The following is a 57,671-nucleotide window of genomic DNA, read 5'->3' as shown; positions in this document are numbered from 1 at the left end:
TATAAAAAAGCACATCCTCATATTTAAAAGAAAACCACGTCAGCGAATAATGGAAAAATAGGCCATGTACACTTTTTTATAAAAGGCTCTGTTGTAACTGAATGTTGATTTCACTGTATTTGTGAAAAATAAACAGTAAAATTCCGTTTAAATTGGGAAATATCCATATTTACTTAAAAATAAAGGAAGTTTTTCCGTTTATATTACCAATCTTTGGATTTTATCTTATTTAGAGTAGTTAATCGGAATATCTACGCGTATTCCTGCTTCTTAAGATTCCTCTTTATACATTAGCCGGAAATTCTCCGCCTATGAATTCTCATACCAACACGAAAATCAACAATGAATAATAACAGGACTTCTTATTTAAATGACGTGTCTTTTAAAGCATACTTTTTGTTATCTAACCTCATTCTGATGCATTACAGGGAACCTTATCATAAGTAAATGAGGTTTTTTGTTTTTTAAATTTTTGGTTGTTATTAAGATAAAGTTTCAACGTTATGGATAGCCTTTTGTAACAATAGAGGTGTTATCCTTAATTGAGTTACTAATGATTGTTAAAATAAGCGGAGGTTTTCCGGTTAAATGCAAAATAGAGCTCGTTCTTGAGCAAAATAAGCGGAAACTTTCCGGCTAAGCAAATCAAAATGACCGATTTTCACGTTTTTTGAGTCAATAAGCGGAATTTCTCCGTCTATTTTAGCCACTTTTAGCGCTATTTCATAATTAAGAGGAATTTCTCCGCTTATTTTTTAAACCATGCTGATTCCCTCATCTTTTACTATCAATTCCCTATTATTTCCCCATTTTCAGGTACTAAAATTTTATCCTCTAAGTGGTTCTGTCGTATATAGTCCCTTACCTCTTCTCGCTTTAATAAGCAATGATTCCAAGATTCCATATGGGAAATGATTAGACGAGTATGAGGTGATGCTTTTGTTATTTTTTCAATATCGGCAAGTCCCATTGTGATTGGCTGTCCTTCCAAGAAACGGGCTTCTCCCGCAAAAACAATTGCGGAATGAGGAGAAAAATGTTTAAAGTAGTGTTCAATATCCGAATTCCATACACTGTCTCCAATAATATATAAAGTTGGCTCATCCTTTGCCCTTAAAATAAATCCAGAAACGGGCCCCATTGCATCCGCAAGTTGATCATGGCCGTGTCTTCCTTCTGTTCGAATTAGCTCAATCCCCTGCCAAATCAATTCCTTACTTATTGCTATTGTCTGTTCAAATCCTTTTTCTTTCATTAATAGCTCATCTGCCGGCTGACAAAATAACGGTAAATTCTTAGGTAAATATGAAATAGCCCGGTCATCCAAATGATCACGGTGCGAGTGTGTAACAATAATAGCATCAATATCTACTAGTCTCTCGAGGTCAACTGGCAGTGAAGATAAAGGGTTGTTTAGATGCTGGTTAGGGGCATTAGGAACAGGTGCAAGTGTTCCTTGCTCGCTAAACATAGGGTCTAAAAGGAATTTTAGACCTTTATATGAAATAAGATGTGTTGCATGGCGTATTAATTGAATTTGCATAGATTTTTCCTCCTCGTAAGTTTGTTCTCTAAATTATTGTATTCCTTCCACAATCTTACTAACAGTATTTGGTGAAAGGGATAACTGAACTTTTATTTCAGCATGAAAAAGATTTAGCTATAATAAAATTGGGAATAAATACTCTTTTGAGGGGGAATGGGTATGGATGAAATCGACCTTCAAATTCTCAAATTATTAAAAGAAAACTCTCGTAGACAATGGAAGGAAATTGGAGAGTTGATACATATGACAGGCCAGGCGGTAGGCAATAGAATTCGCAGGATGGAAGAGGAAAGAATTATTGAGCAGTACACCATTTCAGTTAATGAATTAAAGATTGGAAAGAGTATTCAGGCATTTATAATGGTCTTTTTAAAATCCAACCGTCATCTTGAATTTCAAAATTACCTAAAGGAAAATTCAGATATAACAGAAGTCCACCGTATAAGTGGTGAAGGCTGCTATATGATTAAAGCAAGCATTTCAGATCAAGTGGCTTTAAATAAAACACTGGATGATATACTCAAATATGCTAACTACAGAATTAATATTTCTATTGGAAAAATAAAATAAAAGACGAATAGAGGAGTCTTTAATTCGCTCTGTATTTAAACAGTGGTTTAGGCCTATAGGTAAAAAACTGCCCCTTAAACAGGTGTGATGAACGGTATTAAATTGAGGAAAAAGTTGGAGGGGAATAATTGTTCTATTGTTTTACATAGGTAACACCCAATACTTCTATCATAAAGAAAAACACATTGAATGGGGGATTCAATGTGTTTTTCAACAGCTTCTTAAATGAAAAAGTTTTTTACTCAGGCTTAACAGCTATAAATTCTTCAATAGTTTCAGGGGTGTTTTTCCCTTCTTTTCCTTGGAAAAGGTCGATATTAACGGTCACATCCATACAGCCAAGGTATGTTCCATCTTTATCACGTACCGCCATAAATTTTTGGTAAATTTGGCCCTTTTCTTCACCAGAGCGTTTTGGAAACCAAAATTCCCATTCGTCGCGTGCTCCTGAGCGAAAATCATTCAACAATTTTTCAACGTGATGATCCACTTTTGGGTGAAGCTCAAGCACAGGGCGACCAATTGCTTCTTTACGACGACCATGGACACGGTTTGGATTATTTGAATACCAGCGGAAAATATCGTTAGCATCGCAAAAACCCATTTCAAATGGTAAAAGGTTGATAATTGAATCCAGAGTGCTTGCTTTAATTGCACCAGTTTCAAAATTAATAACAGCTTCAGGACTAATTAATTCAGACAATTTATTTTCAGACATATAAAACCCTCCTATATACAATCTCCGTTTATGAGAAGAATAAAATAGTACAAATATTAGCGAGGGCAAGATCGGCTACTTCTAGGTGATTATTATCTAACCCCATTAATAATGATAGCATTATTAATGAGAGACAAATGTGATTTATTACACAGTGCCTGTCAACAACTGCAATTGTTCAATTAATTGACGATAATTAGATATTATAGGTTTCTTTGTGGGAACTTCGGACAAGGAATTGATTAGCAAACAACTAGTTGAAGCTACACTTTATTTTGCAATACCGATAGATGAGTTTTCGTATTGTTTATCGCTTAGTGCTTTCACAATAAAGTGTGCTACATCAGCGCGTGGAATCGTTCTTGCTTTATCTGGTACGCCCGTTTCTGATTCCCTGTACTTTCCTGTTAGGGCATCATTCGTTAATCCCATTGGTCTAACGATTGTGAAATTCAATCCATGTGTTTTGATATAATCAACGGCATTGCGATGATCCGCCAGAGGATTTTTTAACATTTTCATAACTATTTTCCCGCTAATCCCTGGAATTTCTTTGTTAATTCCTGCAGAAGCTGTATAGACGATTCGTTTGATATTATGTGCCTGCATTCCAGCTACAATATTTTTCGTCATCTCTTCAAGCTCTGTTGATTTTTTCATCGCTTGATTTGAGCCTAAACATGACACGACGGCATCATGTCCTGCAATCGCTGCAGCGACTTCTTCTTTATTGAAGGCATCTCCCTGCACAATATATAGCTGCTCATGTGCCAAATCTATCTTTGACGGGGTGCGTACAAATGCAGTTACCTCAATCCCCTTTTCTAACGCTTGCTTCACGACATATTGGCCCACTCCGCCAGTTGCACCAAATACAATAATTTTCATAACGCTCCTCCTTTTTTCTACTTACAGTAAAACATCCACAAGGGGAAATTCTCTTTAGACCGTTACTCTTTATCTAACCAAAAGGTTACTTTGCAACTAAGGCAAAATAACCCTTTGTTTTTTTATTTAGCTTTCCTGCCCACGTACTGGTTTGAAAGTAGATAGCAGGTAAATAATTAAGCCTGCAATACCAATTCCTAAAATCGTGTTGAATGAACCACCAGTATAAAAGCCGCTGCCGAAGTAGAAAATCTCCCGTAACCCTTCAGATGCAAAGCGAAGGGGGACCCATGGACGAATAAAGTTTACGAAGAAGCTTGGAAGCATTTCTTGCGGTGTCATAAGAACACCCATACCTAATAGCATCACCACCATGAATAACGTAATGGCTGGTTTACCAATCCACGCTGTAATGGCTGATACCAATAAGAAGAAACAGAATGCAGCGAACGATACGAAGAATGCCACTAGTAAATAACTTGGCATATTAATCCCAGCTAGTGAAGCAAGTGTTGCAACAGTAAAGCCTGAGAATAGTGCAATAATAATGCCGAATAATACTTGGCCGCCCATTAGAGATGCATTTACAGAAAAGGTGCGTGTTAATTTAGAGAAAAATGAGAACTTCGATGGAAAGTTAAAAGCCCCAATGGAATACTTTTTGTCCTTTATTACGTCTGCTTTTTTGGGATTAATTGAACAATGGATTCAAAATGGTTTAGATAAAACTCCTCAAGAAATGACCAGCCTATATATTGAAATTATTTCCTTTATTCAAAAGAGATAAAGTCGTAGAGGCTAAACAAGATATCTTTATAATAATCTTGTTTAGCCTGCTGATTTTATTTAGAGTTCAAGGTATTTGACCAAAAAGTTACAAAAAATATGGTCAGTATTTATTCTAAAGTGGAGGCAACCTCAGAGATAATGATGTCACTTCCCAAGATAGGTGAATCTTCTACAGCGTTAGAGGGACTTTTATGGGCTTCTTTGAAGGCATCGCTATTTTTCCATTGGGTAAAGTCTTCCATCGTGTTCCAATACATATTTACATTCAGCTCATCATATTCTGAAAGATTTTTAGTAATTAATACTTCGACTTTGACAAAACCCGGCATGGTTTGTAAGGCTCCTGGTCTTGTGAACATTGGAGCCATTTTTGCAGCAAAACCTAATTTTGTTTTAATTCTGTTTGTTACGATGATCATTTTTTATTCCTCCTATTTATCATTTGCAACTTTTTTTGAAATTCGGACGGCATCAGTTTACCATCTTCCATTCGATACACTTTGTCACAGTATTCCAACATTCGTTCGTCATGAGTTACCATAATGGCGGCCTTATTTCTAGATTTGACCTCTCTTGAGATAAGCTGCACGACCTCATGGGCTCGTTGTGTATCAAGACTTGCTGTTGGTTCATCTGCCAAGATAATCGAAGGATCATTCATAAAGGCACGAGCAATAGCCGTTCGCTGACGTTCTCCACCGGATAAATGTTCTGGAAATTTCTTGATTTTCAATTCTAACCCCAGATGTTGAAGTAACTCTTTGGCATTTTCTTTATCTTTATTTGTCACTTTACCCGCCATTTTTTTTACAACCAGTAATTGGTCGAGAACATTTAAGTAGGGCACAAGATTGCTAGTTTGTAAGATGAATCCTATTTCTTCTAGGCGTACTTTTGATAAATCTTTCGCTTTTAAATCCCCGATTACTTTTCCATTTAGGGTTACCTCTCCTTCAGAGGCTTGCAGTAAGGCCCCTGCGATAGAGAGAAACGTACTTTTCCCAGAGCCTGAGGGACCAACGACGGCAATAAATTCTCCTTGGCTGACGGAAAGGGAAACATCACTAAGTGCAACCACTTGATTTTCCCCTTGCTGATAAACCTTAGATACATGATTAAACGTTATTCCTGACATTACTCTATCCTCCCAATCGCTTGAAGTGGGTCTATTTTTGTAATTTTACGGATGGAAATCAATGAACTTAATATGGATATCACGAGCAATAAAATAGCATAAATGACAACAAGCTTAATATCTAGTGTAAACGGCATTCCCTCTGGGAGAATGAGTGCGGTTCCATAGCTTAAGAGTATTCCAACAACGATACTAGTAAGTGAAAGTAAAAATACTTGTGATACGATCGCTTTCCCTAAGAATCCATTACTTGCACCAATTGCTTTTAAAATGCCAAATTGATTGGACTTCTGCAAGGTAAGTACATAAAAGAAGACAGCTAGTACAAAGGCAGAGATGGCTAAAAGGAAAGCAAGCATCATCATAATTGTCCCGTTTTCCTCTTTGTATCCAGGCATGCCTTGGATGGCGTCAGCCTTTGTGACGATTTCCGTATTATCGAAAACATCATTTAATTTCTGCGGATCAATATTTTCTCCCTGAAGCATAATCCCATTTACTGGATTCTTAATGCCATTATCAGCACCAGGTGCTGCAAATTGAATCGAGCGCCATTTATCTAGTGTGGTAAAAATAGCAGGTAAATGATTATACGTTTCATTTTCTACGAATCCGATAATTTCCATTTCCTCTAATGACCCTTCGATGGTGAGCGTATCCCCAATTTTAAATCCTTTGTCCTTTAGGGTGTCGTTAGCGATAACCCCTAGGGATTTATCCTTATTAAGAGGATTTCCTTCAATTATAGTTGGTTCTAAAAAACTCCCAGGAGTGATGCCTAGTATCGTAATATCTACTTTTTCACTTTCATTGGAAGGAGTTGTTTTTAAAACGGTAGCCATTGTGGCCCCCATCGGCGCTGCTGATGTAACATGATCTTGCTTTTCTAGTTCGTCCACAAGGGATTCAGGTATTAGTGAACGGCTCATAGAGGATCTGGAACCTTCTTCAAAAGTAACGTAGTCAGCTTTCATATTTTTAAATGTGGCAGCACTAAGTGTGGATAGTCCGTTTCCTAGACCCGAAAGAATAAAGACTAGCCAAGCGATAAGGACAGTAATGATTCCAATCATAAGAAAACGAAATTTTCCATGTTTTAATTCCTTTAAAGCAAGAAACAATGTAAGTCCTCCTTTAGATATATATGATTAGTCATATATGACTAATTTAATAGCATTATATTATTATATCGGTGATTAGTCAACTGTGACTAATAGGTCTGAAAGGAACCAATAAGTTGATTGATCATGCATATATAGGAAAAGGAAACCCCATAACAAGGTTTCCTTGGATGTAGCATTACTTATAGAGGGAGAATTATTCCAAATGAAGGGCAAGCTTTTCTAACGACTTTTCAAGAAAGGCAACCTCTGCTTCTAACATTGCCATTTTGTGTTCTACCGCAAGATTGACTCCCGATCTTTCTCCATGAGATGGGGTTTGTTTGATGAGTTCTAATAACTTCCAATTCTTGTTTAATCGTTCTTCCAACGCAGGTATTGTTTTTTCTAAAGGGAGAAAATCAATAAACATTAACCCGATATCTCCTTGATAATTCACACTTTCGGCTGAAGATAAATTTTGCACTAATAATTCATAAAAATATTTCTTGCCATTTTCATTAATGGAGTACACCTTTCGGGTCGGCCTGTTTCCTTCTTGCTCCAACTGAATGTCAATATATCCGTTATGACTGAGTTTATCTAAAGTGGCGTAAGCAGTAGGTTTCTTCATATCTGTAACTGCACTTAAGTTTCTCTCTATAAATTCATTGATTTGGTATCCATGTTGACTTTGGCTCATGAGCAATCCAAGCAAAATAAGCGAGCGTTGTTCCATTGAGATACCCCTTTCTGCTGTCATCTCTTGGAATATATTTTCTCGTATATTTTATTTATAGTCAATTGAGTGCTTACCAAAACTGTCCTCTTGAAAAAACCGATTTGCGCCTAGTCGTATTTCTCGTCTATTGCTAAAGTTGTTTGTCTTCCCATGGTCTAAAGGAGAACGGAATTCCAACCATTTTAGCTGTTAATTCATCATAGGATACTAAATCTTTTTTGGATAACTCTTTTAAGGATCGTTTTCCTATTGCTCTTAATGCCATTTTCATTTCTTCTACACTCGCGGTTAAGAATTTTTCCGCTGTTTTTTCCCCTTCTTCGGTTTTAAATTGATCCCTGAATTTGCCATCATACCATATAGCTTGTGTAGGAGGTTCAAATGGGAGGGCATTCAATACTTGATCATGAGCAAGAGCAAACAACATGGCAGAGCCTAAATATACAGCGTCAGCTCCGAGTGCAAGCACTTTTAAGAAATGACCGGGTACTAAAAGTCCTCCTGAAACGATTAAACTAATCTTTCCCTTCATTTTTCTTTTTTCTAGATGATTCACAGCTCTAACTACCGCATGTAAGGTCGGGATTCCAAAGTCATCAAATAATATAGGCGGTGCCCCGTGCATGGCTGCTTGGCCGCCGTCAATGGCTATAAAATCAATTCCCATTAAGATTAAATGATCAATGTCTTCTTCAATTTTTCCACCTGCGCCAATTTTGACCCCTATCGGAACACCGCCTGATCTTACACGAAGCTCCTCCACAAGTAGCTTTATGTCTATTAACGTTTGATTTTCATAAAAGTTTTCATAAATGACCGCTTCTTCATTTTCCTTAAGTCCCATTACTTTACGGGCACGACCTGTTAAATTCTGCGGAGCGATTTTCTTCCCCATTCCCGCTATTGCACCTTGGCCTAATTTAATTTCTATCATGTCTGCCCGGTTAAATAAATGTTCCTCTTTTGCCCAGTCTGTTTTAGAAAATTGTAAAATATACTTTCCGGCAGCGTCTAATTCTTCGGGTAAGATTCCACCTTGCCCTGAATTGATCGCCGTTCCGGTCTTTTTAGCTGCCTTTGCTAAAGACAACCTTGCCTGTTCAGTAAGTGAAACCCCGTAACCCATGCCACTAATCATAAGCGGAATTTTTATATCCATTGGCTTTTTTGCCTTTGGACCAATGGTAACAGATATATCTACATCTTCCTCACCATCAACCGGAAATGGTGATGTCTGTGCAGGGATAAACGTAATAGGATCCAAATTTGGCCATTTTTTAGAAGAGCCGCCAAGAGGACGATCCAGGACAGTCCCTGTTTCTGCCCGCAGGCTATTTTCTATCATATTTTGAACGCCCATATGCCGGAGACCTGGCATCAACTCCATCACATTTTCTTGATAACTGTCGGATAAAATAATTTTTCCGGCCTTTTTCACCATGAGTTTCATGATCCAGCGCCAGCAGATGAGCATGAATATCAACACGACAAATAAAAGAGTAACCATTGTAAAAGTCAGATAAAATAATAGGTTCGGCATAGTCATTTCTCCAATTGTTTGTCTTCCCATGGTTCAAAGGAAAATGGAATTCCAGCCATTTTGGCAGTCAATTCATCGTAAGAAACCAAATCCCTTCTCGATAACTCTTTTAAAGAGCGTTTTCCCATTGCCCTTAATGCCATTTTTATTTCCTCAATACTTGCTGTTAGAAATTTCTCCGCCGATTTTACTCCTTCTTCAATCTTAAATTGATCCTTGAATTTCCCTTGATTCCAAACCACTTGTGTAGGTGGTTCAAACGGAAGTGCCTTTAATGATTGAGGGTGCGAGACGGTAAACAACATAGCTGATCCTACATAGACTGCATCGGCTCCGAGGGCGAGCACTTTTAAAAAATGGCCGGGTACTAGCAGCCCGCCAGAGGCAATTAAACTAATTTTCCCCTTCATGCCTCGCTTTTCTAAATGATTAGCAGCCCTGACAATTGCATGAAGTGTTGGAATTCCGACGTCATCAGCTAAAATAGGAGCGGCGCCGAGTGTTGCTGCTTGTCCTCCATCAACCGCAATATAGTCAACACCAATGTAGATTAAATGATCAATATCTTCTTCAATTTTTCCGCCGGCCCCTATTTTTGCCCCAATGGGAACACCACCTGTAATGCTCCGAAGCTCATCAGCAAGTTCCTTCAAATCATCCAGCGTTTGGTCTTCAACAAAATTATCATAAATGACGGCATCTTCATTTTCCTTTAACCCCATCAATTCACGGGCACGACCCGTTAAATTTTTCGGAGATATTTTCCCGCCTGTCCCCAATAGTGCCCCTTGTCCCAGCTTAATCTCAATCATATCGGCCCGCTTAAGTAGATCTTCTTCCTTTGCCCAGTTTGTTTTGGAGAACTGTAAAACATATTTTCCGCCTATATTTATTTCCTCAGGCAGGACGGCCCCTTCACCGGAATTAATGGCGGTTCCAACATTATTCGCAGCATTAGCTAAGGAGAGTCTCACCTCTTCACTAAGTGCGATTCCATAGGCCATTCCGCTAATCATTAACGGGATTTTTATTTTCATTGGTTTTTTAGCCTGTGGCCCAATGGTTACTTGCACATCTACATCATCTTCACCGTCAATTGGAAATGGTGATGTTTGGGCTGGGATAAAAGTAATTGGATCTAAATGCGGCCATTTTTTTGAGGATCCCATCGGGCGATGGAGAATATCTCCTGTTTCTGCCCGCAGACTATTTTCAAGCATATTTTGAATGCCCATATGTCTGAGTCCCGGCATCAACTCCATCACATTTTCTTGATAACTGTCAGATAAAATAATTTTTCCCATATGCTTCACCATCAGCTTCATGAACCAACGCCATCCAAAAAGCATGAATATAAAGGTGATAAAAATAATCGCTACCATTCCAAAAGTTAAGTAATAAAGGATAATCTCCATAGTTATTGCTCCATATTCCACAAAAGTTAATAATAAAACCAATTATTCTTAGTATAGTCAAAAAAAGGAAAATATTATAAATCAAGATAGTATTTTTAAAATCGTATGAAATTATCAAATTACTCCAAACTATATACATATAAAAACAGGGGGATTATTGGATGAATATAATGAATGATATTGGTCACCGAGCTTGGCCATTACCATCAAAAAACTGGATTATGCGACAAACTTGGAGAAATTTATTGTTTTTACATTGGCCAATTCCACTTCATTTACTACGGCCGCATATTCCTTCTTCTTTACAAATTGATACTTTTAATGGCTCCGCATGGATAGGTGTCATTGTATTTGTATTGGAGGGGATCTTTCCCCGTGGATTATCTTCTATTTCTCTTACGCCCAAATTTCCAGAAGTAAACGTAAGGACCTATGTTACATGCGATGGAAAACCTGGTATTTATTTTTTATCTATCGATGTTGAGAACTGGGCTTCATTAAAGATTGCAAAGAGATGGTATCATTTACCCTATTATTCCGCACGAATTTCTCTTCGAAAAGAAGGACAATCCTTTCATTTTCATACCAGTCGGAATGGTAACTTTGATACTCCTATTTCATTTAAGGGGAAGTATGAACCGGTATCGGAGATTTATTCTCCAATGGAAGGAACGCTGGACCATTGGCTCACTGAGCGGTATTGCCTCTATAGTTCGAATAATGGAGTCAACGTTTATTGTGGTGAAATACACCATCTGCCTTGGCCTTTGCAAAAAGCAGAAATAGAGATAGTCGAGAATAGTCTTTTTTCTCCATTTCAGTTTGAACTTTCTCAAGTTCCTCCGATCGCTCATTTCTCTACAGGGGTTGATTCGTTAGTGTGGAATATTAAGAAAAAACGAATCTAGTAAAACAAAACGCAAAAGGAAAAAATTTTAATTATGTATATTTTGGCCAATTGGGATAAATTATATATTTGTGGTAATTATTACTGAAAAGTATCAATTTGAGGGGGAACCCAATGGTTAAGCATAAAACAAAAGTTGCATTCTCTTTAGCCACATTAATACTTCCGTGGCTCACCGTTCCGTTTATGGGGAAAAGAAGTTTTTTTAGATTTTTACCTGTGGCAAGTTTTGTCAATTTAGTTATAAGTGCATTTAGTCTAATTTGTTATAGAAAAAAATGGTGGGTCACGAAAAATCCTATCTCTCCTGGTCCGATCGATTTCACATATATATTGGGTCCTTATTTTGTAGCTACATTGTGGATTTTTAAATTAACATTCGGAAATTTCCCCAAGTACTTACTTACAAATATGGTATTGGATGTCATTAATGCTTTTCCTTTACCTTACATAGGGGCAAAGTTTGGAATTATCAAATTCATTAAGATGAAACATACTGCCTGGTATTTTATTTGTGTTTTCTTAGCGATCATTATTTATGGCTTTCAGTATATGGTAGAACAATCAATTAAGAAGGCGGGCATTTTTTCTGGAAGAAGGCATAGCGGTCTAGACAATTAATAAAAAAGGACAAGTCGTTAGCAGGTCAATTGACAACTAACGGCTTGTCCTTTTTTACATATGTTAAGCTACTCCCTGCTGGAAACAAGGATCATTGTAGTAAACCACTTCAGATAGAATTTTACTACCCTTCATATATTTGAGAGCCTCTCTTGCTGCCTCTTCCGTTTCATATTCAAACATGGAAATATTCGAGTCTAAGTAACGAGTGATGATCCACATAGTAATTCCTCCTATTTAATAAATAATTTCTGTCCAACAGACAGTTGTCTAAAACCTGGCTAAAGATATATAAGATATGTTTAACCTCAAGGATGATTTAGCATGATGAAATTAGCACTCTAAAATTTAATGAAGTAACTATTCATTTCCTCACACCAATAATAAAGCAAAAATAGAAAAAAATAAAATGCTATAAAATTATAATAACAAATAAAAAAAACTTATATGGAAAAATATAGAAAATTTGTGCCTGACACCTAATTGCAAACAAAGAGCCCTTCCATTTGTTGTATAAATTTCCTGAGTGAATCTTACCATAAAGAGAGGTAGTTTTACTTTGGTAGATAGGTCATAAGATGGGAAGGGAATATTTCATGAAGAAACAATTAATGGAGATGCTAGAAGCACGGAAAGATGAAATGATTCAAATTCGCCGTTATCTGCATGAAAATCCTGAAGTTTCATTTAAAGAAGAAAAAACGGCGCAATATATTTTAGACTTTTATAAGGGAAAGAATGTTGAATTTCAGTCCAATGTTGGGAATGGTCATGGGATTATCATCACAATTAAGGGTGGAAAGCCAGGGAAAACGATTGCCCTTCGTGCTGATTTTGATGCCCTTCCGATTCTAGAGGAAACAGGGCTGCCCTTCAAATCTAAGAATGAAGGTGTCATGCATGCCTGCGCACATGATGGGCATACCGCCTATTTAATGATTCTTGCGGATTGCCTTATTCAATTAAAAGATAAAATACCAGGCACCATCAAAATTATTCACCAGCACGCTGAGGAAGTGCCGCCGGGCGGTGCCAAAAGTATCGTTGATTCCGGAGGGCTTGCTGATGTTGAAAACATTTTTGGGATCCACTTACTTCCCATGGCTCCTGCTGGTCATGTAGGCTATCACAGTGGTTTTTCTATGGCGGGAAGATCCTATTTTAAACTGAAGATTCAAGGAGTTGGCGGCCACGGCTCTTCCCCACACGCAGCAAATGATGCTATCGTCGCTGGCGCTTATTTTGTTACGGCGGTGCAAACGATTATCAGCCGCCGCCTAAATCCATTTGATATGGGAGTTATTACCATTGGTTCCTTTGATGGAAAGGGTACCTTCAATGTCATAAGGGATTGTGTTGAATTAGAAGGTGATATCCGCTACATGACTGGGGAAACAAAGGAAATCATTGAGAAGGAATTACGCAGGATTGTTAAAGGAATTGAAACCGAATTTGGTGTACAATGCGAGTTAACCTATACCTCTGATTATCCGCCCCTTTATAATAGCCCAGAGGTAACTTCAGCAGTGAAAGAAAGCTTGGAAAATGCGAATGATCCCGATATTAAGCAAGTTGCCCCATTCCCTATGATGTCACCATCTGATGACTTCGCTTATTATTTAGAAAAAATCCCTGGATGTTATTTTTATATCGGATGTACGCCAAAAGGTGTGGAAAAGCCATATTTCAATCATAATCCAAAATTTGATATTGATGAAGATGCACTGATCGTAGCTGCTAAATCCGTAGGCTATGTAGTTTGCGGGTACTATGGGTTAGAATGATTTCCCTAGTGGAAGGTGTTGGATTTAATCCTGACTTTCAGGAATTCATTCATAAATGGATGACTGTTCTATTATTCTTCAGTATAATTCAACTATAGGAAGATATTAGGACGGTGAATAGGGTGAAAAAAATAACAGTTGAAAACTTGGTTCGGAAGTTTTCATTGAAAGTACTTGCCGGTGAAGATCAACTGCAGAAAATGATTACGCAATCACGGGTTCATCGCCCAGGCTTGGAATTTGTTGGCCATTTTGATTTTTTTCCAACAGAACGAGTTCAAATTTTAGGGAAAAAGGAAATTACTTATTTACATAAGTTAAGTAAAGAGGAACGTAGAATACGAATTGGAAATATTGTTCATTATCATCCACCATGTTTTATCGTTACAGCTGGCGAAGAAGGACTTACCTATTTAACCCATCATTGTGTTGAACAAGGTATTCCTTTGTTATTGACGAATAAACCAGAGATAACATCAGAATTTATTACCAAATTAGATGCATTTTTAGTAAAGGAATTAGCACCAGAAATCTCTGTGCATGGAGTTTGTATGAATGTGTCTGGTATTGGAATCTTACTTCGCGGAAATTCAGGGGTAGGAAAAAGTGAGACGGCCCACACGTTAATTCGCCGGGGACATCGGCTTGTTTCGGATGATATTATTGTCCTAAAGAAGCTTAGTCCGCAAACGATTCTGGGCACTCATGATGGGAAAACCAAGGAGTTTTTGGCTCTTCGAAGTATTGGCTTGTTAAATGTGGTTCGCCTATACGGCCGTAAGGCTTTTCAAGATGAAACCCGTATTGCTCTTGATATTCATTTAACTAAATGGGAAAAGGATGCCTTATATAATGATCTGGATCAGGAGTTCCACTTTACAGACTATATGGGTGTTAAGATTCCCTCAATGGAAATTCAGCTCCAGCCTGGACGTGATGTGGCGGGGTTAATTGAAGCAGCAGCAAATAACTGGTATTTGAAGCAGCAAGGATACAGCGCGGCTGAAGAGTTCATGAGCAGGATTGAAGCCGATATTGTAAACTCAGGTATAGAATAACGATTGAAGTATTAGTTTGATAGAGAACCGTTGTGTAAGAGAGTTGGTCATCATCGCCTTGATTATGACCAACTCTCTTACATCATATAAAACGTAAAGGACAGATTATTATGAAGTTTGTGTTAGCGCCCGATTCATTTAAAGAAAGTATGACGGCGAAGAAGGCTGCCCTTTCAATGGAAAAAGGGGTAAAAGCTGTATTCCCTAACGCAGAATGTGTCATTGTACCCATGGCCGATGGCGGGGAAGGAACAGTAGAGTCCCTCGTAAGTATGACCAACGGAGAAATTATTAAGACAGAAGTCATTGGTCCATTAGGAGAAAAAGTGATTGCGGAATATGGTCTTTTAGGTGAAGGACAAACGGCCGTGATTGAAATGGCTAGTGCAAGTGGTCTTGAATTAATCAAACCAAAAGAAAGAAACCCGTTACTGACAACAACCTATGGAACAGGTCAATTAATCAAACATGCCTTAGACAAAGGTGTAAGGCGCTTCTTGATTGGAATTGGTGGGAGTGCCACCAATGATGGTGGAGCAGGAATGCTGCAAGCGCTGGGAGTTTCATTTAAGGATCAGGCTGGAAATGAACTGCCTTTTGGCGGGGGAGCATTACAGCAACTGCATTCCATTGATATGAGTGGATTAGATGAACGGATTAAAATGGTTCATATCGATGTCGCTTGTGATGTCACCAATCCACTAATTGGTGACTATGGCGCCTCAGCTATTTTTGGTCCTCAAAAAGGAGCAACTCCGGAAATGGTAAGAGTTCTTGACCAAAATTTGGCATATTTTGCTGACGTGATTAAAAAACAATTAGGTGAAGATATTGCCCAGTTGGATGGTGCTGGAGCTGCAGGCGGACTTGGTGCGGGGCTAGTGGCTTTTTTAAATGCCCAGCTAAAAAAAGGAATTGATCTGGTCATTGAATATACAGGCCTCGAGGTGCAAGTCAAGGAAGCAGACTATGTTTTTACAGGGGAAGGCAGCATTGATGGCCAGACCTTGTTTGGTAAAACACCTTATGGCGTGGCTGCGATCGCTGAAAAATATTCCGTTCCGGTGATTGCGTTTGCCGGCCGAATTGGCGATGGAGTAGAGTCCCTATACGACAACGGGTTTACTGCCATTATCGGGATCTTAAAGGGTGTGACTACATTAGAGAAAGCACTCGAATGTGGGGAAGAAAACTTAGCTTTTGCGGCAGAAAATGTATGCAGGGTATTGAATACGTTCGGCATAAGGTTTTAAAAGAATATCCTGGTTTTAACAAAAGGAATAATAGGTGGATTTTAAATCATGGGGCTGGGCATCAAAAATTTGAAAATAAAAAAGTTGAACCGTTTTGATTAGGTTCAACTTTTTTTATTTTTTAGACAGATTAGTCTATAATAGTTACCTTTAATTGTTTTACACCAAACTCAACGGCATCTTGATGGGAAGGAATAAAGACATCAATTCTGTTTCCTTTAATTGCACCGCCAGTATCTCCAGCGATTGCTTCACCATAGCCTTCTACATACACTTTACTGCCAAGTGGTATAACAGATGGGTCAACGGCAATCACTTTCTTATCTGGGTTTGCCTTTAGGTTAATTCCAGTAGCGGTAGTGCCAGAACATCCCTCACATGAAGCTGTGTAAGCTGTAGCTCTCACGGTTATTTCCTTTGAACTCTTATTTTCTGTTGACGCAGCTTCCACCTTAGGTTCACTTTCCTTTGGTGCCTGTGCAGTCGGCTTTGCAGATTCTTTTTGTACGGCTTCCTTGATTGGTTTTTCTGTTACAACCTTAGAAGAAGTTGTTGTAGTAGTATTTAAACCCTCATAGATTAATAGATTTAATCCAGGATGGATGAGATCGGTAGTTAATTTGTTCCATTCTTTAAGTTGCGGAACAGTTACTTGATAATCCATGGCGATGTCCCATAATGCATCACCTTTTTTAACAGTATAATGTTTTTCTGGAGCAATTGTTAATTGATCACCAGGGAAAATTAGGTCTGAGGTTAGATTATTCACCGTTTGGATATTTTCTAAAGATATATTATTTTCGCGTGAGAGATCCCAAAGGGTATCCCCTTTTTGTACAGTAATCGTTGCAGCTTGTACATTAGCACTTACAGTTACTGAGAGTACAGCAACTGCTAAAATTGATAGTATTCTTTTAAGCATTTCTTTTACCCTCCATGTTCTTTGGTTGCTAAGTTTTCTAAATAGTAACATAGAATTTTCTGAAACAAAGAACAGAGAGATGTTAAATCCTTTACATACATGGCATTTATATTGCAATAATATTTCTAAGGACAAATAAAAAACACTGCTACACTATAGGAAAAAGTAGTGTCTGCAGTGTATTGTCTGGATATTTGGACGGTTCTCTCTTTGGTGTTAATTTAAGATAGTCACCTTTAATTTTTTTACACCAAAATCAATCGCATCCTGTTCAGATGGAATAAACACGTCAATTCGATTTCCTTTGATTGCGCTGCCTGTATCTGCGGCAATCGCTTCTCCAAAGCCTTCTACATAAACCTTACTGCCCAGAGGAATGACAGATGGGTCAACAGCGATGACCTTTTCATCTGGGTTATCTTTGATATTAATACCGGTCTTGGTAATTCCTGAACATCCTTCACATGAAGCTGTATAGGCAGTGGCCTTCACGGTAATTTCCTTTGCACTTTTACTTTTACTTTTACTGCTAGTTACTTTTATGACAGGTGTACTTTTCTTTTTTGCTTGTGCAATAACGGGCTTTGCAGATACCGGGAATGGTTCAGTAACGGCTGGTGCCGCAGGATTCACAGGTATATCTGTTTCAAGCATATCCGCATCCTTTTGGATATTTTCTAAGGTTTGATTATATTGATCCCATCGGGTATTGTCTTGTTTTACAGTTATCGTTGCGGCTTGTACATTAGCACTGACAGTTACTGAGAGTACAGCAACTGCTATCAATGTTTTAAATGTTTTTAGCATTGTTTACCCTCCCTGTTCTTTTGTCAGCTAATTTTTCCTAATCGTAACATGGATGTTGCTGAAACAAAGAACAGGGAAATGTTAAAAGCTTTACATCTATGGCAATTATATTGCAATAATATTTCGCAGTTTACCTAATAATCTGAAAATAGGACTATTTTACTGCCTTTAAATGATAAAGGCCCAGTAGTGACAACCACTGAGCTTAATTTCCGTTTATTACAATTATGTTACAAATTACATAAGAATCATCATCTAACAACGGATAATGGGTATATTTACCTACAGATTTTAGTCCGATTTCATTTCTCCGATGTTCTAATCAGCACATTAACGTCTCATGGTATTCGACAAAGCGTTACTTTACGGAAGAATATTGCCGGCGGCGCGATAAATACGATACCATTCCTCACGAGTTAATTGTATGTCACTTGCTTTGCAGCAGTCCTTTAATCTGTCGATATTCATTGTCCCGATGACTGGCTGCATATGGGCTGGATGGCGTAGTAGCCAGGCGATTGCGATGGTAGTGCTGCTGACTCCATATGTAGCGGCAATTTCATCAATCTGCTGGTTCAATTCCGGAAACTTTTCGCTTCCAAGGAAAACGCCTTCAAAGAATCCGTATTGGAATGGGGACCAGGGTTGGATGGTGATATCGTTCAAACGGCAATAATCGAGAACGCTTCCATCCCGGTTTATCGCAGAATCATTCTCCATGTTGACATTAATTCCATTTGAGATCATTGTAGCGTTCGTAATACTTAATTGCAGCTGGTTAGCTACGAGTGGCTGCTTCACAAACTTTTTAAGCAATTGGATCTGCATTGGATTTTGGTTGGAAACGCCAAAATGACGGACCTTTCCAGAAGTTTCAAGGATATCGAAGGCCTCAGCCACTTCCTCAGGCTCGACAAGTGCATCCGGGCGATGCAAAAGCAGTACATCGAGATATTCAGTCCTCAATCGTTTTAATATCCCATCGACAGATTCCAAAATATATTCTTTAGAAAAATCAAACATGCCCTTACGGATCCCGCATTTAGATTGCAAAATAATGTTCTCGCGAATATCTGCATTCATGTGGATCGCATCTGCAAAAATTTCCTCACATACGCCGCCGCCATAAATGTCGGCATGATCAAAGAAGTTTGCCCCTTCTTCTAAGGCAGATTGAATAAAATGCTCTGACTCTTTCTTCTCTAGCGAGTTAATACGCATACACCCAACAGCTACGACGGGCACTTCTAAAGAACTGCTTCCGAGTTTCATGGTTCTCATCAACTATTTCCCTCCAATATGTGATTTTTGGTGAATGATGCCGATATGTAAATGGATTATTTAATTTTTGCTTCCGGCAACATTACCAGACCCATTCCCTCCTTATTTTGTCACACACGATGAATGTATAGCAATTTTTAACACAATAGGAGTTTCTATTGCTGTAGAAGCAACAGTTTTTTTCGGGAATAAAATTATTAAGGAACCGGCTACTTGTCTCAGGCAGATTAAAACGCCGTGCATATTTTATTGATAAGTACTATCCGGCGATAGTTAATCAATCATTTAGCAAGGCTTATTTTTGCAAAAGGGGCTGGTTTTTCTTGGCACGAACACCATTAGCAAGTATACTGCAGAAATCATTTGCGATGGCAGGTATTGAAATGGACAAACAATCTGGTACTGGACAAGCTTTTACACTAAAACATAATAATTCACAAGATACTTTTCTTACACACGATATGGTGCATAACGGTGTGCAATTGAATCAAAGGATTGTCATTGTGGGAGCAGGTTTGGCGGGTCTCACATGCGCGTATCGTCTAAAACAGGCGGGGATCATAGCAACAATTTATGAAGCGTCTGAACGTGTTGGCGGACGTTGTTGGACAAGGAGGAATTATTTCAAAGACAATCAAATGGTCGAGCGCGGGGGGGAATTGATAGATACGTGCCATACGGAGATCCAGGACCTTGCGAAAGAATTAGGCTTAAAATTAGACCATTTAATCATGTCAGAGGCCATTGGTACCAAGCCATTTTATTTTTTTGATCAACGTCCGTATTCCTTTCAGGAAGTAACCGATGATTTTATCAAAATCCTCCCCCAACTACAAAGGGATCTGAAAGAAGCGGGTGAAACGACTCTTTATAATTGTTATACGGAACGAGGATATGAGCTGGATCATCTGTCGATTGTTGACTATATCAATGAAACGGTACCTGGAGGCATCAGTTCTCGTTTTGGCAAGCTATTAGCCTTGGCCTATACCGTTGAATTTGGAGCAGACGCCAGTGAGCAGAGTGCACTAAATCTTCTTTATATGTTAGGGGCTGTAGAAAAAATGAACTTTCAAATGTACGGCGATTCAGACGAATGTTTTCATATTTGCGGTGGCAATGATCAAATTCCCTCCTTATTAGCAAAAAAGCTTCAAGAACAAATCCATTTTAATGCTGAACTAATCAAAATAGACCAACACAGTCATCATAAGATAAAGCTCGTTTTTAAAAATAATGAAAAAGAATGGGAGGTCTTAGCGGATAAAGTAATTCTTGCTATCCCATTTAGTATTTTAAAAACGATAGATTATCAGAATGCAAGATTTTGCCCATTAAAGGCGGTGGCGATTGAAGAGCTTGGAATGGGCATCAATACAAAGCATCATGTTCAATTTACCAATCGATTTTGGAACGAACTTGGAAATAATGGTGAAACATTTGCGGATACAGGCTATCAGCAAACGTTTGAATCATCACGGGCTCAACCAGGTCAATCGGGGGTTCTTGTTAATTATACAGGAGGTGAAAATGCGGCTCAGCAATTTGCAGTCACAGACGAAAAATTAACAGAGACGACGCGTAACTTTTTGGACAAACTAGAACCTGTATTGCCAGGCAGCGTTAATAATTGGAACGGGTTAGCCACCATCGACCATTGGCTTAGTAATCAATGGAGCAAAGGGGCCTATTCGTATTGGAGGGTAGGGCAGTATACGAAATTCGCTGGTATTTTAGGGGAACGGGAAGGGAATATCTTTTTTGCCGGTGAGCACACATCAATCAAGTATCCAGGGTATTTGAATGGTGCAGTCGAGACTGGTGAGAGGGCTGCACAAGAGGTCATCCAAGATTTGAAAATACAGTAGGAACATAAATAAAAGGCTAACATATATGGAAGCTGCTTGTTCCTATTTGTCAGCCTTTTTTTGAATAGGGAGTGGGTTACATTAAAAAATGTCTCTTAGTTCACTATCAGAATAAATCGAAATGAGGACAACTGCTTTTCCATCACCAATATTTTTAACAAAATGGGGTACACTAGCGTTCCAGCTGAAGGAATCCCCTTCTTCAATGATCATGGAGTCCTCACCTTGTTCTGCTAAGACTTTTCCTTCTAACACCAAATGACACTCTTCTCCTTCATGAGCATTTAATTCACCCATAGAAGCGCCCGCAGGAAATTCGACAAGCATCATTCTTAAGCCGCCTTTAGAGGTTAAATGTTCAATCTTTAAGTGGTTAAAAGTGGAGTGAGTCCGTTCATTTTTTCTAACAACCCGCATATGCTCTTTTTTTTCTAATAATAAATACGGTAAAGGAACCCCAAGAAAGGTTGCGATTGTTTGCAGCGTGCTAATAGATGGAGAGGTATTATTGTTTTCAACATTGCTGATAAATCCTTTAGACAACCCTGTTCCTTCACACATTTGCGCAATGGTGATTCTCTTTCGATTTCGTATCGCACGAATTTTTGTTCCGATTTCCAAATGATTCACCTCTGGTGATCGTATATTCTAGCTTACCATTCTTTCGGCTGGTAATTTAAGTCAGAGAATAATTGATTCTTTTCTTTTTTCGATAAGTCACGCCATTGTCCAATTGGCAGGTTGCCTAAATGGATGTTCATGATCCTTGTCCGCTGTAAGCGGACAACCCCGTAGCCGAGAGCTGAGCACATCCGGCGGATTTGGCGATTTAACCCTTGTGTTAAGATGATTTGAAATACATATTTAGATAGTTGGGTTACTTTACATGGAAGTGTTTTTGTATCGAGAATTTCAACTCCGGCCGCCATCTTCTGTAAAAATTCAGGAGTAATCGGTTTGTCGACGGTAACGATATATTCCTTTTCATGCCTATTTTCGGCACGTAAAATTTCATTAACAATATCACCATCGTTCGTTAGAAGGATGAGTCCGTCAGAATCCTTATCCAATCGTCCAATATGGAATATTCGTAAGGGATGGTTGACTAAATCAATGATATTTCCCTTGATATGCCTTTCCGTCGTACTCGTAATTCCGACAGGTTTATTTAAGGCGATATAGACATAATTATGGGCAACTTTAATCTGGCTCCCGTTGATTCGAACATCATCCCCCGGTTCCACTTGGCTGCCCATTACCGCCACTTGCCCATTAATCGTAACCTTTCCTTCACTAACTAACTTATCGGCCCCTCTTCTAGATGCCTTCCCAGACTCGCTAATAAACTTATTAATACGCATGATACACACCCTAAACGGAGAATTGTATTTTTACCATACCCAACTGCCATCGTTTTTTCAAGTCCTTCTGGTGCCTGACACCAGGTAGAGGAGATATTTATCTTTTAATGTAGAGAGAAGATTGTCGAATAGAGAGAGAATTTCCGATTAAATTTCTTAAAAAACAGGTAAGTAGGATTACTTTTCCTTTGATTTTTTGACAAAATATTCTGATTACGTATGTTACTTTTATTAGTAATAATGACATAAATTGGGGAGATTACGATGAAAAAACTTTCTATTATTTTTGTTTTGTTATTTAGTTTATTCCTATTTACGAGTCAAGCAGATGCTAGTGGCGGTTCACAGCTAATTATTATTAATAAGAAGACCAACACTCTTGCCTTTTATGATAGTGGAAAACTAGTTAAAACATTTAGAGTGGCTACAGGTCGAACCAGATCACTTACTCCGGAAGGCAAATTTCGAATTGTTACGAAAATCGTTAATCGGCCCTATTATAAATTGAAAATCCCAGGAGGAGATCCACGGAACCCTTTAGGTAACCGCTGGATGGGATTGGAAGCAAGAGGAACCTATGGGACAACCTATGCAATTCATGGGAATGCCAATGAAAATTCAATCGGTACCTACGCCAGTTCAGGCTGCATTCGGATGCACAATTCAGAAGTACGCTGGCTCTATAGTCACGTTAGTAAATATACATCAGTTATCATCACCCATACCGATAGCAGCTTTGATTCCATTGCCAAAGCGAACGGATACGGGAACGGCTGGGCTGAACTAAGCGGGAACAAGTATTATTATGTTGATGGTGAAGTAAAAACCGGCTGGCAATCGATCAGTGGGGAAAGCTATTTCTTTAATGATAAAGGGGTTATGCAGACTGGCTGGCTTACCCAGAATGGACAGAAATATTATCTCAATAAAAAAGGTGTCATGAAAACCGGCTGGCTCGAAAAAGACGGTAAGAAGTACTATCTCGACCAAAGGGGTGTGATGAAAAAGGGCTGGATTGCTGACAACGGAAAGAATTATTATCTCGACAATAAAGGGGAGCTGCAAACCGGCTGGTTATCGCTGGATGCGAATCGGTATTATCTTGATCAAAGCGGTGCAATGAAAACAGGTTGGCTTGCTGATAGGGGAGAATGGTACTATTTCGATGATACAGGGCTGATGAAAACAGGTTGGATCAACTCTGAAGGCAGATGGTATTTCCTTAATGATCAAGGTGTAATGAAAAATACACAGGAACTCGTTAACAATAGTCAGTGGGATTACCTCGACAAAAGTGAGAAAACCGAATTGGAGGGGGCAAATGTTTTAGCAGAAAGGTACAAATTAACCAGCCATGAGCCCGTCGTGACTGGCTGGTTGAATTACAAGGAGAAATGGTATTACCTTTACGTAAGTGAAGATATGGTTGCCAGTGCGATGAGTGAAGGGTGAATAGAGTTGATGGGATAAATTACCTTATAGATTAATAGACCTCTTAAAGCGCCTCCATGAGGTGCTTTTTTTGTAATATTGACCTAAAAAAGAAAGATAAATCGCTGGTTTACATTTTTGTCTACATGTTTACATTATGTATACTTTTTGTTTGCAAAAGCGTAAACATGTAGACAAACTCGTACACATCAAGTAATAGCGCTGTGTATACAGATTTGTAATCTTTGTTTACAAATATCTTAATAACATTGGGACAATAAAATAACGTTAGTTTACTGATTACAAGGGGAAATGGTATTACCACTATGTTCGTGGAAATTTGGATGCTGGCGTCATAAATGATAGATAAAGGACTATCCCCTTTTCCCTTCATTTGATGATTATGTTCAACTTCTATGGAGTATGTATGTGTGAATGAGTAAGGATTAAAGAACAAAGACTTGAGGTTTTTTAAGAAGTTATAGGACTTGTATGCAAATTTGTAGACGTGTTTACCAATTTGCATACCTGTTTACGTTTTGTATACTTCGTGTTTACAAAAATGTTTTCAAGTAGACAAACTGGTATACACCGCATAACCAAACCATGTATATTTGGTTGTTATTATTGAATACAGAAGTTTGATAACGTTATTGTGTGAATTCAAGTTGGATAGCGAGGTTAGAGGAATGTTATTCTTCCAATCCTACTATCATGAAAACGCTCAGGGAAGCTTTGAAGACAAATGGGAAAGCTGCTACTTCTACGTGTGAATGAGGTAGAAAGAACACTCAGGCTCTCCTCAGCAACAATCAGTGGGGATCATCTCAATAAAGATGACGGAAATGAATTCAAATGGGTCAGATTTATTTAAGGAAAAGTACAAGGATATTTTTGGGGTTTAAAGGTCACTTTGTCACGATGTTGGTTGAACGGTAATCCTCATATAAGGTTAATGCAGCTTATATCTAAGTAAGGATAGTGTGGTCTGCCAGCTCGATGAGTTTAGGTCAGTGCACTATGTCCCTTTTCTTCCTCTTTATCCTAGATAGGTAAGATTCAGCTTTGATGGTATGATTTTTTGTCAAAAACTATTATTAGTAAAATGGTGAATCAACCATGAGGAATTATAGTAAGTTTACATTATTGTTTACTTGTTTACAAAGTTGTAAACTTAACGTTTACAATTATGTAAACAAGTAAACAAACCTGTACACACTCTGATATGGAGCTTTGTATACAGATTTGTCATCAATGTTTACAAAAATGTATACAACGCACGGAAGTTTACATATTGTTTACATCATTACAGTTATATTTTTTTTTGCTGAGAAATCTTGAAGAATCTATTAATCTTCTATAACCTAAGAGAAGGAACTAGAATTACATACCCAGTATAAAAAATAATAAATCTATAAATTGAAAAGGAATGATATTAATGACTAAATCCAGAGTTGCAGCTATTGATGTAGGGAATGACTCTATTAAGGCCATTTTCGGAGAACTTGAATATGAATTAAATATTCCTAACATTATTGCTAGAGATACAGAAGATCGACCTGTTATTGGGATTGAAGAACTTGATAATAAAAATCCATTAGATGGCATTCACATCAAAGTCCACTCCCCTGCTTTAAAAGAGAACAACGGAATTTTCCGTATTGGTAATCTAGCTACTAAAAGTATTAATGCTACTGAATTAGACCCTGGCAGCAGCAAGTCAGAAGAAGATCAAACATTAATCATGCTATTTGCAACATTAGCTTTAGACGCAGTAAGGGAAAATAACTCAAATGCTTTCCCGCGCACTAAAAATATAATTGATGCCAATTATACGTTAGGAACAGGTCTTCCCCTTCGCGAAGTAAAAGAAGGAAAAGATGCAGGCTACCGCTCTAAACTAGTAGGTTCAGTCCATCAAGTTGAATTCCTTGTCACTCCAAAGTACCAAGGGTTAAAAGTTAATATTAAATTTGATGAAGTAAAAGTATATCCTGAAGGTTTCGCCGCATTTATCAATCTTGTTTTGGATAATAGCGGGAAAATCATCAATAAGGATCTAATTGATAAGCGCATCTTAATTCAAGATATCGGTGGATTATCAACAGATATCGCTGTCATCAAGAATCGTAATGTTGATGATGATAAAGCCCAAGGGTTTAATCTAGGGGTTTCAGAATCATTAGAAGCAATTCGCGAAGAGATTAGAACAAAGCATGGCGTTGAGCTCGATAGCCGCCGTGATGTAGTTGAGATTATTACGAAGAAAAGTGATCGCAATCATATTATGGTAAAAGGAAGCCGGACAAGCGTGCATGATATTACCGACCGCATCCTGCTTGATCTAGCTAAAAAGCAATATCGTTTGTTACGTAATGTTTGGCAGAGAAACTCCCAAACGGAAATTTGCTACTTTGTTGGCGGCGGAGCTAATGTCTTAAAGGAATATCTTAAAACGTTAAATAACAATTTAGACGGTTACAATATTGATTTCTTTGAAGATGAGAAAGAAAGTATTTGGATGATGGCTAACGCTTATTATAAACTCATCATCGACTTTGTTCGAAAGTCAGAAAAACAACAACCAGCGCCTAGAGTTGAACCTGTAAAAGCTAAATAAGGTGATTATATATGAAAAAGCCAGCCTCAAATGAGGTTCAGAGGGGTCAAGCCATATCCTTTCGCATCCCCTCTGATACACCTGACCATATCTTAAAGCATTTACAAAAGTTGAAGGATACAGAGCGAAGGAATTTTTCTAGTAAAATTGCCGAGTTTGTGATGCAAGGTGTGAGTGGTTCTGTTTCGCGGGAAAAGGAGACCATTACGATCCCCCTCCCCCACAAGTTAACGAAAGCCCAGCGGAATTGGTTGAAGCATGAGCATTCAGAAGCCTTGCTGGGAAGTATTCTTTATCAGCTGATTTCTGATCCAGTTCGTTCGACTGCACTGCTGGCATCATTAAACAGTCATTCAATCGATATCGATGAAGCTTTGTATCTTCAGGAAGAAGTATTTCCCGAGAAACTCCAAAAAGATGACAGTTATCTTCAGATTGCTGCCGGTAAGGAGGATCCGCCATCCCCTATCGACTTAAGCGATATGGATGATGACCTTAGTGATTTTGACTGGGAAGATGCAAAAGAAAAGCAGCCTTCACCTGAAGAAGAGGAAACTGAAGTCGAGTTGGATATCGACGACCTACTTGGTGGTTTTCTTGCAAACATGAATAAGTAATTTAAAAGGGCCAGCCTCACAGTAACGTGAGGCCGGCCCTTTTCTTATTATGAGAAAAGTATAAGTTTTTGAACTTAGATTACTGTCTAGCTCCAGCGCCCTAGCGGCTAGTGTCCTTCGCTCTCCGCCCTACGATAAGTCAACATCGAATCGCCTCCGGCTCTTCGTGTTTCCTTTATCTCAGTTGGAGCGCTCCAGGCCATACGCCGCTGACCAGGGCGCTTGCGCTTTTCCCATTAGTGCTGTTTATTTGGCATTCTCTGGCTTTTTTGACTCGTTGCTTGACGTTGTTTATTTTTTTGATCTTTTGCCTGCTTTTCATGCAGCTGTTCTACAAACTCATGTGTGCTACGGTTATCCATTCTGCCTAACCTCCTTGAAAAAATCGAACCAGTGTTATTTTGACCAAGCTGTTTGAAAATATTCAGTAATGCATTTCACTTGTTTTGCATAAAGATTACCAATATATTTTTAGTAAAAATAACTCTATTAAACTATTAATAGATTTGGTGGTGTGTTAATGGAGCTGCCTAACAATATTGTTGAGGCCAACGGGGGTTTAAATGAGAAGTTAATTTTGAAAAAGGAAATCCTTTATAAAGGAATGAATGGGAGATTTGTCGAAAGATTTTATCTGACCCAGGATTCAAGCTATATTTTTAAACCACTAACAAATAATGGTCAATTAGGCAAAGAGGTCTGGGTTTATGAACATATCCTTCCCCATTTCCCAGCCATTTTTCCAAGAATTATTTCTTACTCCATAAATGACTGCACCGAACTCAACTGGATGATTCTTGAGGACCTCGGCCAGCTCTCGCATGAATTTAATGAGGAGATAGTATTAGATGTTATAAAGTGGACTGCATGGTGGCATTCTCTCCCGGTTGAACAATTGGGGAATGTACCACTTAATGGACTGAAGCCAAGAATAGAGGAAATTATATCTGAGGTCTTTGGTAAGAAGAATGAAGTATATCGTTTAATGTCTGATATGACCATGGAGCAGGAACTTGTCGATGCTATTTTTGAGAAACTAAGTAAATGGCAGTTGTCAAAGCTTCAAGTGTTGACCCACGGCGATTTACATACCGGAAATTTTGCGGTTTCTGGTACTGAATTGAAGATCTTAGACTGGGAGCACGCCCATCTTAATTCTCCACACTGGGACCTGTACCACCTGATTGATATGTCCCATCCTCTTTTTCCGAAAAGAGTAACAAGTCCATTGCGGGAAAGAATCTTGAGAACGTATCTTGATCTGGTTACATATGAGCATGACCGGGAATGTTTTTTTACGGAGTATTATTTAGTGGCAACTGTGTTTTCGATTTGGATGCTGTTATTGATACAAAAGGATCTAAAGGGAAATGGCGGGAAATGGTCTGTTGAGCAGCTAAATAATCAGTTTGAAGAAACGGTGTCAAGTCTTCGACAATGTGCCGCAGCACTGCTTTTATGAAAGAAAGCTCACTTTGAGTTAGTCAAAGCGAGCTTTTTTAGTTATGCTTTTTGTTCCGTTAATTTGATGATTTCAATGACAGTGTTAGTCGCTTTAATCATATTATCCACGGAAATGAATTCAAATTTACCGTGGAAATTTTCCCCGCCAGTGAAAATATTCGGTGTCGGCAGACCCATATAGGAAAGCTGTGAGCCATCGGTGCCGCCGCGGATTGGTTTAACAATTGGCGTAATGCCAAGGCTCACCATCGCTTCATGAGCAATATCAACAATTTCCATCACCGGTTTAATTTTTTCACCCATGTTGTAATATTGATCATTGAGTTCGAGTTGAATGGAGTCGCTGCCGTATTTGGACTTTAGTTCACTCACGATGCTTTCCATTAATGTCTTACGAGCCTTGAAGCTGTCCATATCATGGTCTCTGATAATGTAGTGGAGCTTGGTCAGTTCTACATCACCATTGAATGCTAATAGATGGAAGAAGCCCTCGTATCCTTCGGTATGTTCTGGTACTTCCTGGGCTGGGAGCTTGCTATGTAATTCCATCGCAATTTTCATCGAGTTGACCATTTTGTCTTTTGCGGATCCTGGGTGAATGTTGTTTCCTTTGATCGTTACTTTTGCCGCCGCTGCGTTGAAACTCTCGTACTCTAATTCTCCGAGCGGGCCGCCATCAACGGTATAAGCATGCTTGGCATTGAACGCCGCAACGTCAAACTTATGTGGTCCCCTGCCGATTTCTTCATCTGGGGTGAACGCAACGCGGACCTTACCGTGTTTAATTTCTGGATGATTCAACAGATAAGCCATGGCGGTCATGATTTCGGTGATGCCGGCTTTGTTGTCTGCCCCTAGCAACGTTGTGCCGTCTGTTGTGATCAGGGTGTGACCTTTATAGTCAGGAAGACTTGGGAAATCCTTCGGTGACATCACGACTTTAAGGGCCTCGTTTAAGACGATTTCGTTCCCATCATAGTTTTCAACGATTTGCGGGTTCACGTTTTTCCCAGTAAAATCTGTTGCTGTATCAACATGGGCGAGGAAGCCAATCGTTGGGACTTCTTTATCTGTGTTCGACGGTAAGGTCGCCATCACATAAGCATTTTCATCAATCGTGACTTCTTGCATCCCAATCGCTTGTAATTCTTCAACAAGCATGCGGGCTAGTGTCCACTGACCTTCGGTGGATGGACAAGTTTCGTTGTTTTCATTGGACTGGGTGTCCACTTTAACATAGGAAGTAAATCTTTCAATCAGTTCGTTCTTCAATTCCACTACACTCCTCTTAATTGAGTTGAATTCATGACTATCATATCACTATGAGAGAGCGGTTACACGTTTTATAGTGAGTGGTGGGCGGGTTAGTGGCGGATGACGGGACTTTACTGGCTGATAGCGGTAACTTACTGGCGGATAAGCTCTATTTACTGGCTAGAGCGCAAATAACTGGCGGATAGGCACCAAATACTGGCGGATAAGCCTCTGTTACTGGCGCATAGAAATCATTTACTGGCGACATTACGGAACAATAATCGTCTCCCGATCATTGGTTTGGTTAGTAGATCTTAAATCCATAAAATAGTACCGATCTCGATAGGTTCCCTCACTTTGCATATCCATACTCAGCAAAATACGCTTGGCTGCATGAATATCATCCACCCCCAAAAACTCCCGGCACTCTCGATTTGTGATTGTTCGCTTAAATATCAAAAACCACTCGCGTAATGTCCTTTGGTGGGCAATGTGGTCGACCGCACCGCAATGCGGACAGCACCATGTCCGGGGCTGCTTAATCATGCCAAATCTCCCGCAGGTCACACACCTTACACCAGGCTGAAAATCACCGAAAGGAATACCATAAGTTTCACATATTGGTTTAGGAATAAAAGGTCGATGACTTTTCAAAAGTTCTGCAGATAGCCAGTTAAAGGTTTCGTGGTCCAACTTATTTCCATGTTGTGGGATACTTTTCAAAAAAGAGGGAATCAAACTGGGGAATAAGATGTTTGTATTCTTAGGGGGAGCGGCCACAATTTGTTTAGGATAGGCCAATACAACGGCACCGAATATCGGGATATCAATATTTCGACCCCATAGCCAATCACTAATTAGTTCGCGATTGCGCTCCAATTGGACAACCGGGCTCTCATACCCATCCTGGTGTCCATCCTCCTTTGTGCGGATCAATTGGGGCGGTTTATCCTTGAATTCCAGAACCCCGCCAATATTCTTCACTTCTAAAACTGTACTAAACCAAGGAGTCAGCACAAAGGAATCCATTTGGAAATGCTCGCGCCATGCAGGAGATAAATCATGGAAAATATGGTGTTCATCAGAAAACGGGTGCTTCCGGAAGACTTCAGCAACCCTCTCCTCTCCGCCAATCCCCGCCTCGACAGAGCCTTGCTTTGCCGCAAAAACCGATTGTAGTGAATGGTCAACGGCTAACCGCTGCTGCGCGGCAATTATTCCTTCCAACGTCAATGATGCATCTCGGTCTTTTATTAAAATTGTCCATCACCTCACAAAACAGTACCTTCACCCTGCATCGTAGCACATCCCCAAAGGCCATACTATACAGCAACTGACCATTTCATAATTTTGTAAAAAATATAGATTGACCACTATTGACCAGTTGGGTCAACTGGAGTACAATGTGATTGACTGATGTGGTCAATGACAAAAAAAGGAGGGCCGCAACCATGTTTTCGAAGTTTCTCAACTTAGATAAAGAAAAACAAGATCGAATAATAAATGCAGCCATTAAGGAATTTGCCGGGAAAGGATATGACCGGGCATCGACTAATGAAATTGTCAAAGAAGCAGGTATTTCCAAGGGATTGCTGTTTCATTATTTTCAAAACAAGAAGCAATTGTTCCTATTTGTCTTTGATTACTGCTACGAACTGATCGTCGACGAATTTTACAAAAAAATTAATCTTCAAGAGACGGATTTCTTTATCCGAATGCGTCAAGCCATCATCGTTAAAATGGAAATGCTCTCAACTTATCCAGATATCTTGAAGTTCATGCAAGAGGTATTTATGGACGAATCGGCTGAAATAAAGGTTGAGTTTGATAAAAAAAAGTCAGAACTGACGCATATCAATATTGAAAAGGCGTATGAGGGGATTGATTATTCGAAATTTAGGGAGGATGTCGATCTCAAGAAAATTATAAAAATGATCAGCTGGACATTTGAAAAAATGAGTGATGAAGCGATAGAAAAAGCAAAGTTAACCCCCGGCCACGAGATCGATTATCACAAAATCCAAGCCGAAGCAGAAGAGTATTTTGAGGTCATGATTAAATGTTTTTATAAACAGTAGGAGGCTGTCACAATGAATGTTATTGAAATTAACCATCTTACCAAGACCTATGGGAAATCAAGAGGGATTACTGACATTAGCTTTCATGTGGAAGAAGGCGAGATTTTTGGATTCATTGGTCCAAACGGTGCAGGTAAATCAACCACCATTCGGACCCTCCTGTCGCTGATTTACCCAACCAGCGGCAGTGCTGCCATCTTTGGTAAAGACACCGTTCAATTTGCGCCTGAAATTAAAAAAGAAATTGGTTATTTGCCTTCTGAAGTTTTTTACTATGACAATATGAAGGTTAAGGACCTATTAAAATATTCAGCTAGTTTTTATAAAAAAGATTGCAGTAAAAGAATCAAAGAATTAGCTGCGATTATGGACTTGGATCTTAATAAGAAAATTGATGATCTTTCCTTAGGAAATAAAAAGAAGGTTGGCATTGTTCAAGGGCTGCTCCATGAGCCAAAGTTGATTATTCTCGACGAACCAACTAGCGGCCTTGACCCGCTTATGCAGCAGAAATTCTTTGAGCTCTTAGAAGAAGAAAATAAAAAAGGGGCTACCATTCTTTTTTCATCACACATCCTCAGCGAAGTGCAGCGTTTATGTAACCGGGTGGCGATCATTAAAGAAGGTAAGATTGTAACCGTTGAAAAGATTAGTACCTTACAAGAAAACAATTATAAGAAGTTTAAAGTGGAAACGAAAGTGCCGCTCGATACGGACCCTTTCAATATCAGTGGCGTCAACAATTTAGAAGTCAAAGGCAACATCATCAGCTTTTTATTTAAAGGGAATATTAATGCCATCATGAAAAAACTTGCCGATATTGAACTCGTGAATTTATGGATAGAAGAGCCAGACCTTGAGGAGATCTTTATGCATTATTATGAGAAGGAGGCCTAGAAAACTATGAATATATTTTTTCATGAGTTGAAGGCGTACCGGAAATCAACGATCATCTGGACTGCTTCCTTAGTGCTGATCATTGCTCTGTTTATGTCATTTTATCCTGCCTTTGTAAAGGATGCAGATGATTTTAAAAAGATCATGGAAGGATATCCTGAGGCGATTAGAAATGCGATCGGTTTTAACCTCGGCAATTTCTTTACGATTTTAGGCTTCTATTGTTTTCCATTATCGTTCATTACCTTGTGCGGGGCGATTCAGGGGATGAACCTGGGCACAAGCATTGTCAGCAAGGAAGTCCGCGAGAAAACGGCTGATTTTCTGTTAACCAAGCCGGTTACGAGGACAGCGGTATTGACATCGAAACTGCTTGCAGCTTTTTTCTCAATTGTCATCACAAATGTCATTTACCTGGTGGTTACAATTATTGTGACATTTCAAGTCAAGACAGACGCTTTCAGTGTAAAAATATTAATCATGCTCTCACTTACTATTTTTTTTATTCAGTTGATGTTCCTTGCGTTAGGAATAATGATTTCAGTCATTGTTCCAAAGATAAAATCTGTCCTTTCCGTTTCACTTACAACCGTATTCGCGTTTTACTTTTTGGGTATGTTTAGCAGCGCGACTGGTGAGGAATCAAAACGCTATATTTCGCCATTTAAATACTTTGACACCGCCTATATCATCAAACATTCTGGCTATCAAGTGTCCTTTTTAGCGGCTGGTGCCGTGATTATCATTTTGGCAGTCGCTGTGAGTTATTTCGTTTATTTAAAAAAGGATATCCATGCTGTATAGCTGTGAAAAGGAGGATTAGGTTATGAATATATTTGTAAAGGAACTGAAATCGTACCGAAAGTCGCTGATTTTTTGGAGCATTGGTGTCTTTCTTATGGTAGCTTCAGGAATGGCTAAATACGCTGCCTATTCCTCATCGGGCCAATCCATCAATGATCTTATTGCTGATTTGCCTAAATCGCTAAAGGCGGTCATGGGGTTTGGTGAGGTCGATTTATCGAAGATTAGCGGTTATTATTCATTACTGTATATATATTTGTTATTAATGGCGACCATTCATGCGGCGATGCTTGGGGCTTCGATTATTGCGAAAGAAGAGCGTGACAAAACAGCAGAGTTTTTATTCGTCAAACCGGTTTCTAGAACGAAGATTATTACGGCAAAACTATTAGCTGCGTTCACGAATATCGTTATTTTTAATCTGGTTACCTTGATCTCAGCCATAACCCTTATTGAAAAATACAACAGCGCGGGTGAAGCTGTTAATGGTGAAATTGTCCTCACCCAGGTGGGCATGTTTATTTTACAAGTCTTGTTCTTGGTTATCGGCAGTTCGCTGGCCGCCGTAAAAAAGAAACCGAAAACATCCCCATCGCTGGCAACGGGAATCTTGCTGCTAACGTACATGTTATCGATTGTGATTGATTTGAATGAGAACATGGAAGGCATGAAATATTTTACCCCGTTTAAATATTTCGAAGCTAAGAATCTAATGTTAGGCAGTGGGCTTGAACCTTTATATATTGTTATATCAGTAATCGTAGCTGCCCTATTATTAGTGGTTACCTTCACTTTTTATAAAAAGAGAGATTTGAATGCATGACAAAAGACCGATATTTAAGGTCTTTTTTTTGTCGAAAAAACAATTTAAAAAATTATAAATAATTAGTGAATTTAAAATATTTTAGTGATAGAATAAAATTCCACGATTGTAATCTATTAAAATATGGAAATTCTGTAGTAGATTACAATTCTTAAAGGAGGGATGAAACGAGAAATAAAGTAATCTAGCAGGTTACATATGAGTTAAAAATTAGGGGGAAAAACGATGGTAAATTGGAAGAATGTCCTTGGGACATCACTATTATCGACCGGTCTTGTATTTAGTTCTTTCGCACCAGCTGCATTTGCGAAATCTACTACTGCTGCAAAAGTTCCTTACTCAAATGTTTTACAAACTCCAGAAGGATCAACACTGCCTTTCCTTGGCAAGCACACTGGCGGTCCTTTTGATATTGGTCTAGTAAATGAAGATAAAGTTCTTAATCTATTAATCGATCAAGGGATCGTGAATAAAAATGCTTCTCCTCAAGAGCAGCAAAAACAAATGAATGCTTATTTTGCTAAACGTGCGGCTAAAGCCAACGTAGCAGGTACGAACCAACAAGAAGTTAAGAAAATTCGTACTCAAATGCAAGAAAAGGCAAAATTAAAAGTAAAAGATGCAGGTGTTCCAAAAGCCAACAAGGCCTCTAAGAGGAACGTTTCTAATCCTATTACTTCTTCTAAGATAGATCCGATTAAGAAGGAAACATGGGCAGGTCCAGAAAGAACAGATAAGGTACTTGTATTGTTAATGGAATATCCGGATGCACCTCATAGTACGATTAAAGAAGGTGACGGAGCAGTTCTTCAATATGACGATTATACTCAAGAACATTACCAAGATATGATCTTTGGTGAGGATGGGTACGTAGGTCCAAATGGTGAAAAACTTGTGTCTATGAAACAATATTACGAAGAACAGTCAGGCGGCAGCTATACTGTTGATGGGCAAGTTTCGAAGTGGTATAAAGCGGACAAGCCTGCGGCTTACTATGGCGGTAACGTGCCAGCACCGGATGGAAATGATGCACATCCACGTGATTTAATCAAAGAGGCATTAACAAAAGCAGCTCAAGATCCTGATATTAACTTACAAGATTATGATATTCAAGATGAGTTTGACCTGGATGGCGATGGAAATTACTTTGAGCCGGACGGAATTATCGACCATTTAATGGTTGTTCACTCGGGTATTGGTGAAGAAGCTGGCGGCGGTCAACTAGGCGGGGATGCTATTTGGTCTCACAGCTCGGCTCTTACTGACTTACCACGAATTCCTGGCTCTACAGCAAAGGTTCCATATTGGGGCGGTCAGATGATTGCTTATGGTTATACAGTAGAACCTGAAGACGGAGCAGCAGGTGTATTCGCACACGAATTCGGTCATGACTTAGGTCTTCCTGATGAATACGATACAATGTATACACATAACTCTGTTGGTGCTCCAACTGAATATTGGACAATCATGTCCGCTGGAAGCTGGGCAGGGAAAATCAATGGAACAGAACCAACTGGTTTTAGCCCATATGATAAGGAATATTTACAAGAAACAATGCCTGGATCAAACTGGTTTAAAAATGTTGAATATAACCTAGAAGATCTAGCAAGCGGTAAAACAGTTAAATTGGATCAAGCAAGCGAAAAAGGTACCAACGCTGATGCTGTGAAAATTAATTTGCCAGAAAAGTCAACGACTATTAACACGCCTGCCAGCGGTCAATATGAATACTTTAGCGGCAGCGCTGATGAATTAAACAACTCAATGAAAGTAGATGTTGATTTAACAGGGAAAACATCTGCACAATTATCATTTAAGACATGGTATAAGATTGAAGATGGTTATGACTATGCCTATGTTGAAGTAAAAGAAGAGGGTGCAGATGATTACGTTTCTATTCCAGGTAGTATCACAACAACTACTAACCCATATGAGGCAAATCTGGGTAACGGAATTACAAACGACTCGAACGGCTGGGTAGACGCTACATTTGATCTTTCTGCATTTGCAGGTAAAAAGGTATCATTACAATTCAGTTATGTAACTGATGCTGGCGTTTCCCTCCCTGGTTTCTATGTGGATGATGTGAAAGTAACGGCTGATGGCACGGATGTATTATCAGACGATGCTGAAGGTGAATCAAAATTTGCTTTTAATGGCTTTACGAAAAATGATGGTATTAAAAAATCAACACAATATTACTTAGCTGAGTGGCGTTCACATGCAGGTACGGATGCAGGACTAGCTACGACTACTCGCGGTAAATCACAATTAACACATGATCCAGGTCTTGTTCTCTGGTATGTTGACAATAAGTACACTGATAACTGGGTAGGCGATCATCCAGGTGAAGGTTTCTTAGGAGTAGTTGATGCCCACCAAGAAACGGCAATCTGGAAGGATTCAAACCTTTATGATGCAAAGGATGTTACAGGTCCGGCAGCGACAAGATACCAAATTCAAGATGCAGCTTTCTCTTTAAATAAGACAGATAAGCTATTCTTAGATTATGGTTACGGATATATGTCACTAGGTGCTCAACCAGCAGTAACTGCATTTGATGATTCCAGAGATTATAGCAATCCTGGTCAAATTTACTCTGGCCGTAATGTACCAAAGTATGGCTTAAAGATTCACGTAACAGGTCAAGCTGATGACATGTCTGTTGGAGCAATCGAACTTCATACAGGAAATATCGACAAAGTTGAAGTAAACCCATTAAGCAAAACTGCTTATTCAAACCAAGCTGGACATAAAGAATTAACAGTTTCAGGTAAAGTTCACCTTGATGGATCTGGTGAGAGTGTAGCTCTTAAATATGAGTTAGTTGATAAAACTGGTAAAACTTTATTAACTGAGTCAGAAACATTAACTGGTACGGACAAAACATTTGAACGTACACTCACATTACCAAACAGTGCAACTGGTAATTATGTTGTAAAAGTAACAGCTACAGATGAAGATGGAAATGCTGTTTCTGGACAAACTTCATATGCAGTTGACAATAATGCACCAACCGCTTCTGTTGCTCCTAATGGCAGCACAACACCTGCTAAAGCAGTTGCTGCTAAAGTAACTGTGAAGGATGCTGAAGCTAGCTCACTTCAATATGTATGGTCTCAAACTGCTGCCACCCCTGCATCAGGCTGGAGCAAGTTCACAAATGGCAGTACATTAAAGCTTTCAGGTAAAAATGGCCATTGGTACTTACATGTTCGTGGTGTAGATGCAGTTGGCAATGCGTTAAAATGGACTTCCAAATCGTTCTTGTTGGATAATGCGGCACCAGGCACCCCAACTGTGTACGAAGTAAAAGACTATGATAAGAAAGTAACTGGTAAGGCTGAAGCTGGATCCAAAGTTACAGTTAAAGCTGGTTCAACGACTGTAGGTACTGCTTATGCTGATAAATATGGTAAATTCAGCGTTACATTAAAGAAAGCTCTTAAAGCAAAAACAGTTGTTAGGGTAACAGCAACTGATAAAGCTGGAAATGTAAGCAAAACTGCTACTACAACAGTAAAAGACAAAACAAAGCCTGGTAAACCTTCCGTTAAGAAAGTTGACAGCAATGATTTGAAAGTAACTGGTAAAGCAGAAGCAGGCGCAACTGTAACTGTTAAAGCTGGTTCAAAAACACTTGGTTCAGCTGTTGTAAATTCTAAAGGTGAATACAGTGTGAAGCTGAAAAAGGCTCTTAAAACAGGAACTGTTTTAACAGTAACTGCAAAAGATAAGGCTGGTAACACTAGCGCTTCAACAAAAGTTAAAGTTGTAAAGAAATAATTAACCATCTTTACATGGTTATACCCCTGAAGAATTCTTCAGGGGTATTTCTTGTATTTTCATTTACTATATTGAACTTTCTAATGAATGGTAAATTTTAAGCTTACTTTTGCTGGTTCCTCTTTTGCCAGCAAAATAAAGGTGATGGAATATGTTCCTTTTGGCAGGTTTTTAATCGTTTCTGTATAAATCAACTCACCCTTCGGTTTAAGGAATTCCTTACTAGGAAGTTTAGGATTTTGTTGTTCCTTCGATAATTGTTTAACAACAGTGCCATTGCTTGATTTTAATATATAGTCATACGGTTGGATGGTTTTAAAATGGAGTGTCAAGGGATGGTCTAAGGAGTTTTTTATCTTGAATTGAAATTCAGCTCCATCCCCCTTAACTGTATTGGTTAAGCTGGATTCTACTAACTTTCCTTTTGTGACAGAGCCTGGTTGATTTTCAATGGGCTGGGTATTTGTGGTGCTGGCAGACTCTTCTTGGGAAGACACTGGTTGATTGGCGTTATTCGATTTTGGAGCAAGACCTTCCTGTTGGGAACAACTAGTAATGAATAATAGCATGACTAGAAACAGGCCTGGCATCATTAGATTTTTCATATTCAACCCTCTCCTTTTGTAATTAGACGAACAATCTTTATATGGGTTTCACCACTTTTGTGGTAAAGAATAAAGCCCAGATTCTTTTTAGAATCTGAGCTTTATGTTCTAACTTCGGCATATCTCCATGTTCTTACTTTTCACTAGACATTTTCACAAGGGTAATAATATCACTTGAAAGCTTGCTGTAGGATGGATTTTTCGCCTTGATATTGGCTTTGATTCCATCAATCAGCGTCAACGCTTTAGGGTTTGTAATCGTTAAAACCTGAACATTACCGTTAAAAGCCTTATCAATCACTTCTTTTGCTCGATCCAGATTATCGTCGTTATTTAACTTATCTGGGTCCACTCCATCAAGATTCCCCTTTCCTGAGGAGCCGGAGGTGCTTTTTAACACCTTATTTTGAAGTTCATCATAACGAGTTGAAGTGGCTTCTTGTTTGGCACGAGCCAAAATAACAGTGTCATCAAGGACGAAAACCTTTATCCCAGGGATGCCCTCCCCAGATAGGCGTGATTCCAAATGAGAGGATATCCCGCCGTCATGAAGGCTGGAACTGCCAATCAAACTATAAACATTTGTGCCTACCCCTTCGGTTGTTTGGCTGTTCCGATTGGTTGTACTTTTCTTGGCTCTGTCGACACTTGGAATCACATTGACGCTATTTTGGTTTTGGACATGTCCATTTCCTTTGTTGTTCACTGACTGATCATGATAGTTGATATTTTCTGCAGCCCCTACTTCATTTTCCTTTATTCCGTTTTGACTTGCACAGGCTGTTAGCATCATTACCGCACCAAAGAACGGAAAGCCCCAGATTTTCCATTTTCGTTTCAACATAAAAATGCCTCCTTTTTTTAAAATTATTTTCTCCGCTGCTATTTCTAAGTATTAGTGGATTATTTTGGGAACATATTAAAATTAGTTGATTGAGAATATGTCGAAAAATCATGGAGGTTTAAAAATGGCTGAAGAACACAAACAGAATCCTGAAACTTTATCAAGAAGGAAGTTTTTACGCAATACAGGCTTCACTGTTGGCGGTCTAGCTGTTGGTGGTGTATTGGGCAGTCTCATCCCTCGAAATAATGATAAACAACAGAAAGCACCACCGCCTGAGGCAGAAAATTTCAATCAGGCACTGATGTATTTTACACCTGAACAATATCAACTAACCGAGGCTGCAACGGAACGGATTTTTCCTGAGGATGAGTCCGGACCGGGTGCGAAGGCCCTTGGGGTAGCTTTCTTCATTGATCACCAGTTAGCTGGTGATTGGGGCTTTAATGCTCGGGAATATATGCAGGCTCCTTTTTATAAAGGAGAAAAAGTCCAAGGATATCAAGGCCGCTTAAGGCGCAGGGATATTTTTGATATTGGACTAAGGGAACTTCAAAATCACAGTATGGCGGTCCATAAGAAAAAATTCACGGAACTAAAAGGGGAAGAACAGGATGCCATTCTGAGTGATTTTGAACAAGATAAGGTGAATTTGACCACCATTTCTCCAAGTGGATTCTTCCAATTACTTAGGAGCGCAACGCTAGAAGGAGCCTATAGTGACCCGCTCTATGGAGGAAATAAAAATATGAATGGCTGGAAAATGCGGAACTATCCAGGCAGCCAAATGGCTTACACAGATATTATTGAAAAAGACTTTAAAAAAATAAATCCACAAAGCTTAAAAAATCATTTAAATCACTAAGAAAAGCGGCAGCGCCCGTTTAGCGGCGTATGGCCTGGAGCACTCCAACTGAGATAAAGGAAACACGAAGAGCGTAGCGATTCGATGTTGACTTATCGTAGGGCGGAGAGCGAAGGACACTAGCCGCTGGGCGCTAGAGCTAGACACTAATAAAAGAGGAAGCTAACTAAGAAGAGGCAGGTGGCAGCGATGGCAAGGAAATTACCGAAAGTCGATGTAGTGATTGTTGGTGTAGGTTGGGCAGGTGGCATCATTGCTTCTGAACTGACCAAAAAGGGACTGAAAGTCGTTGGTTTGGAAAGAGGTAAGGAACGCAAAACGGAAGATTACTTTATGGTTCATGACGAACTTCGTTATGCATTACGATATGGAATGATGCAAGATCTATCGAAAGAAACGATTACTTTCCGAGGAAATGAGAGAATTCGTGCCTTGCCGATGCGGCAGTACGGTTCGTTTTTGCTTGGCGATGGTCTAGGAGGTTCGGGAGTCCACTGGAACGGACAGACCTTCCGCTTCTTGCCCTACGATTTTGAAATCTATAGCAAAACAGTCGAAAGGTATGGGAAAAATAAAATTCCAGCCGGGATGACCATCCAGGATTGGGGTATTACCTATGATGAACTAGAACCCTATTATGATAAATTTGAAAAACTGACCGGTATTTCCGGGGAAGAGAATCCGCTTGCTGGTAAACGGTCGGATAAGTATCCTACGCCGCCAATGAAAAAGTCGCCGCCGCTGAAGATGTTTGAGGAAGCGGCGAAAAAGTTGAAATTGCACCCGTATATGATGCCGTCTGCGAATCTTTCAGAATCCTATAAAAATCCAGATGGAGTGTCTCGGGCAGCCTGTCAATATTGCGGGTACTGCGAGCGCTTTGGATGCGAATATGGAGCAAAGGCAGATCCGGTGGTGACCGTTATTCCTGTCGCTAACAAAACAGGCAATTTTGAAATAAGAACCCATTCCAATGTCAGAAGAATCCTAAAAAAGGGCGATAAAGTAACGGGGGTTTTGTACACGGATGTGACTACCGGTGAGGAAATTGAGCAGCCTGCTGATATTGTGGTCATGACTAGTTATGTGTTTAATAATATCCGTCTATTATTAATGTCGGATGTAGGTAAAGCTTATGATCCGCAAACAGGCAAAGGTGTCATTGGGAAAAATTATGCGTATCAAGTCATCAAAGGAAATGCGGTTGGCTTTTTTGATGATAAAGAGTTTAATACCTTTGCAGGGGCAGGATCGCTTGGCATGGTTTTGGATGACTATAATGGGGATAATTTTGACCACTCAAAGGTCAATTTTATCCATGGCGGAATGGTATCGCTCAGCCAAACGGGCATGAGACCGATTCAAAATAACCCGGTTCCTGGCGGCAAACCAACCTGGGGAAAAGAATTCAAGGAGAAGTCGGTCAAATATGCGAACCGCTTTTTATCCGTAGGTGCCCAAGGTTCCTCCATGCCTTTTCAACACCATTACCTTGACCTTGACCCAACCTATACAGATGCTTATGGAGATCCATTAATTCGCATCACCTTTGATTTTGAAGATCAAGATCGAAATCTGGCCAAGTTCCTTGCCTCGAAATGTGCAGATGTCCTAAAAGAAATGGGAGCAGATCATATTGATACAATGAAGGATTTAGGTCCATATGATATCACGACCTATCAATCCACTCACAATACTGGCGGGGTCATCATGGGGGCTGATCCTGCAACCTCGGCAGTAAATAAGTATTTGCAAATGTGGGATTATGATAACTTGTTTGTTGTAGGGGCAACTGCGTTTCCGCACAATTCCGGTTATAATCCTACCGATACAGTCGGTGCATTAGCCTACCGTGCGGCTGAAGGCATTCTTAAATACCGTGATAAAGGCGGGCAAGTGGTTTAAATTCTTTTCAAAATTGGATTTAATCATATCAATAGTGTTAATATAGAAAAATGAATTGGAAATAGGAGGAGAAAAAATGACAACTGTAAACGATAACAATACCCTGCCGCCAAAAACTTGCTCGGTCGATCGCTTAGTAACGATGGAAGCCGATGTGAAGAAAGTCCTTGCGGGTGAAAAAACAGCGACACGCCGTAATGGCCGCTATGCAGACCCTGGTGAAATCATGACACTAGAAGGCCGTGATTTTGTGGTCGAACGCGTTTATTCCCAAGCATTAGGTGAACTAACAGATGACGATGCCCGCCGCGAGGGCTTTGAGACGGTTGAAGAGTATAAACAGTCGATCCTAAGCTATCACCCTGGCATGCCTTGGCTGCCGCAAATGCGAGTTTGGGTGCATGAGTTCAGCCCTGTTCAAAAGTAGAAAAACAGACAAGTGGTCCATTCATTAATGGACCGCTTTTTTTATGGGCATACCTAGAAAATAGCAGGTCAATTAGTTGGTTAATCATTGGAAAAAATTTATAATATTTCTAGAGAGGGATTTCCGACAGGCTGGAGTGATAGGATGGGATTTTTATCAAAATACATAAAGACATACTGGAAATCTTTTAGCATAGCGGTTCTATTTCTTACGTTGGAAGCCCTAAGTGATTTATTGCAGCCCACCATTATGGCGAAAATTATTGATGAAGGGGTAGCTAACAGGGATATTCATTATGTGTTGAAAATGGGTGGTGTGATGCTGCTCATTACAGCCGGCGGCGCTGTGGCTGCTTCGACTAGAAGCGTGGTGGCTAGTATTGTTTCTCAAAACTTTGGGACCCAGTTAAGATCGGACCTATTTAAAAAAATTCAAATGCTTTCGTTTAAAAATATTGATAAATTTGACCGCGCCTCATTGGTGACAAGGCTGACCAATGATGTTACTCAGGTTCAGGTGTTTGTCAACGGGTTAATGAGAATTTTCGTGAAAGCTCCGTTACTCGCAATCGGCGGGTTGATTATGGCGACGCGGTTAAACTTGCAGCTCTCGGTTGTTCTGGCTGTAGTGGTCCCGATTGTTGCCTTGTTAATTATTTTTAACCTGCGATTAGGCTTTCCCCGCTTTTCTCGCGTCCAAAAAGCGCTGGACCGGGTGAACAGTGTGATGCGAGAGTACTTATCCGGTGTCAGGGTGGTGAAAGCCTTCAATCGGTTTGATGTCGAGGTTGATAAGTTTAAAGTGGTAAATGACGACTATAAACGGCAATCAATTGCAGCGAACCGCTTGATGGCCACCTTTAGTCCGCTGATTATGTTAACGGTCAATCTTGGTATTGTTGCTGTCCTTTGGATCGGCGGAAACGGCGTAGATACTGGTGAGATTCAAGTCGGACATATTATTGCCTTTATCAACTATATGACACAAATCTTATTTTCACTGATGATGATTTCCATGGTTTTTAATATGTTTGTTAGAGCCAAAGCCTCCGCTGGGAGAATCAATGAAATATTTTTGCAAGAGGAGCACTCAACTTGGAAGGAATGGGCAGACGAACCTTTTACGGAAAAGGGACGAATCGAATTTGAGGATGTTTCTTTTTCTTATGAAGGCGGTGTGGGCGATCCTGTCTTAAAAAATATTAATCTCACTATTCTTCCCGGAGAAACGGTTGGCATCATTGGTTCAACCGGATCGGGGAAAAGTACGCTCGTCGGACTGATCCCCCGCTTTTATGATATTGTGAGCGGTACGATTAAGGTCAATGGTGTGGATAGTAAACGGGTGGACCCAAAGATTTTACGAGAGAAAATTGCAATGGTGCCGCAAAAGAATATTTTATTTACGGGCAGTGTCGCAGAAAATATTCGCTGGGGGAAAGAAGACGCAACTGACGCGGAAGTAATAGCTGCCGCGACCATCGCAGGGGCCCATGATTTTATCGAGGGATCTCCGGAAGGTTACCAAACGAGAATTGGTCAAGGCGGCGTTAATTTTTCAGGCGGACAAAAGCAGCGGATTTCGATTGCCCGGGCGTTAGTGAAAAAACCAGAAATATTGATACTTGATGATAGTACAAGTGCGGTGGACGTCGCGACAGAGGAAAAAATCAAGGAAGCCCTGAAGAAATATGCGAAGGGGCTCACATGCTTGTTGATTGCGCAGCGGATCACTTCGATTATCGATGCCGATAAAATCGTCGTCCTCGACCATGGCAAGCTAGTTGGCGTGGGAACCCATCAGGATCTATTGAAGGATTGCCGCGTCTACAAGGAAATCTATCAATCACAAGTCGGCAAGGAGGTGTCGCCTTAATGTCAAAGGAAAACGTACAGGCCGCCTCCACCCCGCCGCCGATGAGACCAGGTGGATTTGGCGGTGCCCATCGCCGCGGGCCAGTTGTGAAGCCGAAGAACTTTAAAGGCACACTTAAAAGACTGTGGGCATACTTCGGCGAAGAACGAAAAATGCTTTCGGTCATTTTTATTTTTATCGTGGTCGATTCCGCATTGATGCTGCTCGCCCCCTTCCTGATTGGGAAAGCAATTGATGCAATGAGCAGTCAGGGCGGCAAAGTTGATTTTAGCTTTCTTGAGGTGATGATTGTCATTTTGATCGCTGTCTATGTGATCGACAGTCTGCTTACTTTTTTACAAGGCTGGCTGATGGCAGGTGTATCGCAGCGGATTGTCAAACGCTTAAGAGATGCTCTTTTTAAAAAGTTACAAAGATTGCCGGTATCATTTTTCGATGCTCGTTCACACGGAGAGTTAATGAGTAGGCTTTCCAACGATGTGGATAACGTGAGTAACACCATCTCTCAATCGACGACGCAATTAATGTCAGGATTGGTCATCATTACTGGGTCATTAATATTGATGCTCTTTATTAGCCCGTTATTAACGCTGGCCAGCTTAATCACTGTACCACTTGTCTTTTTATTGACCAGGACAATTGCGAAACGGACCAGTGTCTTTTTTAAAGATCAGCAGGTCCAGCTGGGAAAATTAAATGGACATATTGAGGAAACCATTTCTGGAATTGAAATTGTTAAAGCCTTTAATCATGAGGGAAAAGTCATCGAAGAGTTTGAGTTGGTCAATACGAAACTGCGTGAGGTCGGCCTTAAGGCGCAAATCTGGTCTGGTTTTTTGATGCCAATCATGAACGTAATTAATAACCTAGGCTTTGCCGTTGTCGCTGTGGTAGGCGGAATCCTAGCGGTAAAAAGCATCATCACGATTGGGGCGATTGCCAGCTTCATAACCTACTCGAGGCAATTTGTCCGACCGTTAAATGATTTGGCGAATATTTTCAACATCCTTCAGTCCGGTGTTGCCGGGGCAGAGCGTGTCTTTGAAATCATTGATGAACAAGAGGAACCGCTCAACCATCCACAGGCCATTCGTTTGGAAAATCCAAGAGGACATGTTGTTTTTGAAAATGTTAGTTTTGGGTATCGGCCGGATGTTCCCATTTTAAAAAATGTCAGCTTTGAAGCGGATATCGGCAGCAGTACCGCCCTCGTTGGTCCAACTGGTGCGGGAAAAACAACGATCGTAAACCTGTTGACGAGATTTTATGATGTGACCGGCGGCCGCATTCTGCTTGATGGTCATGATATTCGTGAGTACACTCGTGATAGTTTGCGGAGATGCTTTGGATTTGTTCTCCAGGATACGTACTTATTCTCAGGAACCATCAAGGAAAACATCAAGTATGGAAATGCGCAGGCCACTGACGACGAGGTCGAGCGTGCGGCGATGATGGCCAATGCCGACACGTTTATTAAGCGGCTGCCCAATCAATATGAAACAGTCTTAACCGAAAATGGCGGCAATTTAAGTCAAGGGCAGCGGCAGCTGTTAGCGATAGCAAGAGTAATCCTGGCGAAGCCTGCTTTGCTCATCTTGGATGAGGCAACGAGCAGCATTGATACGCGAACCGAGTTACATATTCAAGAGGCCTTGCTATCCTTGATGGAGAACCGGACCAGTTTCATCATTGCCCACCGCCTCAACACGATTCAAGGTGCTGATACCATCATGGTCATCGACCACGGGGAAATCATCGAGAACGGTAATCACGAGGAATTAATGAGCCAAAAAGGTAAATATTATAGTATGTTTTATAATCAATTCAAAAATGTGGAAGCGGATTTAGAATGAGGTGGAGACTGGGGGACCAGTCTCTTTTTTGTGCTCTATATAGCTTTCATTGCCTGTAGAGACTGTTTTTTTGAATAAATGGTTGATGCCCCCCCATTTCATGTCCCTTCCTAATAAAATCCCAAAACCCTCTATCAAAAAACGACACTAAATAATGACAACTGTAAAGACACCTGATAGAATACTAATGATTAATAGAATTATTCTGTACCTAATCTTAAGAAATATAGGGAATAATGTTAAAAATAGCTATGAATTTAGGGGGATCGACATGAACAACAAAAAGGAAATATCGGGCCGGAAATTGCTAGGTATTGCCGGGATGGGCTGGATGTTCGATGCCATGGACGTCGGCATGCTTTCATTCATCATCGCAGCCTTAAAAGTAGAATGGAATCTAACACCTGGACAGATGGGCTGGATTGGAAGTATCAATTCAATCGGGATGGCCGTTGGTGCCCTTGTTTTTGGCCTAATGGCAGATAAAATTGGCCGAAAAAATGTATTTATCATCACCTTATTATTATTTTCAATCGGTAGCGGTCTTTCCGCCCTTACAACCACACTAGGAGCCTTTTTAGCACTAAGATTTTTCATTGGCGCAGGTCTTGGCGGGGAACTACCGGTTGCCTCGACCTTGGTATCAGAAAGTGTCCCTGCTGAAAAACGCGGCAGAGTGGTTGTCCTGCTGGAGAGTTTTTGGGCAGGAGGATGGTTAGTATCCGCCCTTATTTCCTACTTTATCATCCCAAAATATGGCTGGCAGATTGCTTTAATTATCAGTGCTATCCCTGCTTTGTATGCCTTATATTTACGAATGGGGTTACCTGACTCGCCACGCTTTACGGCATTAAAGAAGAGCGAAAGAATCTCAGCATTTCAGAGCTTTGCAAAATTATGGTCGAAGGAGTATCGCCGTCAGACTGCTATGCTGTGGATTGTCTGGTTTTGCGTCGTCTTTTCCTATTATGGGATGTTCCTATGGCTTCCAAGTGTCATGGGTATGAAGGGCTTTAGCTTAGTAAAAAGCTTTGAATATGTGTTAATAATGACCTTAGCACAGCTGCCAGGTTACTTTACGGCCGCATGGTTTATCGAAAAGTTCGGGCGGAAATTTGTCCTAGTCGTTTATCTACTCGGAACAGCAGTCAGCGCCTATTTCTTTGGAACGGCGGATTCTACCGCCCAATTGCTGACAGCAGGTATCCTGTTATCATTCTTTAATCTTGGAGCCTGGGGCGGCCTTTATGCCTATTCACCAGAACAGTACCCAACGATTATTCGTGGAACGGGTACGGGGATGGCTGCTTCGTTTGGACGGATTGGCGGGGTTCTAGGGCCATTATTGGTTGGGTCGCTGGTGACAAAAAACGTATCGATATCAACCATCTTCACGATTTTCTGTATCGCTGTCCTTGTTGGGGCTCTTTCGGTCCTCTTTTTGGGAAAAGAAACCAAAAGAAAAGAATTGGTATAATAATTTTAGCTATAGAGATTCCTTAATTTGGAGTCTCTTTCTTTTATTGTAAATAGGGAAACGTATTTAACTAAAATATTTGAAAAACAGTACTTTTCCACTGAATAAAAGCAAATCCTTTTCGACTTTAGTGAAATAAAGAGTTTGTTCAGATAAAACAGTATTTTTACCATATTGCAAATTATTTTAAAATAATGTACAATACCACTAGACGAACCCCTAAATATTTTGTACAATGTTTTCAGAATATTATCTTTTTTTAAAACAGTTAGACAAAAGTAGTTGGGAAAATTTCCAAGAGAATTAGGGGGAAAGTCATGAGGAAGAGAAAATTAGCTGGTGTATTTATGTCTTTTATGGTAGCAGCAGGGGTGTTGGCAGGATGTAACTCAAGTACTAGTGGGGATGGGGAAAAAGGCGGAGATATTAAAATTGGTGCCAACCTCGAACTATCTGGCGGAGTAGCTTCGTATGGTCAGTCAGCAAAAGAAGGTATTGAATTAGCCATCGAAGAAATCAACAAAGAAGGTATTAATGGCAAAAAGTTAAAATTAGTGACAGTCGACAATAAGTCGGATGCTGCTGAGGCAACAAATGGTGCACTAAAACTTGCCACCCAAGATAAAGTAGTGGCAATGATTGGTGCAGCAACAAGTACAAACACACTTGCTCAAGTACAGATTGCTCAAGATAACAAAATTCCATTAATCACACCAACTGCAACAAACGCTACGATCACAAGTAAAGATGGAAAGCTAAATGACTTTGTCTTCCGTACATGCTTTATCGACCCATTCCAAGGGACAGTTGCCGCGAACTTTGCAACCAATGATTTAAAGGTTAAAAGTGCAGCTGTTTTAATTGACAGCTCAAGTGACTACTCTAAAGGTCTTGCAGCTTCTTTCAAAAAGAATTTTGAAGCCAATGGCGGGAAAATTGTTAAAGAAGAAGCATATGTGGCAAAGGATACAGATTTCCGTGCTACTTTAACAAATATTAAAGCAGCAAATCCAGAATATATCTTTGTTCCTGGTTTCTATGAAGAAGTTGGGTTAATTATCAAACAAGCTCGTGAGCTTGGCTTAAATGTACCAATCATGGGTGGTGACGGCTGGGATTCTCCTAAACTAGTAGAAATCGCTGGGGCACCAACACTTAATAACACATTTATTACCAACCACTACTCTTCAGGTGATAGTGATAAGAAGGTTCAAGAATTCGTTGCTGCATTCAAAGCAAAATACGATGGTAAATCACCGGATGCCTTTACAGCTCTAGGTTATGACACAGTATACTTCCTTGCCGATGCGATTAAGCGTGCTGGAAGCAGTGATTCTAGTAAAATTCAAAAGGCACTTGCAGAAACTGATGGATTAGAGCTTGTATCAGGGAAAGTGAAGCTTGATAAAAACCATGACCCAATCAAAGCCGCTGTTATCCTTGAGTATAAGAACGGTGAACAACAATTTAAGACAAAGATCAACCCTTAATAGAAAAGCGGAAGCGCCTTAGAGCTGACGCTAGCTCAATTGTATCTGCTAGACAAATTTTCATAGTTTGCCAAAGGGATAGGGAGCGTAACGTCTCCCTATTCCACTTTCTAAAAGAAATGTAAGTTTCCCACTATGCAAAGGTTGTTTAATTGTATTTAAAAAAAGATTCGTTGAAGTCGGTCCAGAGGAGTGTAAGATATATGGAATTAATACAGCAGCTTGTCAATGGAATTTCCTTGGGCAGTATTTATGCACTAATCGCCCTAGGGTACACAATGGTATACGGTATTGTAAAACTAATTAACTTTGCCCATGGGGATGTCTTCATGGTTGGTGCATTTATAGGTTTTTATTCCATTACTATTCTTGATTTAGGATTTTTCCCAGCATTACTTATTTCAATGGTTGCCTGTGCAATCTTCGGTGTATTAATTGAGAGGATCGCCTATAAACCTCTCCGAAATGCAACAAGAATCGCTGCCCTTATTACAGCGATTGGGGTTTCGTTGTTTATCGAGTATGGAACCATTTATATTCGCGGTGCTCAGCCGGAAGCTTATCCAGATGGAATCGTTCCACTAAAAACCCTTGAGATTTTAGGGGTAAAAATCAGCGGTCAGTCCATCCTTATTTTAGGAACATCCGTCATCTTAATGATTTTGCTTCAATTTATCGTGCATAAAACAAAAATTGGTAAAGCCATGCGTGCTGTATCACATGACATGGATGCCGCAAGACTAATGGGAATCAATGTAAATAACACGATTTCAGCAACTTTTGCGATCGGATCTGCCCTAGCAGGAGCGGCGGGCGTAGTCTTTGGAGTTTACTATACAAAAATTGAGCCGTTAATGGGAATTATCCCAGGGCTTAAAGCGTTTGTCGCAGCTGTTTTAGGTGGAATTGGAATTATCCCGGGCGCGATGACCGGCGGTTTATTGTTAGGTGTCATTGAGTCACTTGTAAGTGCTGCAGGTTACTCTCTATGGCGAGATGGTGTAGCGTTTGTTGTTCTTATCTTAATTTTGATTTTCCGTCCAGCAGGTTTATTTGGTAAAAATATCAGGGAAAAGGTGTAAGGAGGTCTTTAAGCAATGACAATGTTAAAACAAGCAAAATTTTTCTGGACCTCGATCGTTTTAGCCGTTATATTTGCGGTCGTTATGCAATTTTTAATTAATGGTGGTTCATTGAATCAGTTTTATGTAAATACGCTATTTTTTATTGGCATTAATATTATTCTTGCAGTAAGCCTTCATTTAATTATTGGTATTACCGGACAGTTTTCGATTGGACATGCCGGGTTCCTAGCCGTTGGTGCCTATGCCTCAGCCATTATGACAATGAAATTAAGCCTTCCATTTCCAGTGGCCCTTCTTGTCGGCGGTGTAGCTGCAGCAGTAGCCGGTCTCATTATTGGGATTCCATCCCTTCGATTAAAGGGTGATTATCTAGCGATTGCCACACTTGGATTCGGAGAGATTGTGAGAATTGTCTTCTTAAATATTGATTACGTCGGTGGGGCAAGCGGCATGACTGTCTCCCACTTTACCACATGGCCATGGCTGATCGGCTGTGTTATTCTAACCATTGTAGTAATTGCGAACTTTACAAATTCGACTCATGGACGAGCATGTATTTCAATCAGAGAAAATGAAATTGCTGCCGATGCAATGGGGATTAATACAACCTACTATAAGGTAACGGCTTTTGCCATCGGTGCGTTTTTTGCTGGAATTGCCGGTGCATTATATGCACATAACTTTTATATTATCCAGCCAACAAACTTTGGCTTTTTGAAATCATTTGATATTTTAATCTTCGTCGTACTAGGCGGCTTAGGAAGTATGTCAGGGGCAGTCATTGCTGCGATCCTGTTAACGATTATCTCAACCTATCTATCTAGCTATCCAGAGGTTCGGATGGTTATCTACAGCCTTGTCCTAATTGTGATGATGCTTTTCCGTCCACAAGGTCTGCTTGGCACAAAAGAAATTACCTCATTCTTTAAAGTTGGTAAGGCAGCTAAAGGAGGAGTACAGCATGACAACAAAAAAACAGTTGCTTAAAGTTGAAAATGTCGGGATCCGTTTCGGCGGTTTAAAAGCTGTATCAGATGTAAACGTGGTATTAAATCAGGGTGAACTCGTCGGTTTAATTGGCCCCAATGGTGCAGGGAAAACCACATTTTTTAACTTGCTGACAGGTGTCTATGTTCCAACGGAGGGAACCATCTCGTTAACAGGCGATAAACTTAATGGCTTAGCACCGTATAAAATTACCAAAAAGGGAATCAGCCGGACATTCCAAAACATCCGCTTGTTTAGCGATCTGTCTGTTCTCGATAATGTAAAAGTTGCTTATCATTCGCTGGCAAAGCATTCGATGGTAAGCTCGATCTTCCGCTTTCCAACTCACTTTGCTGGTGAGAGGGAAATGGAAGAAAAGGCCATTGAGTTCTTGAAAATCTTTAAGTTGGAAAATGTGATGCATGAAAAGGCGAAGAACTTACCGTACGGCCAGCAGCGCCGCCTTGAAATTGCCCGGGCATTGGCAGCCGGCCCCAAATTATTGCTGCTTGATGAACCTGCTGCCGGAATGAACCCACAGGAAACAGAAGAACTAATGAACTTAATTGCGTTAATTCGTGAGAAGTTTTCATTAACAATCCTCTTAATTGAACATGATATGGGCCTTGTAATGGGTGTGTGTGAGCGCATATATGTGCTTGACCATGGTCAATTAATTGCGGATGGGACACCAGAACAAATCAGAAATAATCCAAAAGTCATCGAAGCCTATCTTGGAGAGGAGGTCTCCTAATGCTAAAAGTGAATGATATAAATGTTTATTATGGTAATATCCACGCGTTGAAGGGTGTTTCCCTCGAGATCAATCAAGGAGAAATTGTTACATTGATTGGTGCCAATGGTGCGGGTAAAAGTACGCTTTTACAAACCATATCCGGACTATTGAAGCCAAAAAGTGGTGAAGTATTGTTTGAGAGTGAACATGTAGCCGGAAAGGTCCCGCAATCAATTGTAAAGCGGGGAATTTCACAAGTACCGGAAGGCCGCCGCGTGTTCGCGAACATGTCAGTGGAGGAGAACCTTGAATTAGGTGCGTACTTGAGAAAAGATAAAAAAGGGATTCAAGAAGATTTTGAAAAGGTGTATCAACTGTTTCCACGGTTGTTAGAGCGTAAAAAGCAGCAATCAGGGACCCTTTCAGGCGGGGAGCAGCAAATGCTCGCGATGGGACGAGCATTAATGGCTAGGCCGCGTTTATTATTGTTAGATGAGCCGTCCATGGGTCTTGCGCCACTATTAGTAAAAACGATTTTCAAGATTATCGAGGAAATCAATAAAACGGGCACAACAATTCTATTAGTAGAGCAAAACGCCAATATGGCCCTCTCGATTGCCGACCGTGCTTATGTTATTGAAACAGGAAAAATTGTCGCTTCTGGTACTGCTGCAGAGCTTAACTCAAGCGACCAAATTAGAAACGCCTATCTTGGCGGACACTAAAATCGAAAAGCGGAAGCGTCTTGCCCAGGGGCGACAGGCATAAGACGAGCCGGCTTGAGGGTTGCTTTTTAACCTTCAGGACGGATTGGCTGTAGACCTGCGAGCCCCTAGACGCTGGAGCTAGACATCACAAAAAGGAGTTGGGGACCCCCAACTCCTTTTAATATTATATTTTCATTTTCCGTTGTTCAGGATCTAGCCTGAATTGCCGGCGGCGCTTTGGCTGTATTAGATGTCTAATCTTGTTCGCATAATCCTCATACAGCTGTTCAAGGCCAACTAATGATAGTGAAAAGAAGTTAGCATAATTCTTTTGGACTTCCCACTTTAACTCGTTCTTTCCACAAATACTATATTTATTTAGCTCTTCTATTTCTACCCGAATCTTCGCCAATTCAATTCTTTGCTGCTCTTCAGGAAGCGAGAGAACATGGTCTATCTTTTCAATATAATTAATCGATTTCTCAATCTTCCAATTAATTTCATGATACCCTTCAACATCAATCAGCCCATATTTTAATTTAAATTCATTTAGTAGTTTAGCAGATTCATAGGTCGAATTCACAATATCATCACGGGTCATATCCTTCGTTTCATAGCTGAGCATATGCTTCCAAGAAGGTTGAGTGATCGCCTTGCGGTGGTCCTCAAGGGTATGGCAGAACTTTTTATAGCCGTACAGTTCTGGATGTTCAAAGGCTGGGCAGGCAGGGTCAAGGAACGGTGCAAGCGGTGCGACAAAATAGAAAATCCGTTTGTCCTGATGACAGGCAAGATGAATCTTTTCACAGAAATCAATGTTTTCTAAGGCGCTGTCATACGTTTGTCCTGGAATTCCAACCATGAAGAATAAATCGATTTTTTTGCAGCCGTGCTTTAAGGCAAACAGGAGCGTATCGATGACTTTGGAGTTGGTACAATTAAATTTCCCATTATAGTGTCTAATCTTTTCATCATGGGTTTCAAGCGTGATCTCAATACTATATTTTGGAACACTTTCATTCATTTGCTTAAAGAACTCTTCATCGGCATACTGGAATAATTCAAACACGACTTCATTTTTAAGATTGAGTTCTTTCAGGCGGCTAAAGAACTCTTTGACATATTCACGTCCACCCTGGCGTAAATCATGGAGGATAAAAATGGGTGCCCGGCTAAACCGGGAGATGAATTTAATATCTTCAATGAGCTTTTCAGGTGACCGTAAGGCGAGCGCACCACGGTTGCAGTTCTGATTATAAGCATCCTTCGAACCACCACAAATCAAACAGTTTTGTGAGCAGCCCCGCGCCGTCAATAAGGCGGTATTCGGGTACTGCAGCCAGCCATTGTAGGGCAGCGGGTCAAGGAAGTTCCGATATTTAAAGACCGAGCGTATCGCATAGCGATATCCTGGCACATCCAGATCATCTAAATCCTTTGGTACATAGGTAAGCGGATTGCAGCCAATATCGCGGCCCTTCTTCCACGTTAAATTGGGGATGTCAGCATAGTGGGTATTTCCTTGTTCGATTTTATTCATCAATAGCAGCATCAGTTTTTCAGTGGAATCGCCGCGCATCACAAAATCGATACAGGGATATTCTATCAATTCCTTATGATAATAGGTCGAAGACAGGCCGCCAAAGATCACCGGGATATCGGGATGAAGCCTTTTAACCACTTTGGCTAATTCGATACTGCCGTGTGCATGTGGAAGCCAGTGTAAGTCAATTCCGAAGGCCTTTGTTTGGACATTCTTTAACTTTGCCTCGACATCAAATTTGTCACTCATGAGCATTCGATTGGCGATATTAATGATTTTTACTCGTAGACCGTACCTTTCCAGGTATTCCGCGATACTGGTAATGCCAATTGGGTACATCTCAAATACGGGTGATGAGGGAACTACATCACTGATGGGGCCGGCAAGCAGGGAGTTTTTTCGAAAATCATAAACGCTTGGTGCATGCAAAAGGACTAAATCGTATTTCATTTATTTCACCTCATGGAAAATAGGATAGAAACATCATCTTTCATAGGCTTAAAAAGATCATATGTGAAGTATTGAATATACGATATTTTTAAAGAAGATATTATCTATTTTGGAAATGAAAGTAATTTATTATTGCTGATTTTAGTGTACTATAATAATTGTTTATTAGAGTGACAAATGGGTGACAGATTTTGGGTGATTTTGTGTAAATTCTGCTAAACCTGTATGCTTGAAACTAGTTTAGAGTCTTCAAAGTCAGGGAGGAATGATAACGTGGCACAAGCAAAAACGAATGCGATGCGCATTTTAGATGCAAAAAAGGTCAGCTATGACATGCTTACCTATGATCTTAAAGACGGAAAAATTGACGGTGTCTCTGTAGCCGAAAAAGTAGGCAGGGATCCTAAGGAAGTCTATAAGACGCTCGTGGCACAGGGCGCCAGCAAGAATATTTATGTCTTTGTTATTCCGGTTGCTGAAGAATTGGATTTAAAAAGGGCGGCAAAGGCAGCTGGTGAAAAGAATATAGAAATGCTCCCCGTCAAGGATATTCAGAAATGGACAGGATATATCCGCGGCGGCTGTTCACCAATTGGTATGAAAAAGGAGTATAAGACATTTATAGATGAACAAGCAAGGGATCTGGATACCATCATTGTCAGTGCCGGGAAAATTGGTGTCCAAATTGCTTTAGCCCCTTCCAGCTTGCAAGAGGTCACAAAAGCTGACATTGTCCCAATCATTAAGTAAGATTTTTTTCCTAGGCACTCACCTATAGGTGGCAATCGCATAAGATAGGGAGAAATTATCTTACGAGTGTCACGATAAAAGGGAGTGTTGCTCAGTGACAGGAAAAATTAAAAATTACTTTGCTGGCGGTAATACAGCTAGAGGTTTCCATAATTTATATGATTCCAATCTTCAAGATCTAGACCGGTTATTTATTCTAAAAGGCGGACCAGGAACAGGTAAATCCTCACTCATGAAAAAGATCGGCAATGAGTGGCTTGAAAAGGGCTATGATGTTGAATTCTTACATTGTTCTTCTGATAATAATTCCATTGATGGCGTGTTAATCCCGGCGTTAAAGGTGGGAATTGTCGATGGAACTGCCCCGCATGTGATTGAACCCAAAGCACCAGGTGCAGTGGATGAGTATATTAACCTCGGCACAGCTTGGAATGCTCGTGCCTTAGCGACCCATAAAAGTACAATCTTGAAGTTAACCAATCAAATCAGCCAGTCCTTTCATAAGGCATATGATACGTTTAAGGAAGCATTGGATATACATGATGATTGGGAAAAGATCTATATTAACAGCATGGATTTTAAGAAAGCTGATCAATTAACGACCAAATTAATTGATTCCTTTTTTGGAAAAATGAAGCTTAGTAAAAAATCAGATATCCGTCATCGCTTTTTAGGGGCAGCAACGCCTAAGGGAGCGGTCGATTATGTTCCGAATTTAACCGAAGAGATTCCAAAACGTTATTTCATTAAAGGGCGCCCAGGCTCTGGTAAATCCACGATGCTGAAGAAGCTTGCGGCAGCGGCTGAAGTCAGAGGGGTGGATGTTGAGGTTTACCATTGCGGCTTTGACCCGCATAGCCTTGATATGGTTATTTTCAGGGAGCTTGGAATTGCGATTTTTGATAGCACGGCACCACATGAGTACTTCCCAAGCCGAGACGGCGATGAAATCATCGATATGTATGAATTACTAATCGCTCCAGGGACAGATGAAATTTTTGAAGAGATCATTACTAAAATCTCAACCAATTATAAAAATAAGATGAACGAGGCAATCTCTTATTTAGCGCGGGCAAAGGAACTTCATGATGAGCTGGAGGAAATCTATATTGCGGCGATGGACTTTTCCGTTGTTGAAGGAATCCAGAACAAAATAGCCGAGGAAATCAGGGAGTTAGCGGCGAGTAAAGTAGAGTAACAAAACTTTCAATAATACTTCTCACCAAATTAGGCGGGGTGCATACGTTAAAGGGAAAATTAAATAAAAGGGGCTAATAACCTTGGATCATTTCAATTACCCTCAGGGTCATGGTAGAATGCCAAATTCTCCTTATGAGCACACCCTTCGGCAACAAACACAAGCGCCGCCGCATGGAGGAGGCCATCAGCCGCCGCCGCATGGAGGAGGTCATCAACCGCCGCCGCACGGAGGAGGTCACCAACCGCCGCCGCATGGAGGAGGCCACCAGCCGCCGCCGCATGGAGGAGGCCATCAGCCGCCGCCGCACGGGGGAGGTCATCAGCCGCCGCCGCACGGGGGAGGTCACCAGCCGCCGCCGCACGGGGGAGGTCATCAGCCGCCGCCGCATGGGGGAGGCCACCAACCACCGCCGCATGGGGGAGGATATCAACCGCCGCCGCATGGAGGAGGCCACCAGCCACCACCGCATGGGGGAGGATATCAACCGCCATATGGAGGCGGTCCACATTATGGCAGTGCCCCGACTGCACCACCGCCAGCCTTTATTCCACAAGAATCAGTTGGCTTATATGCGGTTGACCCAGGAGGAATTAGGCACTGCCTGTACCGTTATACCTATGTTTGGCTAAGAAATGGAAGTAGCTTCTGGTATTATCCAACCTACGTGGGCAGAAACTCAATCGGCGGGTATCGCTGGAGTGGAAACCATTGGGTATATTATGGAACGGACTTAAATAGAATCCGTTCATTTAGTTGCCACTAACAAATAGGAACTGCCCTGAAAAAATGGGC

The 57,671-nt window shown here is 40.3% G+C and carries 54 protein-coding genes (1 of these 54 running past the window's edge); 32 read left to right on the top strand and 22 right to left on the bottom strand.

Annotated features, from left to right (window positions below):
* Positions 1-27, top strand: the 3' portion of a protein-coding gene (locus tag AC4QJR_RS27780) for a GntR family transcriptional regulator (protein WP_098576953.1). 627 nt of this gene lie to the left of the window's left edge; the window shows 27 of its 654 coding nt (coding positions 628-654); the start codon falls outside the window, past its left edge; its stop codon occupies positions 25-27.
* Between the two features lie 760 nt (positions 28-787).
* Here the strand turns inward: AC4QJR_RS27780 and AC4QJR_RS27775 are convergent.
* Entirely contained in the window at positions 788-1,543 is a 756-nt protein-coding gene (locus AC4QJR_RS27775; RefSeq protein WP_251459685.1) for an MBL fold metallo-hydrolase, read from the bottom strand.
* Positions 1,544-1,699: 156 nt separating this feature from the next.
* Here AC4QJR_RS27775 and AC4QJR_RS27770 point away from each other — a divergent pair, with 156 nt between their 5' ends.
* A complete protein-coding gene (locus AC4QJR_RS27770; RefSeq protein WP_251459684.1) occupies positions 1,700-2,116 on the top strand; it encodes an Lrp/AsnC family transcriptional regulator in 417 nt (138 codons plus the stop codon).
* A gap of 238 nt (positions 2,117-2,354) precedes the next feature.
* Here AC4QJR_RS27770 and AC4QJR_RS27765 read toward each other — a convergent pair whose 3' ends face one another.
* The 3 genes from AC4QJR_RS27765 to AC4QJR_RS27755 all read right to left on the bottom strand — a co-directional run bounded on the left by AC4QJR_RS27765 (position 2,355) and on the right by AC4QJR_RS27755 (position 4,295).
* Entirely contained in the window at positions 2,355-2,834 is a 480-nt protein-coding gene (locus AC4QJR_RS27765) for a PAS domain-containing protein (RefSeq protein WP_098571637.1), read from the bottom strand.
* Positions 2,835-3,104: 270 nt separating this feature from the next.
* The gene (locus tag AC4QJR_RS27760) at positions 3,105-3,722 is read right to left on the bottom strand and encodes an NAD(P)-dependent oxidoreductase (protein ID WP_496524915.1); all 618 of its coding nucleotides are present in this window, start codon (positions 3,720-3,722) and stop codon (positions 3,105-3,107) included.
* 126 nt (positions 3,723-3,848) lie between these two features.
* Positions 3,849-4,295 carry a hypothetical protein gene (locus AC4QJR_RS27755; RefSeq protein ID WP_251459680.1) on the bottom strand — a complete coding sequence of 149 codons (447 nt, stop codon included), beginning with the start codon at positions 4,293-4,295 and terminating at the stop codon, positions 3,849-3,851.
* Here AC4QJR_RS27755 and AC4QJR_RS27750 point away from each other — a divergent pair.
* A complete protein-coding gene (locus tag AC4QJR_RS27750; RefSeq protein ID WP_251459678.1) occupies positions 4,270-4,509 on the top strand; it encodes a TetR-like C-terminal domain-containing protein in 240 nt (79 codons plus the stop codon). The genes AC4QJR_RS27755 and AC4QJR_RS27750 overlap by 26 nt on opposite strands.
* 109 nt (positions 4,510-4,618) lie before the next feature.
* On the opposite strand, the gene AC4QJR_RS27745 is transcribed toward AC4QJR_RS27750, so the two are convergent.
* The 6 genes from AC4QJR_RS27745 to AC4QJR_RS27720 form a co-directional block, all read right to left on the bottom strand.
* A complete protein-coding gene (locus tag AC4QJR_RS27745) occupies positions 4,619-4,930 on the bottom strand; it encodes a heme oxygenase (RefSeq protein WP_496524914.1) in 312 nt (103 codons plus the stop codon).
* Entirely contained in the window at positions 4,927-5,646 is a 720-nt protein-coding gene (locus AC4QJR_RS27740; RefSeq protein ID WP_496524913.1) for an ABC transporter ATP-binding protein, read from the bottom strand. The genes AC4QJR_RS27745 and AC4QJR_RS27740 overlap by 4 nt, the downstream gene beginning before the upstream one ends.
* Positions 5,646-6,767, bottom strand: a complete 1,122-nt coding sequence (locus AC4QJR_RS27735) for an ABC transporter permease (RefSeq protein ID WP_496524912.1) — start codon at positions 6,765-6,767, stop codon at positions 5,646-5,648. The genes AC4QJR_RS27740 and AC4QJR_RS27735 overlap by 1 nt, the downstream gene beginning before the upstream one ends.
* A gap of 196 nt (positions 6,768-6,963) precedes the next feature.
* On the bottom strand, positions 6,964-7,485 hold the full coding sequence (locus AC4QJR_RS27730) for a PadR family transcriptional regulator (RefSeq protein WP_496524911.1): 522 nt from the start codon (positions 7,483-7,485) through the stop codon (positions 6,964-6,966).
* A 133-nt stretch (positions 7,486-7,618) separates the two neighbouring features.
* Positions 7,619-9,028: an FMN-binding glutamate synthase family protein gene (locus AC4QJR_RS27725; RefSeq protein WP_496524910.1), complete on the bottom strand. Its 1,410-nt coding sequence runs from the start codon at positions 9,026-9,028 to the stop codon at positions 7,619-7,621.
* 2 nt (positions 9,029-9,030) lie between these two features.
* Positions 9,031-10,443 (bottom strand): FMN-binding glutamate synthase family protein, encoded by a 1,413-nt coding sequence (locus AC4QJR_RS27720; RefSeq protein WP_496524909.1) that lies wholly within the window; start codon positions 10,441-10,443, stop codon positions 9,031-9,033.
* 161 nt (positions 10,444-10,604) lie between these two features.
* Here AC4QJR_RS27720 and AC4QJR_RS27715 point away from each other — a divergent pair, with 161 nt between their 5' ends.
* Both AC4QJR_RS27715 and AC4QJR_RS27710 read left to right on the top strand, forming a co-directional pair.
* A complete protein-coding gene (locus AC4QJR_RS27715; RefSeq protein ID WP_496524908.1) occupies positions 10,605-11,351 on the top strand; it encodes a YqjF family protein in 747 nt (248 codons plus the stop codon).
* 113 nt (positions 11,352-11,464) lie between these two features.
* Positions 11,465-11,971 (top strand): hypothetical protein, encoded by a 507-nt coding sequence (locus AC4QJR_RS27710; protein WP_496524907.1) that lies wholly within the window; start codon positions 11,465-11,467, stop codon positions 11,969-11,971.
* 63 nt (positions 11,972-12,034) lie between these two features.
* On the opposite strand, the gene AC4QJR_RS27705 is transcribed toward AC4QJR_RS27710, so the two are convergent.
* A complete protein-coding gene (locus tag AC4QJR_RS27705; protein WP_496524906.1) occupies positions 12,035-12,193 on the bottom strand; it encodes a hypothetical protein in 159 nt (52 codons plus the stop codon).
* Positions 12,194-12,567: 374 nt separating this feature from the next.
* Here AC4QJR_RS27705 and AC4QJR_RS27700 point away from each other — a divergent pair, with 374 nt between their 5' ends.
* The 3 genes from AC4QJR_RS27700 (at position 12,568) to AC4QJR_RS27690 (ending at position 16,066) form a co-directional block, all read left to right on the top strand.
* Positions 12,568-13,755 carry an amidohydrolase gene (locus tag AC4QJR_RS27700; protein ID WP_098571626.1) on the top strand — a complete coding sequence of 396 codons (1,188 nt, stop codon included), beginning with the start codon at positions 12,568-12,570 and terminating at the stop codon, positions 13,753-13,755.
* A 122-nt stretch (positions 13,756-13,877) separates the two neighbouring features.
* Positions 13,878-14,813 carry an HPr(Ser) kinase/phosphatase gene (gene hprK / locus AC4QJR_RS27695; RefSeq protein ID WP_496524905.1) on the top strand — a complete coding sequence of 312 codons (936 nt, stop codon included), beginning with the start codon at positions 13,878-13,880 and terminating at the stop codon, positions 14,811-14,813.
* A 110-nt stretch (positions 14,814-14,923) separates the two neighbouring features.
* Positions 14,924-16,066 carry a glycerate kinase gene (locus AC4QJR_RS27690; protein ID WP_496524904.1) on the top strand — a complete coding sequence of 381 codons (1,143 nt, stop codon included), beginning with the start codon at positions 14,924-14,926 and terminating at the stop codon, positions 16,064-16,066.
* 130 nt (positions 16,067-16,196) lie between these two features.
* Here the strand turns inward: AC4QJR_RS27690 and AC4QJR_RS27685 are convergent, their stop codons facing one another.
* The 3 genes from AC4QJR_RS27685 to AC4QJR_RS27675 all read right to left on the bottom strand — a co-directional run bounded on the left by AC4QJR_RS27685 (position 16,197) and on the right by AC4QJR_RS27675 (position 19,076).
* Entirely contained in the window at positions 16,197-16,988 is a 792-nt protein-coding gene (locus tag AC4QJR_RS27685; RefSeq protein WP_496524903.1) for a 3D domain-containing protein, read from the bottom strand.
* A gap of 216 nt (positions 16,989-17,204) precedes the next feature.
* Entirely contained in the window at positions 17,205-17,795 is a 591-nt protein-coding gene (locus AC4QJR_RS27680) for a 3D domain-containing protein (RefSeq protein ID WP_375374671.1), read from the bottom strand.
* A 363-nt stretch (positions 17,796-18,158) separates the two neighbouring features.
* On the bottom strand, positions 18,159-19,076 hold the full coding sequence (locus AC4QJR_RS27675) for an aldo/keto reductase (protein WP_098571621.1): 918 nt from the start codon (positions 19,074-19,076) through the stop codon (positions 18,159-18,161).
* A gap of 323 nt (positions 19,077-19,399) precedes the next feature.
* Here AC4QJR_RS27675 and AC4QJR_RS27670 point away from each other — a divergent pair, with 323 nt between their 5' ends.
* Positions 19,400-20,944, top strand: a complete 1,545-nt coding sequence (locus AC4QJR_RS27670; RefSeq protein ID WP_496524902.1) for a flavin monoamine oxidase family protein — start codon at positions 19,400-19,402, stop codon at positions 20,942-20,944.
* An 81-nt stretch (positions 20,945-21,025) separates the two neighbouring features.
* On the opposite strand, the gene AC4QJR_RS27665 is transcribed toward AC4QJR_RS27670, so the two are convergent.
* Both AC4QJR_RS27665 and rluF read right to left on the bottom strand, forming a co-directional pair.
* Positions 21,026-21,565, bottom strand: coding sequence for a helix-turn-helix domain-containing protein (locus AC4QJR_RS27665; RefSeq protein ID WP_496524901.1), 540 nt, complete (start codon positions 21,563-21,565; stop codon positions 21,026-21,028).
* A gap of 32 nt (positions 21,566-21,597) precedes the next feature.
* The gene (gene rluF / locus AC4QJR_RS27660) at positions 21,598-22,305 is read right to left on the bottom strand and encodes a 23S rRNA pseudouridine(2604) synthase RluF (RefSeq protein ID WP_496524900.1); all 708 of its coding nucleotides are present in this window, start codon (positions 22,303-22,305) and stop codon (positions 21,598-21,600) included.
* Positions 22,306-22,569: 264 nt separating this feature from the next.
* On the opposite strand from rluF, the gene AC4QJR_RS27655 reads away from it, so the two are divergent.
* From AC4QJR_RS27655 to AC4QJR_RS27645, 3 genes are all read left to right on the top strand, one after another.
* Positions 22,570-23,757 carry a L,D-transpeptidase gene (locus AC4QJR_RS27655; RefSeq protein WP_496524899.1) on the top strand — a complete coding sequence of 396 codons (1,188 nt, stop codon included), beginning with the start codon at positions 22,570-22,572 and terminating at the stop codon, positions 23,755-23,757.
* 1,417 nt (positions 23,758-25,174) lie between these two features.
* Positions 25,175-26,356: a ParM/StbA family protein gene (locus tag AC4QJR_RS27650; protein WP_098571615.1), complete on the top strand. Its 1,182-nt coding sequence runs from the start codon at positions 25,175-25,177 to the stop codon at positions 26,354-26,356.
* Positions 26,357-26,367: 11 nt separating this feature from the next.
* A complete protein-coding gene (locus AC4QJR_RS27645; RefSeq protein ID WP_098571614.1) occupies positions 26,368-26,973 on the top strand; it encodes a hypothetical protein in 606 nt (201 codons plus the stop codon).
* A gap of 236 nt (positions 26,974-27,209) precedes the next feature.
* Here the strand turns inward: AC4QJR_RS27645 and AC4QJR_RS27640 are convergent, their stop codons facing one another.
* The gene (locus AC4QJR_RS27640; protein WP_098571613.1) at positions 27,210-27,335 is read right to left on the bottom strand and encodes a DUF4023 domain-containing protein; all 126 of its coding nucleotides are present in this window, start codon (positions 27,333-27,335) and stop codon (positions 27,210-27,212) included.
* Between the two features lie 158 nt (positions 27,336-27,493).
* Between AC4QJR_RS27640 and AC4QJR_RS27635 the strand changes: the two genes are divergently transcribed.
* Positions 27,494-28,435, top strand: coding sequence for a phosphotransferase (locus AC4QJR_RS27635; RefSeq protein WP_496524898.1), 942 nt, complete (start codon positions 27,494-27,496; stop codon positions 28,433-28,435).
* Between the two features lie 41 nt (positions 28,436-28,476).
* On the opposite strand, the gene pepT is transcribed toward AC4QJR_RS27635, so the two are convergent.
* Positions 28,477-29,709 carry a peptidase T gene (pepT, locus tag AC4QJR_RS27630; RefSeq protein WP_496524897.1) on the bottom strand — a complete coding sequence of 411 codons (1,233 nt, stop codon included), beginning with the start codon at positions 29,707-29,709 and terminating at the stop codon, positions 28,477-28,479.
* Positions 29,710-29,958: 249 nt separating this feature from the next.
* Positions 29,959-30,918 carry a nuclease-related domain-containing protein gene (locus tag AC4QJR_RS27625; protein WP_496524896.1) on the bottom strand — a complete coding sequence of 320 codons (960 nt, stop codon included), beginning with the start codon at positions 30,916-30,918 and terminating at the stop codon, positions 29,959-29,961.
* Between the two features lie 224 nt (positions 30,919-31,142).
* On the opposite strand from AC4QJR_RS27625, the gene AC4QJR_RS27620 reads away from it, so the two are divergent.
* The 5 genes from AC4QJR_RS27620 to AC4QJR_RS27600 all read left to right on the top strand — a co-directional run bounded on the left by AC4QJR_RS27620 (position 31,143) and on the right by AC4QJR_RS27600 (position 38,079).
* Positions 31,143-31,769 (top strand): TetR/AcrR family transcriptional regulator, encoded by a 627-nt coding sequence (locus AC4QJR_RS27620; protein WP_496524895.1) that lies wholly within the window; start codon positions 31,143-31,145, stop codon positions 31,767-31,769.
* Positions 31,770-31,781: 12 nt separating this feature from the next.
* On the top strand, positions 31,782-32,666 hold the full coding sequence (locus AC4QJR_RS27615; protein WP_098571609.1) for an ABC transporter ATP-binding protein: 885 nt from the start codon (positions 31,782-31,784) through the stop codon (positions 32,664-32,666).
* A 6-nt stretch (positions 32,667-32,672) separates the two neighbouring features.
* A complete protein-coding gene (locus AC4QJR_RS27610; protein ID WP_496524894.1) occupies positions 32,673-33,470 on the top strand; it encodes an ABC transporter permease subunit in 798 nt (265 codons plus the stop codon).
* Between the two features lie 22 nt (positions 33,471-33,492).
* On the top strand, positions 33,493-34,293 hold the full coding sequence (locus AC4QJR_RS27605) for a DUF2705 family protein (protein WP_496524893.1): 801 nt from the start codon (positions 33,493-33,495) through the stop codon (positions 34,291-34,293).
* 225 nt (positions 34,294-34,518) lie between these two features.
* On the top strand, positions 34,519-38,079 hold the full coding sequence (locus AC4QJR_RS27600; protein WP_496524892.1) for an immune inhibitor A domain-containing protein: 3,561 nt from the start codon (positions 34,519-34,521) through the stop codon (positions 38,077-38,079).
* Between the two features lie 80 nt (positions 38,080-38,159).
* Here AC4QJR_RS27600 and AC4QJR_RS27595 read toward each other — a convergent pair whose 3' ends face one another.
* Complete coding sequence (locus AC4QJR_RS27595) at positions 38,160-38,684, bottom strand: BsuPI-related putative proteinase inhibitor (RefSeq protein ID WP_496524891.1); 525 nt, start codon at positions 38,682-38,684, stop codon at positions 38,160-38,162.
* Between the two features lie 133 nt (positions 38,685-38,817).
* Positions 38,818-39,528 (bottom strand): hypothetical protein, encoded by a 711-nt coding sequence (locus AC4QJR_RS27590; protein WP_496524890.1) that lies wholly within the window; start codon positions 39,526-39,528, stop codon positions 38,818-38,820.
* Positions 39,529-39,652: 124 nt separating this feature from the next.
* On the opposite strand from AC4QJR_RS27590, the gene AC4QJR_RS27585 reads away from it, so the two are divergent.
* From AC4QJR_RS27585 to AC4QJR_RS27535, 11 genes are all read left to right on the top strand, one after another.
* A complete protein-coding gene (locus tag AC4QJR_RS27585) occupies positions 39,653-40,393 on the top strand; it encodes a gluconate 2-dehydrogenase subunit 3 family protein (protein ID WP_496524889.1) in 741 nt (246 codons plus the stop codon).
* Positions 40,394-40,582: 189 nt separating this feature from the next.
* Positions 40,583-42,298 carry a GMC family oxidoreductase gene (locus AC4QJR_RS27580; protein WP_496524888.1) on the top strand — a complete coding sequence of 572 codons (1,716 nt, stop codon included), beginning with the start codon at positions 40,583-40,585 and terminating at the stop codon, positions 42,296-42,298.
* 76 nt (positions 42,299-42,374) lie between these two features.
* The gene (locus AC4QJR_RS27575) at positions 42,375-42,725 is read left to right on the top strand and encodes an ASCH domain-containing protein (RefSeq protein ID WP_496524887.1); all 351 of its coding nucleotides are present in this window, start codon (positions 42,375-42,377) and stop codon (positions 42,723-42,725) included.
* Positions 42,726-42,869: 144 nt separating this feature from the next.
* Positions 42,870-44,600 carry an ABC transporter ATP-binding protein gene (locus tag AC4QJR_RS27570; RefSeq protein ID WP_496524886.1) on the top strand — a complete coding sequence of 577 codons (1,731 nt, stop codon included), beginning with the start codon at positions 42,870-42,872 and terminating at the stop codon, positions 44,598-44,600.
* On the top strand, positions 44,600-46,453 hold the full coding sequence (locus tag AC4QJR_RS27565; RefSeq protein WP_496524885.1) for an ABC transporter ATP-binding protein: 1,854 nt from the start codon (positions 44,600-44,602) through the stop codon (positions 46,451-46,453). Before AC4QJR_RS27570 ends, AC4QJR_RS27565 begins: the two co-directional genes overlap by 1 nt.
* Positions 46,454-46,724: 271 nt before the next feature.
* Positions 46,725-47,930, top strand: coding sequence for an MFS transporter (locus AC4QJR_RS27560; RefSeq protein WP_496524884.1), 1,206 nt, complete (start codon positions 46,725-46,727; stop codon positions 47,928-47,930).
* A 317-nt stretch (positions 47,931-48,247) separates the two neighbouring features.
* Positions 48,248-49,420 (top strand): ABC transporter substrate-binding protein, encoded by a 1,173-nt coding sequence (locus AC4QJR_RS27555; RefSeq protein ID WP_496524883.1) that lies wholly within the window; start codon positions 48,248-48,250, stop codon positions 49,418-49,420.
* A 203-nt stretch (positions 49,421-49,623) separates the two neighbouring features.
* Entirely contained in the window at positions 49,624-50,502 is an 879-nt protein-coding gene (locus tag AC4QJR_RS27550) for a branched-chain amino acid ABC transporter permease (RefSeq protein ID WP_375374651.1), read from the top strand.
* A 15-nt stretch (positions 50,503-50,517) separates the two neighbouring features.
* Positions 50,518-51,492, top strand: coding sequence for a branched-chain amino acid ABC transporter permease (locus tag AC4QJR_RS27545; protein WP_496524882.1), 975 nt, complete (start codon positions 50,518-50,520; stop codon positions 51,490-51,492).
* Positions 51,467-52,246, top strand: coding sequence for an ABC transporter ATP-binding protein (locus AC4QJR_RS27540; protein WP_098571595.1), 780 nt, complete (start codon positions 51,467-51,469; stop codon positions 52,244-52,246). Before AC4QJR_RS27545 ends, AC4QJR_RS27540 begins: the two co-directional genes overlap by 26 nt.
* Positions 52,246-52,953, top strand: coding sequence for an ABC transporter ATP-binding protein (locus tag AC4QJR_RS27535; protein WP_098571594.1), 708 nt, complete (start codon positions 52,246-52,248; stop codon positions 52,951-52,953). Before AC4QJR_RS27540 ends, AC4QJR_RS27535 begins: the two co-directional genes overlap by 1 nt.
* A gap of 166 nt (positions 52,954-53,119) precedes the next feature.
* Here AC4QJR_RS27535 and AC4QJR_RS27530 read toward each other — a convergent pair whose 3' ends face one another.
* A complete protein-coding gene (locus AC4QJR_RS27530; protein WP_496524881.1) occupies positions 53,120-54,928 on the bottom strand; it encodes a TIGR04190 family B12-binding domain/radical SAM domain protein in 1,809 nt (602 codons plus the stop codon).
* A 273-nt stretch (positions 54,929-55,201) separates the two neighbouring features.
* Here AC4QJR_RS27530 and ybaK point away from each other — a divergent pair, with 273 nt between their 5' ends.
* From ybaK to AC4QJR_RS27515, 3 genes are all read left to right on the top strand, one after another.
* On the top strand, positions 55,202-55,678 hold the full coding sequence (gene ybaK, locus AC4QJR_RS27525; RefSeq protein WP_496524880.1) for a Cys-tRNA(Pro) deacylase: 477 nt from the start codon (positions 55,202-55,204) through the stop codon (positions 55,676-55,678).
* Between the two features lie 94 nt (positions 55,679-55,772).
* Entirely contained in the window at positions 55,773-56,876 is a 1,104-nt protein-coding gene (locus AC4QJR_RS27520; RefSeq protein ID WP_251459615.1) for a PRK06851 family protein, read from the top strand.
* Positions 56,877-56,958: 82 nt separating this feature from the next.
* Positions 56,959-57,642 carry a hypothetical protein gene (locus tag AC4QJR_RS27515; protein ID WP_496524879.1) on the top strand — a complete coding sequence of 228 codons (684 nt, stop codon included), beginning with the start codon at positions 56,959-56,961 and terminating at the stop codon, positions 57,640-57,642.
* Positions 57,643-57,671 lie beyond the last annotated feature (29 nt).

This window comes from Neobacillus sp. BP17 (assembly GCF_059579525.1).
The sequence above is the reverse complement of the archived record's forward strand: the minus strand, read 5'-3'. Positions and strand labels throughout refer to the sequence as shown.

Bases quoted from the DNA above. Each gene is read 5' to 3' on its own strand.
- AC4QJR_RS27775 (WP_251459685.1), bottom strand. From the start codon at position 1,543: ATGCAAATTCAATTAATACGCCATGCAACACATCTTATTTCATATAAA.
- AC4QJR_RS27770 (WP_251459684.1), top strand. From the start codon at position 1,700: ATGGGTATGGATGAAATCGACCTTCAAATTCTCAAATTATTAAAAGAA.
- AC4QJR_RS27765 (WP_098571637.1), bottom strand. From the start codon at position 2,834: ATGTCTGAAAATAAATTGTCTGAATTAATTAGTCCTGAAGCTGTTATT.
- AC4QJR_RS27760 (WP_496524915.1), bottom strand. From the start codon at position 3,722: ATGAAAATTATTGTATTTGGTGCAACTGGCGGAGTGGGCCAATATGTC.
- AC4QJR_RS27750 (WP_251459678.1), top strand. From the start codon at position 4,270: ATGCCGAATAATACTTGGCCGCCCATTAGAGATGCATTTACAGAAAAG.
- AC4QJR_RS27755 (WP_251459680.1), bottom strand. From the start codon at position 4,295: ATGGGCGGCCAAGTATTATTCGGCATTATTATTGCACTATTCTCAGGC.
- AC4QJR_RS27745 (WP_496524914.1), bottom strand. From the start codon at position 4,930: ATGATCATCGTAACAAACAGAATTAAAACAAAATTAGGTTTTGCTGCA.
- AC4QJR_RS27740 (WP_496524913.1), bottom strand. From the start codon at position 5,646: ATGTCAGGAATAACGTTTAATCATGTATCTAAGGTTTATCAGCAAGGG.
- AC4QJR_RS27730 (WP_496524911.1), bottom strand. From the start codon at position 7,485: ATGGAACAACGCTCGCTTATTTTGCTTGGATTGCTCATGAGCCAAAGT.
- AC4QJR_RS27725 (WP_496524910.1), bottom strand. From the start codon at position 9,028: ATGCCGAACCTATTATTTTATCTGACTTTTACAATGGTTACTCTTTTA.
- AC4QJR_RS27720 (WP_496524909.1), bottom strand. From the start codon at position 10,443: ATGGAGATTATCCTTTATTACTTAACTTTTGGAATGGTAGCGATTATT.
- AC4QJR_RS27715 (WP_496524908.1), top strand. From the start codon at position 10,605: ATGAATATAATGAATGATATTGGTCACCGAGCTTGGCCATTACCATCA.
- AC4QJR_RS27710 (WP_496524907.1), top strand. From the start codon at position 11,465: ATGGTTAAGCATAAAACAAAAGTTGCATTCTCTTTAGCCACATTAATA.
- AC4QJR_RS27705 (WP_496524906.1), bottom strand. From the start codon at position 12,193: ATGTGGATCATCACTCGTTACTTAGACTCGAATATTTCCATGTTTGAA.
- AC4QJR_RS27700 (WP_098571626.1), top strand. From the start codon at position 12,568: ATGAAGAAACAATTAATGGAGATGCTAGAAGCACGGAAAGATGAAATG.
- AC4QJR_RS27690 (WP_496524904.1), top strand. From the start codon at position 14,924: ATGAAGTTTGTGTTAGCGCCCGATTCATTTAAAGAAAGTATGACGGCG.
- AC4QJR_RS27685 (WP_496524903.1), bottom strand. From the start codon at position 16,988: ATGCTTAAAAGAATACTATCAATTTTAGCAGTTGCTGTACTCTCAGTA.
- AC4QJR_RS27680 (WP_375374671.1), bottom strand. From the start codon at position 17,795: ATGCTAAAAACATTTAAAACATTGATAGCAGTTGCTGTACTCTCAGTA.
- AC4QJR_RS27675 (WP_098571621.1), bottom strand. From the start codon at position 19,076: ATGAGAACCATGAAACTCGGAAGCAGTTCTTTAGAAGTGCCCGTCGTA.
- rluF (WP_496524900.1), bottom strand. From the start codon at position 22,305: ATGCGTATTAATAAGTTTATTAGCGAGTCTGGGAAGGCATCTAGAAGA.
- AC4QJR_RS27655 (WP_496524899.1), top strand. From the start codon at position 22,570: ATGAAAAAACTTTCTATTATTTTTGTTTTGTTATTTAGTTTATTCCTA.
- AC4QJR_RS27650 (WP_098571615.1), top strand. From the start codon at position 25,175: ATGACTAAATCCAGAGTTGCAGCTATTGATGTAGGGAATGACTCTATT.
- AC4QJR_RS27645 (WP_098571614.1), top strand. From the start codon at position 26,368: ATGAAAAAGCCAGCCTCAAATGAGGTTCAGAGGGGTCAAGCCATATCC.
- AC4QJR_RS27640 (WP_098571613.1), bottom strand. From the start codon at position 27,335: ATGGATAACCGTAGCACACATGAGTTTGTAGAACAGCTGCATGAAAAG.
- AC4QJR_RS27635 (WP_496524898.1), top strand. From the start codon at position 27,494: ATGGAGCTGCCTAACAATATTGTTGAGGCCAACGGGGGTTTAAATGAG.
- AC4QJR_RS27620 (WP_496524895.1), top strand. From the start codon at position 31,143: ATGTTTTCGAAGTTTCTCAACTTAGATAAAGAAAAACAAGATCGAATA.
- AC4QJR_RS27615 (WP_098571609.1), top strand. From the start codon at position 31,782: ATGAATGTTATTGAAATTAACCATCTTACCAAGACCTATGGGAAATCA.
- AC4QJR_RS27610 (WP_496524894.1), top strand. From the start codon at position 32,673: ATGAATATATTTTTTCATGAGTTGAAGGCGTACCGGAAATCAACGATC.
- AC4QJR_RS27605 (WP_496524893.1), top strand. From the start codon at position 33,493: ATGAATATATTTGTAAAGGAACTGAAATCGTACCGAAAGTCGCTGATT.
- AC4QJR_RS27600 (WP_496524892.1), top strand. From the start codon at position 34,519: ATGGTAAATTGGAAGAATGTCCTTGGGACATCACTATTATCGACCGGT.
- AC4QJR_RS27595 (WP_496524891.1), bottom strand. From the start codon at position 38,684: ATGAAAAATCTAATGATGCCAGGCCTGTTTCTAGTCATGCTATTATTC.
- AC4QJR_RS27590 (WP_496524890.1), bottom strand. From the start codon at position 39,528: ATGTTGAAACGAAAATGGAAAATCTGGGGCTTTCCGTTCTTTGGTGCG.
- AC4QJR_RS27585 (WP_496524889.1), top strand. From the start codon at position 39,653: ATGGCTGAAGAACACAAACAGAATCCTGAAACTTTATCAAGAAGGAAG.
- AC4QJR_RS27580 (WP_496524888.1), top strand. From the start codon at position 40,583: ATGGCAAGGAAATTACCGAAAGTCGATGTAGTGATTGTTGGTGTAGGT.
- AC4QJR_RS27575 (WP_496524887.1), top strand. From the start codon at position 42,375: ATGACAACTGTAAACGATAACAATACCCTGCCGCCAAAAACTTGCTCG.
- AC4QJR_RS27570 (WP_496524886.1), top strand. From the start codon at position 42,870: ATGGGATTTTTATCAAAATACATAAAGACATACTGGAAATCTTTTAGC.
- AC4QJR_RS27565 (WP_496524885.1), top strand. From the start codon at position 44,600: ATGTCAAAGGAAAACGTACAGGCCGCCTCCACCCCGCCGCCGATGAGA.
- AC4QJR_RS27560 (WP_496524884.1), top strand. From the start codon at position 46,725: ATGAACAACAAAAAGGAAATATCGGGCCGGAAATTGCTAGGTATTGCC.
- AC4QJR_RS27555 (WP_496524883.1), top strand. From the start codon at position 48,248: ATGAGGAAGAGAAAATTAGCTGGTGTATTTATGTCTTTTATGGTAGCA.
- AC4QJR_RS27550 (WP_375374651.1), top strand. From the start codon at position 49,624: ATGGAATTAATACAGCAGCTTGTCAATGGAATTTCCTTGGGCAGTATT.
- AC4QJR_RS27545 (WP_496524882.1), top strand. From the start codon at position 50,518: ATGACAATGTTAAAACAAGCAAAATTTTTCTGGACCTCGATCGTTTTA.
- AC4QJR_RS27540 (WP_098571595.1), top strand. From the start codon at position 51,467: ATGACAACAAAAAAACAGTTGCTTAAAGTTGAAAATGTCGGGATCCGT.
- AC4QJR_RS27535 (WP_098571594.1), top strand. From the start codon at position 52,246: ATGCTAAAAGTGAATGATATAAATGTTTATTATGGTAATATCCACGCG.
- AC4QJR_RS27530 (WP_496524881.1), bottom strand. From the start codon at position 54,928: ATGAAATACGATTTAGTCCTTTTGCATGCACCAAGCGTTTATGATTTT.